This window comes from Psychrobacter sp. JCM 18901 (assembly GCF_000586435.1).
Classification (GTDB): Bacteria; Pseudomonadota; Gammaproteobacteria; order Pseudomonadales; family Moraxellaceae; genus Psychrobacter.
This window is the reverse complement of the sequence record NZ_BAWH01000024.1, coordinates 1-46,580: the sequence shown is the minus strand read 5'-3', so window position 1 is coordinate 46,580 and position 46,580 is coordinate 1. Positions and strand designations below refer to the sequence as shown.

Annotated in this window: 40 protein-coding genes, 1 other RNA gene and 12 pseudogenes; 13 read left to right on the top strand and 40 right to left on the bottom strand. The window is 42.3% G+C overall.

The genetic code is table 11. The features are described 5' to 3' along the window. The 9 genes and pseudogenes from TT11_RS14705 to TT11_RS14670 form a co-directional block, all read right to left on the bottom strand. Positions 1 to 264 (bottom strand): annotated as a pseudogene (locus TT11_RS14705) (hypothetical protein); the annotation flags it as partial. A 66-nt stretch (positions 265 to 330) separates the two neighbouring features. Continuing rightward, positions 331 to 647, bottom strand: a pseudogene (locus TT11_RS17495) (DNA polymerase III subunit gamma/tau); the annotation flags it as partial. Positions 648 to 671: 24 nt separating this feature from the next. Then, positions 672 to 1,357 (bottom strand): annotated as a pseudogene (gene dnaX / locus TT11_RS17490) (DNA polymerase III subunit gamma/tau); the annotation flags it as partial. 82 nt (positions 1,358 to 1,439) lie between these two features. After that, positions 1,440 to 1,706: a hypothetical protein gene (locus TT11_RS14695; protein ID WP_261870980.1), complete on the bottom strand. Its 267-nt coding sequence runs from the start codon at positions 1,704 to 1,706 to the stop codon at positions 1,440 to 1,442. A gap of 79 nt (positions 1,707 to 1,785) precedes the next feature. After that, on the bottom strand, positions 1,786 to 2,295 hold the full coding sequence (locus TT11_RS14690) for a hypothetical protein (RefSeq protein WP_261870979.1): 510 nt from the start codon (positions 2,293 to 2,295) through the stop codon (positions 1,786 to 1,788). Next, the gene (locus TT11_RS14685) at positions 2,249 to 2,704 is read right to left on the bottom strand and encodes a hypothetical protein (protein WP_261870978.1); all 456 of its coding nucleotides are present in this window, start codon (positions 2,702 to 2,704) and stop codon (positions 2,249 to 2,251) included. The genes TT11_RS14690 and TT11_RS14685 overlap by 47 nt, the downstream gene beginning before the upstream one ends. Before the next feature lie 115 nt (positions 2,705 to 2,819). Further along, positions 2,820 to 4,357: pseudogene (lysS, locus tag TT11_RS14680) on the bottom strand (lysine--tRNA ligase). Between the two features lie 130 nt (positions 4,358 to 4,487). Then, entirely contained in the window at positions 4,488 to 5,579 is a 1,092-nt protein-coding gene (gene prfA, locus TT11_RS14675; RefSeq protein ID WP_057760300.1) for a peptide chain release factor 1, read from the bottom strand. A 235-nt stretch (positions 5,580 to 5,814) separates the two neighbouring features. Beyond that, positions 5,815 to 6,960: a beta-ketoacyl-ACP synthase III gene (locus TT11_RS14670; RefSeq protein WP_261870977.1), complete on the bottom strand. Its 1,146-nt coding sequence runs from the start codon at positions 6,958 to 6,960 to the stop codon at positions 5,815 to 5,817. A gap of 295 nt (positions 6,961 to 7,255) precedes the next feature. On the opposite strand from TT11_RS14670, the gene pnuC reads away from it, so the two are divergent. The 5 genes from pnuC (at position 7,256) to TT11_RS14645 (ending at position 10,908) form a co-directional block, all read left to right on the top strand. Continuing rightward, a complete protein-coding gene (pnuC, locus tag TT11_RS14665) occupies positions 7,256 to 7,966 on the top strand; it encodes a nicotinamide riboside transporter PnuC (protein ID WP_261870976.1) in 711 nt (236 codons plus the stop codon). Continuing rightward, positions 7,917 to 8,525, top strand: coding sequence for an ATP-binding protein (locus TT11_RS14660; RefSeq protein ID WP_261870975.1), 609 nt, complete (start codon positions 7,917 to 7,919; stop codon positions 8,523 to 8,525). The genes pnuC and TT11_RS14660 overlap by 50 nt, the downstream gene beginning before the upstream one ends. 80 nt (positions 8,526 to 8,605) lie before the next feature. Beyond that, positions 8,606 to 9,130, top strand: coding sequence for a TIGR00645 family protein (locus TT11_RS14655; RefSeq protein ID WP_101204361.1), 525 nt, complete (start codon positions 8,606 to 8,608; stop codon positions 9,128 to 9,130). A 231-nt stretch (positions 9,131 to 9,361) separates the two neighbouring features. After that, a complete protein-coding gene (locus tag TT11_RS14650; RefSeq protein WP_261870983.1) occupies positions 9,362 to 9,739 on the top strand; it encodes an inner membrane CreD family protein in 378 nt (125 codons plus the stop codon). An 86-nt stretch (positions 9,740 to 9,825) separates the two neighbouring features. Beyond that, positions 9,826 to 10,908, top strand: coding sequence for an inner membrane CreD family protein (locus tag TT11_RS14645; RefSeq protein WP_261870974.1), 1,083 nt, complete (start codon positions 9,826 to 9,828; stop codon positions 10,906 to 10,908). Positions 10,909 to 11,038: 130 nt separating this feature from the next. Here TT11_RS14645 and TT11_RS14640 read toward each other — a convergent pair. After that, positions 11,039 to 11,722: pseudogene (locus TT11_RS14640) on the bottom strand (DUF421 domain-containing protein). 329 nt (positions 11,723 to 12,051) lie between these two features. Here TT11_RS14640 and TT11_RS14635 point away from each other — a divergent pair. Continuing rightward, positions 12,052 to 12,969 carry a DMT family transporter gene (locus tag TT11_RS14635; RefSeq protein ID WP_261870973.1) on the top strand — a complete coding sequence of 306 codons (918 nt, stop codon included), beginning with the start codon at positions 12,052 to 12,054 and terminating at the stop codon, positions 12,967 to 12,969. A 171-nt stretch (positions 12,970 to 13,140) separates the two neighbouring features. Here TT11_RS14635 and TT11_RS14630 read toward each other — a convergent pair. Further along, positions 13,141 to 13,553 (bottom strand): annotated as a pseudogene (locus TT11_RS14630) (organic hydroperoxide resistance protein). Positions 13,554 to 13,719: 166 nt separating this feature from the next. Between TT11_RS14630 and TT11_RS14625 the strand changes: the two are divergent. The 4 genes and pseudogenes from TT11_RS14625 to TT11_RS14605 all read left to right on the top strand — a co-directional run bounded on the left by TT11_RS14625 (position 13,720) and on the right by TT11_RS14605 (position 16,056). Beyond that, the gene (locus tag TT11_RS14625; RefSeq protein ID WP_261870972.1) at positions 13,720 to 14,436 is read left to right on the top strand and encodes an AraC family transcriptional regulator; all 717 of its coding nucleotides are present in this window, start codon (positions 13,720 to 13,722) and stop codon (positions 14,434 to 14,436) included. Then, positions 14,436 to 14,579 carry a helix-turn-helix domain-containing protein gene (locus TT11_RS14620; RefSeq protein WP_261870971.1) on the top strand — a complete coding sequence of 48 codons (144 nt, stop codon included), beginning with the start codon at positions 14,436 to 14,438 and terminating at the stop codon, positions 14,577 to 14,579. Before TT11_RS14625 ends, TT11_RS14620 begins: the two co-directional genes overlap by 1 nt. Before the next feature lie 186 nt (positions 14,580 to 14,765). Beyond that, a pseudogene (locus TT11_RS14610) lies at positions 14,766 to 15,448 on the top strand (DUF2071 domain-containing protein). A 335-nt stretch (positions 15,449 to 15,783) separates the two neighbouring features. Beyond that, positions 15,784 to 16,056, top strand: a complete 273-nt coding sequence (locus tag TT11_RS14605) for a hypothetical protein (protein WP_261870968.1) — start codon at positions 15,784 to 15,786, stop codon at positions 16,054 to 16,056. A gap of 55 nt (positions 16,057 to 16,111) precedes the next feature. Here the strand turns inward: TT11_RS14605 and hrpA are convergent. From hrpA to TT11_RS14560, 9 genes and pseudogenes are all read right to left on the bottom strand, one after another. Beyond that, positions 16,112 to 20,199: pseudogene (gene hrpA / locus TT11_RS14600) on the bottom strand (ATP-dependent RNA helicase HrpA). Further along, positions 20,150 to 20,344 (bottom strand): hypothetical protein, encoded by a 195-nt coding sequence (locus TT11_RS14595; protein WP_261870967.1) that lies wholly within the window; start codon positions 20,342 to 20,344, stop codon positions 20,150 to 20,152. The pseudogene hrpA and the gene TT11_RS14595 overlap by 50 nt, the downstream one beginning before the upstream one ends. 159 nt (positions 20,345 to 20,503) lie before the next feature. Continuing rightward, positions 20,504 to 20,917, bottom strand: a complete 414-nt coding sequence (locus tag TT11_RS14590) for a hypothetical protein (protein ID WP_261870966.1) — start codon at positions 20,915 to 20,917, stop codon at positions 20,504 to 20,506. A gap of 34 nt (positions 20,918 to 20,951) precedes the next feature. Further along, positions 20,952 to 21,095, bottom strand: coding sequence for a DUF1543 domain-containing protein (locus TT11_RS14585; protein ID WP_261870965.1), 144 nt, complete (start codon positions 21,093 to 21,095; stop codon positions 20,952 to 20,954). 84 nt (positions 21,096 to 21,179) lie between these two features. Continuing rightward, positions 21,180 to 21,656: a metallophosphoesterase gene (locus TT11_RS14580; RefSeq protein WP_261870964.1), complete on the bottom strand. Its 477-nt coding sequence runs from the start codon at positions 21,654 to 21,656 to the stop codon at positions 21,180 to 21,182. Further along, on the bottom strand, positions 21,626 to 21,973 hold the full coding sequence (locus tag TT11_RS14575; protein WP_261870963.1) for a metallophosphoesterase: 348 nt from the start codon (positions 21,971 to 21,973) through the stop codon (positions 21,626 to 21,628). The genes TT11_RS14580 and TT11_RS14575 overlap by 31 nt, the downstream gene beginning before the upstream one ends. After that, on the bottom strand, positions 21,966 to 22,703 hold the full coding sequence (locus TT11_RS14570) for an alpha/beta fold hydrolase (protein WP_261870962.1): 738 nt from the start codon (positions 22,701 to 22,703) through the stop codon (positions 21,966 to 21,968). Before TT11_RS14570 ends, TT11_RS14575 begins: the two co-directional genes overlap by 8 nt. Beyond that, a complete protein-coding gene (locus TT11_RS14565; protein ID WP_261870961.1) occupies positions 22,666 to 22,968 on the bottom strand; it encodes a hypothetical protein in 303 nt (100 codons plus the stop codon). Before TT11_RS14565 ends, TT11_RS14570 begins: the two co-directional genes overlap by 38 nt. A gap of 155 nt (positions 22,969 to 23,123) precedes the next feature. Next, positions 23,124 to 24,545, bottom strand: coding sequence for a DASS family sodium-coupled anion symporter (locus tag TT11_RS14560; RefSeq protein ID WP_165596973.1), 1,422 nt, complete (start codon positions 24,543 to 24,545; stop codon positions 23,124 to 23,126). A 391-nt stretch (positions 24,546 to 24,936) separates the two neighbouring features. Here TT11_RS14560 and TT11_RS14555 point away from each other — a divergent pair, with 391 nt between their 5' ends. Next, positions 24,937 to 25,101 carry a hypothetical protein gene (locus TT11_RS14555; protein ID WP_167669405.1) on the top strand — a complete coding sequence of 55 codons (165 nt, stop codon included), beginning with the start codon at positions 24,937 to 24,939 and terminating at the stop codon, positions 25,099 to 25,101. Between the two features lie 38 nt (positions 25,102 to 25,139). Here the strand turns inward: TT11_RS14555 and TT11_RS14550 are convergent, their stop codons facing one another. After that, positions 25,140 to 25,865 carry a YoaK family protein gene (locus TT11_RS14550; protein ID WP_261870960.1) on the bottom strand — a complete coding sequence of 242 codons (726 nt, stop codon included), beginning with the start codon at positions 25,863 to 25,865 and terminating at the stop codon, positions 25,140 to 25,142. 117 nt (positions 25,866 to 25,982) lie between these two features. Further along, positions 25,983 to 26,793: pseudogene (locus TT11_RS14545) on the bottom strand (enoyl-ACP reductase). Between the two features lie 541 nt (positions 26,794 to 27,334). Here TT11_RS14545 and folE point away from each other — a divergent pair. After that, entirely contained in the window at positions 27,335 to 27,931 is a 597-nt protein-coding gene (folE, locus tag TT11_RS14540; RefSeq protein WP_261870959.1) for a GTP cyclohydrolase I FolE, read from the top strand. Positions 27,932 to 28,028: 97 nt separating this feature from the next. Here the strand turns inward: folE and msrB are convergent, their stop codons facing one another. The 16 genes and pseudogenes from msrB to ffs form a co-directional block, all read right to left on the bottom strand. After that, the gene (gene msrB / locus TT11_RS14535) at positions 28,029 to 28,529 is read right to left on the bottom strand and encodes a peptide-methionine (R)-S-oxide reductase MsrB (protein ID WP_261870982.1); all 501 of its coding nucleotides are present in this window, start codon (positions 28,527 to 28,529) and stop codon (positions 28,029 to 28,031) included. A gap of 168 nt (positions 28,530 to 28,697) precedes the next feature. After that, positions 28,698 to 29,242: pseudogene (gene msrA / locus TT11_RS14530) on the bottom strand (peptide-methionine (S)-S-oxide reductase MsrA); the annotation flags it as partial. Between the two features lie 454 nt (positions 29,243 to 29,696). Continuing rightward, positions 29,697 to 31,001, bottom strand: a complete 1,305-nt coding sequence (locus TT11_RS14525) for an iron-containing alcohol dehydrogenase (RefSeq protein ID WP_261870958.1) — start codon at positions 30,999 to 31,001, stop codon at positions 29,697 to 29,699. 283 nt (positions 31,002 to 31,284) lie between these two features. Beyond that, positions 31,285 to 32,208: pseudogene (locus TT11_RS17485) on the bottom strand (ATP-binding cassette domain-containing protein). Positions 32,209 to 32,306: 98 nt separating this feature from the next. Next, the gene (locus tag TT11_RS17480) at positions 32,307 to 32,963 is read right to left on the bottom strand and encodes an ATP-binding cassette domain-containing protein (protein ID WP_370587865.1); all 657 of its coding nucleotides are present in this window, start codon (positions 32,961 to 32,963) and stop codon (positions 32,307 to 32,309) included. Position 32,964: 1 nt separating this feature from the next. Further along, positions 32,965 to 34,014 carry an ABC transporter permease gene (locus TT11_RS14515; protein WP_370587866.1) on the bottom strand — a complete coding sequence of 350 codons (1,050 nt, stop codon included), beginning with the start codon at positions 34,012 to 34,014 and terminating at the stop codon, positions 32,965 to 32,967. A gap of 62 nt (positions 34,015 to 34,076) precedes the next feature. Next, a pseudogene (gene yejB / locus TT11_RS14510) lies at positions 34,077 to 35,144 on the bottom strand (microcin C ABC transporter permease YejB). Positions 35,145 to 35,247: 103 nt separating this feature from the next. Continuing rightward, positions 35,248 to 36,027: a hydroxyacylglutathione hydrolase gene (gloB, locus tag TT11_RS14505; RefSeq protein ID WP_057760343.1), complete on the bottom strand. Its 780-nt coding sequence runs from the start codon at positions 36,025 to 36,027 to the stop codon at positions 35,248 to 35,250. Positions 36,028 to 36,337: 310 nt separating this feature from the next. Then, complete coding sequence (locus TT11_RS14500) at positions 36,338 to 38,143, bottom strand: extracellular solute-binding protein (protein ID WP_261870957.1); 1,806 nt, start codon at positions 38,141 to 38,143, stop codon at positions 36,338 to 36,340. Between the two features lie 322 nt (positions 38,144 to 38,465). Further along, positions 38,466 to 39,593 carry a 3-phosphoserine/phosphohydroxythreonine transaminase gene (gene serC, locus TT11_RS14495; RefSeq protein WP_261870956.1) on the bottom strand — a complete coding sequence of 376 codons (1,128 nt, stop codon included), beginning with the start codon at positions 39,591 to 39,593 and terminating at the stop codon, positions 38,466 to 38,468. Between the two features lie 93 nt (positions 39,594 to 39,686). Beyond that, positions 39,687 to 40,043, bottom strand: a complete 357-nt coding sequence (locus tag TT11_RS14490) for a DNA polymerase III subunit psi (protein WP_261870955.1) — start codon at positions 40,041 to 40,043, stop codon at positions 39,687 to 39,689. Between the two features lie 113 nt (positions 40,044 to 40,156). Beyond that, positions 40,157 to 40,609 (bottom strand): hypothetical protein, encoded by a 453-nt coding sequence (locus TT11_RS14485; RefSeq protein ID WP_261870954.1) that lies wholly within the window; start codon positions 40,607 to 40,609, stop codon positions 40,157 to 40,159. 114 nt (positions 40,610 to 40,723) lie between these two features. Then, positions 40,724 to 41,896 carry a hypothetical protein gene (locus tag TT11_RS14480; protein ID WP_261870953.1) on the bottom strand — a complete coding sequence of 391 codons (1,173 nt, stop codon included), beginning with the start codon at positions 41,894 to 41,896 and terminating at the stop codon, positions 40,724 to 40,726. Positions 41,897 to 41,922: 26 nt separating this feature from the next. Next, positions 41,923 to 43,203, bottom strand: a complete 1,281-nt coding sequence (locus TT11_RS14475) for a M48 family metalloprotease (protein WP_261870952.1) — start codon at positions 43,201 to 43,203, stop codon at positions 41,923 to 41,925. Between the two features lie 490 nt (positions 43,204 to 43,693). Next, positions 43,694 to 44,290 carry a LemA family protein gene (locus TT11_RS14470; protein WP_261870951.1) on the bottom strand — a complete coding sequence of 199 codons (597 nt, stop codon included), beginning with the start codon at positions 44,288 to 44,290 and terminating at the stop codon, positions 43,694 to 43,696. A 267-nt stretch (positions 44,291 to 44,557) separates the two neighbouring features. Further along, an RNA gene (gene ffs, locus TT11_RS14465) (signal recognition particle sRNA small type) lies at positions 44,558 to 44,654 on the bottom strand. Positions 44,655 to 44,962: 308 nt separating this feature from the next. Here ffs and TT11_RS14460 point away from each other — a divergent pair. Continuing rightward, a complete protein-coding gene (locus tag TT11_RS14460; protein ID WP_102091728.1) occupies positions 44,963 to 45,679 on the top strand; it encodes an SIMPL domain-containing protein in 717 nt (238 codons plus the stop codon). Between the two features lie 124 nt (positions 45,680 to 45,803). Here TT11_RS14460 and TT11_RS14455 read toward each other — a convergent pair whose 3' ends face one another. Continuing rightward, positions 45,804 to 46,121 (bottom strand): hypothetical protein, encoded by a 318-nt coding sequence (locus tag TT11_RS14455; protein WP_261870950.1) that lies wholly within the window; start codon positions 46,119 to 46,121, stop codon positions 45,804 to 45,806. A 62-nt stretch (positions 46,122 to 46,183) separates the two neighbouring features. Then, on the bottom strand, positions 46,184 to 46,429 hold the full coding sequence (locus TT11_RS14450) for a hypothetical protein (protein WP_370587864.1): 246 nt from the start codon (positions 46,427 to 46,429) through the stop codon (positions 46,184 to 46,186). Between the last annotated feature and the right edge of the window lie 151 nt (positions 46,430 to 46,580).

Below are 46,580 nucleotides of genomic sequence, written 5' to 3'. Positions count from 1 at the left end.
AGGCTCAACAATTGGTTCAGGCTCAACAACTGGTTCAGGCTCAACAACTGGTTCAAGCATAGCACTAGTCACTGACTGCGCTAAATTATCATCAATACCGCTTTGCAGCTCATCGTGACTTGAAGCCGGATAATCAACATTATAAAGCTTTGGCGGCGGTGCTGACGCCTCATGTGCAATAGCATCTGGAGCTGATACCGAAGATACTGGTTCTATAGCTGGTACTTTGGTAACAGACCCATCACTATCATAAGTATTGCTCAAGACTTCATCGACTGGCAATGGACGAAACGCCAGTAAACGCAAAATGCACATCTCAAGCGCTTGCATCGGCGTACTTGCAAGTTTGACACCTTCACGGGCTTGTACAACAATCTCATAATATAGCTGCAATACATCAGGCTGATATGCTGAGCTAGCGTATAAATATCTTTTGCTTGCGCCTCATTGACATTGAGAGCGACCTCAGGCAACAGTTGGGTCAATGCCAACTGATGTAACAGCTCAGCAAGCCCATCGAACATGCTAGTCGCATCGACCATTTGCGCACGCATTTGCTCAATGTGAGCAGCAACCGCAGACTTATCATGATTATAAATATCCGTGGTTAGACGTACTAAGTCAGCGGCATCAATGAGGCCAAGCATTGCGTTGACAGTCGCATCATCCAGTGCTCCTTGACCAAAAGCAATGGCTTGATCGGTCAATGATAGAGCATCACGTACAGAACCTTTAGCTGCACTTGCCAATTGCCAAATGGCTGGCTGAGTATAGCTACCTGCTCTTTAGTCAAGATATTTGCCAAATGCTCGCTAAGTAACGTTTGCGGTAATGGTCGCAGAACGAACTGCAAGCAGCGCGAAATAATCGTAATCGGTAGCTTTTGTGGATCAGTCGTCGCTAATAAAAACTTAACATGCTCCGGTGGCTCTTCTAGCGTTTTAAGTAGCGCGTTAAAGCTGTGCGTAGACAGCATATGTACTTCATCAATCAGATAGACCTTATAACGCCCTTGGCTTGGCGCATAAGGCACATTGTCTAATAGCTCACGCGTGTCTTCAACCTTGGTACGAGAAGCGGCATCAATCTCAATAAGATCAATGAAACGCCCCTGATCAATAGCAACGCAGTTATCACATACACCGCAAGGAGTACTAGTAATACCAGTATCACAGTTCAAGCATTTAGATAAAATACGCGCAATCGTTGTCTTACCCACACCGCGTGTACCTGTAAACAGATAAGCATGATGCAGACGATTATAATCAATCGCATTAATCAGCGCTTGAGACACATGCGTCTGCCCAATCAACTCGTGAAAGTTTTTTGGTCGGTATTTGCGAGCTAAAAACTTGATATTGCTGCGTCATAATAAATGCCAATGTAAATAATACGAATATAAAGGAAGCGTCGGGTTAGTGAATCGTACTATGTTTAGGTTATAACTGAGCTTGAAGTTGGGCCAGTCGGTCATATAAGCGTTGAGTACTTTCATCAATCAATGAGCCTGCTTGATGAAAAATATCCAGATAAACCTCAGTGTTTACACTGTCTTCGCACGGCCTAAACTCTACACCTAGTAAAAATAAATCGTCCATTACTGGCTCTTGTAACTGGACGTTGATGTCTGACAATAAATCTTTATAAGAGAGCCTAACATTCTCTGCGCTTAGCGAACTGCTATCGTCCTGCGCATAAAACACCATGAGATAGTGGCGTCCAAATACATGATAAGAATGCTCATGACGGACATACCCATTCCAACGCGAGTCTTGATCTATGGTTCTATAAGCTAAGATTTTTTTCTACTAGACACGCATAGGTATATATTGACTCATCTGCCAAAATATCAACCTGCTCATTTGGTAAAGGTGTACCTGCTTCATGATAACGCTCAAGCACACTGTTGAATAGCTTGAACCACATACCCGTATTTTTTTGCATCTCAGCCATTAAAGCATCGGCAAACACAGTCTGATTCGGCTCTACTGCTTTAAGTAAGCGTAATTCAACTTGCTCAATTAACTCGTTATCGATTAGCTGCTCTTGCACCCTAATCGCTCTTTGATGAAAGTCAGGTGATTGTAGAAACTGTTTAAGCAATGTTGATTCGTTTTGAAATGATGCAAAACTAGATAGTTGACGACGATGAAAATCTAAAAAAGTTGTCAAATCACTTGGCGTCACCAACTGATTGAGGATATCAACGAAGTTTTGATGACTAAAGACTTGTAGGATATTTTGCTCATCATCTAAGTCTAAAACACAATCCTCTGCAAAAAAACCGACTGCCATATTCGTAGCCAACTGCATAAGATGAATGGCCCGACTGATCGTCTTGATGATTAATAGACAATGACGTCAAGCCAATAAAATAAACTGCTTTATCAGTTGTCGCGGCACTTCTATCTACAACTAGGCTATCGTTTTTTTGATAAATCTGAGCGTGGCGTTTGATGAGTTGGTTAACAACTTCTTTTCTCCACTCACGAACTTTAGCATTATCCACTTCTTGTCTATTCGCTTGCATCACAACCGTATTGACGAGCAGATAAATAGTAGCGCCAGAAAACTCAAAAACAAAATCATAACCCTGAAAATGATCAGAGTCAGTGATTTTGTCATCAGGCAACTCATACAATGATAAAAAGCATTGCTGAATCATTTTTTGCCATGGCGCATGTGATGCTTGCTGAATATCCATAATACCTCTATAAACGATATTTCACAAAAAAGCTGATACCCATTCTGTGAAAATGAGCAAAAGCTTTTTGTGCTGAGTTAAGTATCAGTTTGGATTTATAGCAAGCAAACCCATCTTAGCTATCTTGTTTGCGGCGCATATGCGGGAACAAGATCACATCACGGATACTAGCAGAGTCGGTAAATAGCATTACTAAACGGTCAATACCAATACCCTCACCAGCTGTCGGTGGCAAACCATAAGACAATGCTTCGATATACTCTTCATCGAAATGCATGGCTTCATCATCGCCCGCGTCTTTTTCAGCAACCTGACCACGGAAACGCTCGGCTTGGTCTGCTGGATCATTAAGCTCACTAAAACCATTGGCCAACTCACGACCACCAACGAACAGCTCAAAGCGATCGGTAATCTCAGGATTGTCATCACTACGGCGCGCTAGAGGCGAGGTCTCAGCTGGGTACTCAGTAATGAACGTTGGCTGACGTAATTGATGCTCAGCCGTTTCTTCAAAGATAATCGTCTGTAGTTTACCCACACCAAACACATCTTTGACTTGCTGCTTAAGTGTCGTAGATGCATATTCTGCTAGGTATTCACGATCATTGATACGTGTCATATCAAAGTTTTCAGCATATTTTGCAATCGCATCAGACATTGACAGACGAGCAAATGGTGCTTTTAGGCTAATGGCTTCTTCTTGATACGTAAGCTCTGTTGTGCCCAACACATCTATTGCTAACTGATTAAACAGACGCTCAGTCAAATCCATTAAGTCATGATAATCAGCGTATGCTTGATAGAACTCAATCATGGTAAATTCAGGGTTATGACGGGTTGAAACCCCTTCATTACGGAACTACGGTTAATCTCAAATACGCGCTCGAACCCGCCAACGACTAGACGCTTAAGATAAAGCTCAGGCGCGATACGTAGATATAAAGGCATGTCTAATGCATTATGATGCGTCTCAAACGGACGGGCTACTGCACCGCCTGGTATCGGATGCATCATTGGCGTTTCGACTTCCATAAAACGCTCATTTAGCATAAATTGACGAATACCACTAACGATCTGACTACGAACCATAAAGGTATTGCGAGTCGTCTCATTGGTCATCAAATCAAGATGACGATTACGATAGCGCGCCTCGACATCAGCCAAGCCATGGAACTTGTTTGGCATTGGACGTAGTGATTTGGTCAGTAGCGTAATTTCTTCAATATGCACATACAAATCGCCTTTACCTGAGCGACCGATGTAGCCTGACACCCCAACGATGTCACCCAAATCTAGTGATTTAATGCTCGCACGCGTTTCCTCATCAAGCTCTTTACGTGCTACATATAACTGAATACGGCCTGTCATATCTTGGATCACGATAAACGAACCACGGTTGAGCATGACTCGACCTGCCACGTTGACCTGTGTTTTTTCACCATTTGCTGCTTTTTCTTCAATTTCCTGCTTTGAGACACCATCAAAAGCCGTCTGTAAGTCTTGCGCATAATCAGTGCGTTTGAACGTATTAGGATACGGCTGTTTACCTGAAGCACTGATATCATCTAGCTTGGCTTGCAGTTGTGCGATTAGCTCGTTAGCATCTTCTACGACTGGGGTTTGATCTTGGTTCTGATTATTGTGCTTTGACATAACACTCTCAATATTTTTAGGTAATTAAATGGATAAACGAAAACAGAAAAATTAAATCAATACTTATTATTATAAGAACAGACATGGTGATAAAAACGATAAAACTACTGGTACTCTTAAAGACTAGCTACTAGTCATTGCCACCGATACTGGCCATCAAATCAGCCTGATGCTCACGCAGTAGTGCATCAAGAATCTCGTCCAAGTCGCCTTCCATAATGGAATCAAGCTTGTATAAGGTAAGGTTGATACGGTGATCGGTCATACGACCTTGTGGAAAATTATAGGTACGGATACGCTCAGAGCGATCGCCACTACCGACCAAGTCACGACGTATAGAGTCCGCCACATCGACCTGTGCTTGCACTTTGGCTTGTTGAATTTTAGAGACCAGCATTTTCATAGCATGCGCACGGTTTTTGTGTTGGCTACGCTCTTGCTGACACTCTACCACGGTACCTGTCGGAATGTGTGTCAAACGTACGGCAGAGTCAGTCGTGTTCACGTGCTGACCACCAGCGCCGCTTGAGCGGAAAGTATCCATTTTGATATCAGCAGGATTGATATCGACGGTATCATCAATCTCAACTTCCGGCATGACCGCAACCGTACAAGCTGACGTATGCACACGACCTTGGCTCTCGGTTTCAGGGACACGCTGTACGCGGTGAGCGCCTGATTCAAACTTTAGACGACCATATACACTATTGCCAGATACACGAGTGATGATTTCTTTATAACCGCCATGCTCACCTTCATTTGCAGAGAGCACTTCTAGTGTCCAGCCTTGGCTCTGCGCGTATTTTTGGTACATACGGAACAAGTCACCAGAGAAAATCGCTGCTTCATCGCCACCTGTCCCTGCACGAATCTCTAAAAATGCTGGTACTTTATCGTTAGGATCTTTGGGTAGCATCATCAGATTGAGCGCTTCTTCCATCTCTACGATGGTATCACGCGCACTCTCAATCTCATCGATCATCATCTCTTTCATGTCAGGATCTGTTGCATCAGCTAGCATCGCTTCTGCATCGGCCTGATCCGTTTCTGCACCCACGTAGTTTTGCCACAGTGTCGTGATCTCCATCAAGTCGCTGTGCTCAACAGACAATTCACGGAACTTATTATTATCACTGATGACACTAGGATCTGACAATAAAGCGGTGACCTCTTCATAACGGTCTACCATCTGGTCTAAACGCAGGCGTAAGGATTCTTTCATAAAAGGACTTTTAATTAGATAAGAGGAATAAGCCCGTGATTATAGCAAATTTTTTTGGGGTAAATTAAAACCTCTAATCATTCTTGTTGATATTGTCGGTAATCTCGATGTTATCTTCTCAAACATCTCTGTTTATATTTAGATGTCACAGCTTAATTTCAATAGCAAAAACAACAGACAAAAAAATAGCTAAGAATATTCTTAGCTATTTTTATCAAAACAAGTAGTCAAAGTATTAGACCTTGCGAACTAAGACCGATCCAATAGAGTAACCTGCACCAAATGAGCAAATAACGCCCAGATCGCCTGATACTAAGTCATCTTTGTGGCGATGGAATACAATCATAGGACTCGCTGAGCTAGTATTGGCAAATTCAGCAATAACACTCGGAGCAATCGATTTATCGGCATCTTTACCAACCACGGTACGTAGAATCAAATCCAACATATTGGCATTGGCTTGATGCAACCACATCATCTTAACATCAGATGTTGGGATGTCGTTTTCTTGCAAGTGCTCAGTGATAATCTCTGACACTTTCGGACAGACTTCACGGAATACTTTACGACCGTTTTGCAAAAACAGCTTGTCAGTGACCGGTGCTTTGATATCTGGATACATTTCAGTCTGTGCTGCTAGATACTCTGAGCGATCCATAAAGCCATATTCATTTTTAATGTTGGTCGAAAACTGAGTAAATAGCTTAGAATTTAGAATCTCATAACCTTTTGGCGTATCTAATTCTTCAACGATAGAAGCGGTCGCCACATCACCGAAGATAAAGTGGCTGTCACGGTTACGCCAGTTTAGATGCGCTGAGGTAATCTCAACATTGACCACAGCCACACGTTTGGCAAGACCAGAAACAATAGAGCCATGCGCTTGCGATAAACCAAACGTTGCCGCACTACAGGCGACGTTCATATCATAAGCGAAGCCGCCAACCATACCAATGGCATTTTGGATTTCAATAGCAACCGCAGGATAAGTGCGCTGGAAATTTGAGCAAGCAAGGATAATACCATCTAGATCGTTGGCCTCAAGTCCAGCATCAGCCAATGCGTCTTTTAACGCAGCCGCGCCCATTTCTGCCATCACAGACAGCTCTTCACCTAAGTTACGATAGGCAATGACTGGTGCCATGATTTCAGGGTCTAAAATACCGTCTTTTTCCATCACATAACGTGATTTGATACCAGATACTTTTTCGATGAAAGCAGCTGAAGAAGGCTCAAGTGCCGTCATTGTCTCTGCAGCTATCTCTTCAGCATGTTCGGTATTATAGTTTTCAACATACTGGTTAAATGACTCAACTAGCTCTTCGTTACTAATGCTGTAAGGTGGGATATAAAGACCAGTGCCTGTGATACAAGTCGTCATGATAAGCTTCCTTGTCTACTACTGTGGTGCTTGGAATAAGCATAAAAGTGGAAAAATAATAGCCATTCAAATTCAGTGAATAACTGTAAACTTAAAATCAGTGTGTTTATTATGCCTGAATATTATAATTTTTCTAATACTTTGTTACAAATAATCTGTTTCTTGCCATAAATTAGCAAAGACTGCCGTCCTTTTGCGATAGCTACGTTATAATTGGCATCATTTATTCTGTACTATTCATCGAACTATCTTGATTATTCAGAATATTGATACGCGCTCATATTTAGGAATACTAATGGCAGAACTTCTCAACTGGTTATTTGGTCAATACGCTGACTACTCTACAATATTCATCATTCTTGAACTGATTGCCGTTGTCTTCGGCGTAGCAAGTGTCTTACTCGCCAGCAAAACCAATATTTTAGTCTTCCCTATCGGTCTGGTCAGCACTGCTATATTTGTGTACCTACTGTGGAAGTGGCAGCTGTTTGGCGATATGTTCATCAATGCTTACTATACCGTGATGAGCTTGTATGGCTGGATTAACTGGTCAAAGAATAAGAAAAACCAGTCTGTTGAGCACAAGCAGTCAAATGCCAATAATGTCCGTATTGAGCATTTGCATGCAGGTGACATCCCGATACTATCTGCTTTGGCAGCAGGAACGATAGCTTTTGTAGGATTGGTTTATTACTTCCGTCCAGTGATTAATAATGGCTTCAGTTTCGATGGTGCGGTACTTGGAATCCATCTATTTACTTGGGTCGACTATACTGACATGCTCACTACGGCTTTATTTTTAATGGCAATGTGGCTCATGGCGCGGCGTAAGATTGAGCATTGGATACTCTGGATCATCGCTGATGCGATATCGGTACCGCTATACTTCTATAAAGGTTTTACTTTTACCGCGCTACAATATGTAGTCTTCACTCTTATCGCAATCTGGGCATACTATGAATGGCAACGACGCTACCGCGTACAACCTCGAGCAACATACGCCTAAACCTGTCATCAACGTCGCGGTTTTAGGAGCAGAAAGTACGGGTAAGACGACCTTATGTCGTGATTTGGCCGAGCATTTTGATACTCCTTGGGTGTCAGAATATATGCGCACCTACTTACAGGCAAAATGGGACGACGAGCAGCTGACTTGTACGCGGGAAGATCTACTACCTATCGCACAGGGGCAGATGACACTAGAGAATACCTTGGCCAAACAAGTCGCTCAGTCGTCTAATGCCAGTCATTATTTGTTTTGCGATACCAGTTTGTTTGAGCTGATGGTTTATTCTTATTGGTATTATGGCGACTGCCCAACGGATCTTGAGCAAGCAGCGTTGGCGCATCACTATGATTTGATATTATTGACTGAGGTTGATACGCCATGGGTGGCTGATGACCTGCGAGACAGTCCACACCAACGCGATGAGATAAGCGACTATTTCGCCAGTCAATTAAGCAAGCATCAAAAACCATTTCAACGCATTAGTGGCGATAAAAAAGCGCGCGTTCAGCAAGTAGTAGCGCAGCTCGCTAATATAGATAATATATCGCCTGACTAAAACTAAATAGCTATACCCAAAAAAATTATTCATATTTGTGTCTTTAAGACTTTCTTGTCTTTAAAACTTAAGAGATACCCATGCTAAAGAAGTTTGAGCTTTACTTAGAAAAAACCATATTTAATAGCCGCTGGATACTGGCACCTTTTTATCTAGGGCTTGTGTTGGGCATTATTTTATTATTTATTAAATTTGTCCAAAAGCTATGGTATATGTTTGCTGACATTCTGACGGCCTCTGAAGCCAGTGTGATTGTAGATATATTGGTATTGGTTGATATCTCTCTAGTTGCCAGTTTATTGCTTATCATTATATTCAGTGGCTACGAGATTTTTGTCTCAAAAATCGATACTGGCACTCATGATGATCGTCCTAGCTGGATGGGCAAAGTAGACTTTTCTGGCCTAAAGCTCAAAGTTATCGGAGCGATCGTTGCTATCTCGGCGATTGACCTTTTGAAATCCTTTATGGATATATCTAGTGGAATGAGTGAACTTGATGCTGACAAGCTCATGTGGAAGGTCATTATTCATATGACCTTTGTGTTGTCTGGCTTGTTATTCGCTATTATGGATAAAGTCGTTGGCGACACGAAAAAGCATTAAGCACATGAATAATCGAAAAATAATTATCCGAAAATATCAACTTTCACCCTTTCACAGTTATTTCATACTTCCTGCACATCTTCTCTTCACGCCCTCTCTATGATGTCTTTTAAAGCCACAGTCTGCTATCTCGGCAGCTGTGGACTAAAGACACTTAGGAGACGACAACATGCAAAAAAACATTATTGACTAAGTTATCCATCATTGTAGGACTTTGTATCGTTTTTTTCGATTGGTCTCAGTATGATTAGCGACATCATATATGAGAGACAATACTACACAGAGTCAGTGATAAAAGAAATCACCGAGCAGCACGTCAATCCACAAGAAGTCATTAATCCATTTATCGCCATCCCTACGACAGTCACACCAGCATGTCAGTCATCTGATACACCAAATGTAAAGAACAAATGCGAACCGTCATACTCGAAAATCGAGACGATATTTGCCTTTCAGACGCAGGCAGCACAGAACCTAAAAGTAAACACAGACACCTATAAACGCGGTATCTATAGCGCTACTAGCTATGATGGTCAGCTGACATTCAATCAAAGTTATACGCTTGGTAAGACTTTAAAAAAATTTAGACCAGGCTGGAACTACAATTGACGATGATGCAGATAAGACACAGCTAGCCAAAACCATTACCCACTGGAACAAGGTAAAACTTATCATTCCTGTGTCTGATTTGCGCGGTGTCGCTACCCTGCCTACTGTCACAATTAATCAAAAAAACAATTGCAGCAAACTATCCGCAGATACCAATAATAGAGAACTTAACCTATGTCGAAGTAGATATTCCTAAAGATGTATTGGATCAATTAATCAATCCTACTAGCCAGCAGAATAAAGACAGCCTTGTTGCCACAAGCTCAGCGGGTATAAATTTAGATAAATCAGAGGTAAATAGCCAGTTATCTAATCCTAGAGACAATCAAGCGCTCAATATTATGATCGACTTGCCATTAGCTGGCATTAGTAATGTAACGACTGTCCCAACTGGGCAGAACTTTACTCTGTCTATGCACAGCGATTGGCAGACACCAAACTTCATCGGTAAATCACTGCCAAATATCAAGAGCATTACCGCTGCAGGATTCGATGCCAGTTGGCAAAATCAGTATTTAACTATCGCTAATAACCAATACCTCTCTCAATGTCTCAGCGCGCCTAACCATCAATGTACTGTCATAAGTGAACCAACACTTAATACCGATAGTCATTCGTACAATCCTGATTCTTTTGAAGCATCAAGAGGTTTGACGGCAGACAGTATGGCAGTAGCTGGCAGCAATCAAAGTATTCTGCTAAACAGCTTTGGCGTTAGTTTTGCGAGCCCTAACGATGTCTATCTACAAACTGAACGAGCCATGAAGTACGCCTTGCTATTAATTTTGGTATCGTTTGGTACTTTCTTTTTATTTGAAGTACTCAAATCAAGTCACATCCACCCTATTCAGTATCTGCTCGTCGGCTGCGCACTATTTGTCTTTTATGTCTTATTACTGCCGCTTGCGGAACAAATCGCATTTTGGCAAGCCTATACGGTAGCAGCCAGTGCTTGTGTCGGGCTTATTGGCTGGTATAGCTACTACGTATTTGGTGGTTTCAAACGGGCAGTAATCTTTACCGCGACGCTTGCTGGACTATATGCTGCGTTTTTCGGTATTTTAAGTACAGAAGATCTCAATCTATTACTGGGTGCGATATTCTGCTTTGTGATACTTGCCTGCGTGATGGTGATGACTCGCAAACTTGACTGGTATAAAGTGACATAAATGATGAGAGCCATGCGCTGTATAAAACAAGTCAGACAAAATGTCAGTAAATGAGAGGTTTTTATCTGATAATTTGAAAAAATTGGCTGCCTTAGCTTATTAACTGAGCTAAGGCAGCCAAGTAGTCATATTATTTGACGATATGATTGTTTAACGCTTTAGCCCAATTATTGCAATTATCCTCGCAGCGCGGGCAACACTGATTGGGGTCAGAGATTTCATCAACGTAACCGCAATACATACAAGCATAATAAACACCTGCTTCTACTTGCTCGACCGGTCGGTATTGCTTGGGGAAAAGCGGCATCCCGTAGTCTGTTTTTTCAGAGGTGTGCAATAAAATACTAAAATTGCCATCAGCTTCGAGCAAACCAGTACGCACTTGACCTAAATGCTCAACCCCTTGTTGGCGCATTTCAGCAAAAAACTCATCGTGTGACATTTCACCTTTTTTTGATTTTATCAAGCACCAGCATGCCATCTTCTACAATATACATTGAGCGCCCCTCTAGCAGGTCTTCAAAAGGCTGAAATTTCATCATCGCCCAAGTACAAAGCCTATAGAGCGAAATGACGGTACCCATGATTAATACCGCTTGAATGATGGGCAGGTCTTCGGTGAACATGGGATCACCTGCAATAGACCTAGCGATAAAATGATGGTTAACTCAAAAATAGAGAGCTGACGGACACCGCGCTTACCAGTAAATCGTAAAAATGTGATAATCAATACAAACATGACAGTGACACGTATTAAGATTTCAAAGGCAAATAACCAAGTTGTGTCATGAATAAAAATACTTGCCCAATCCATACTATCGTTTCCTATTTATTTATCTGATTTATTGTGTTTAATGAATGTTGTTCTAAAGATTCATTTGATGCAAAGCACATCATCCCTATTTTTAGACCTTATCGTCAATACAACTATCGTTATTCTGATTTAAAAGAGACTTTTTGCCATAAGTACGACAAAATATCCTGTCCTGTGAGACAGCTACGAACCATGAATTGAATTAATCAGTTATAAATCTATTATCTTTGCTAAGAATAAACGTTCGTTATAACAGCGTATCTTAAGACCTAAAACTAAAATCCTATGTTTGCCTGTTTTGTGCCATTTATTCATTGTAGGAATTACTTTTGAAAGCCACGATTTATACTATTATTGCGTTAATCGCCTTTGCTGCAAATTCTCTGTTTTGCCGAATGGCATTGGCGGAAGGCTACATCGATGCTTGGAGCTTTACCATCATCAGGCTAGTGAGTGCGACGGCCTGTCTAGGTATTATCATGGCTATACATGCTTACAGACTGCGACGCCAAACGTCTAATCATGACGAATCTACTGTCCACGCTATATTAAATGACAAAGGCAGTTGGTTAAGTAGTCTCAGCTTGGTGATTTATGCGCTGTGCTTTTCAATTGCGTATGTAGAGCTGGATACTGGCACTGGGGCATTGATTTTGTTTTCAGCGGTTCAGCTGACGATGATTGGCTGGGGTATCTATAAAAAAGAACAGCTCAGCGCGCTACAATGGTTAGCGTTTGTCGTTGCAGTGGCGGGGTTTGTATATCTGATGTTGCCATCCGCTGCCATACCGTCACCATTGGCTGCAGCGTTAATGGCTATGAGCGGCATAGCTTGGGGAGTATATAGTATACGCGGCAAATCATGTGTCTCACCGCTGCGAGCGACAGGGTTTAATTTTGTGCGTAGTTTAGTCGCTGTGCCTATACTACTACTGGTAGGTATGACGTATCTAGATGACTTAGGTTTGAAAAATATCAATTTGGATGCTATTACCATTGAAGGTGTACTACTCGCCTGTGCATCCGGAGCGATCGCCTCAGGGTTGGGCTATAGTATCTGGTATACAGCGATGCCACTATTGAAAAACACACAAGCCGCTATCGTTCAGCTATGTGTCCCTGTGATTGCTGCGTTGCTAGGTGTGATATTTTTATCTGAGCAGTTAACTATGCCCTTTATTATCGCAAGTACGGTCATTTTGGGCGCGGTCTTGGTGTTTACCTTAAATAAAAAAGTACCGGTATAAAATAATGCTATTAACAACCTATCATTAGCTAAACTGCTCAGAAAAAGTTCCAGCTTATGATTCTACCAGACAACATAAAATGCCCCGACTCTTATAAATCGAGGCGTTTTATATTCGAGTTATTATTTTAATATTGCTAGTCTACGGTCAACAGTCGTTGAACAACAGCATTTAAGCAACAGTAACTTCTAGACGAGTATCGACATTGCCGCGAGTAGCATTAGAATACGGGCACACCTGATGCGTAGCTCGATCAACTGCTGCGCCTGCGCTTCATCAATACCTGATACTTCTACAGACAGCTCTATCTCTAGGTTGTAGCTACCGTCAGCTTTCATACCGATACCTACTTGCGCAGAGGTTTTTGAAGCGGTAACAGGCAATTTCATGTGCTGTGCAGTCATGCTCAAAGCGCTATCAAAACAAGCCGCGTAACCCATGGCAAAAAGCTGTTCTGGATTCACGCCTTCTTTGTCTTGCTCTTGAAAAGATACCAAGTCAAATCCTAAAGAACCATCGTCTAATCCAGTATAGCCAGAACGTCCACCAGTAGCGGTTGCACGCGTTTTATAAAATATTTTCATGAGTAATTATTCCTTGTTTCATATTATTAGAGGTCGTACTTACGCTGTTGCGATGAGATTATTATAGAATCCTCTGCATTTATACGTTAGAACAAACCTCTATAACTCTTGCCTAATCCTACAAATATTCATACTATCAGGCAACTCTATAAAATAAGCACTCGTGATGAATCAAACGACTATTGACCAACTTTTAGCAGTACTACCTAGAAATAAAACCATCGAGTCCGCTGTTTCAGGCTTGTTCTTTTACTGCGCGGACAAACCAAGCAAAGCCGTAAGCTATATTCAAGAGCCAAGTATTTGTATTGTATTGCAGGGAGAACGCGAGATTTATTTGGGTGCTGACTGTCAAAGGTTTGACAATAGTAACTTGATGTTCTGTCCAGTTAATATACCGCTAAGTATGCATATTAAACATGCTTCGATAAAAAACCCTGTCATTGTTTTATCAATGAAATTAGATTTAGCCATGATTAGAGATGTATTAGCGCAGCTACCGACCACACAACCAATGGCAGGCAGCCATTTAGGGATAAAGTGGCACCTAGATGACACCATAATGGACGCGTTTGATCGATTGATACGCTTGCTTAATTATCCAAACGATATTGATTTTCTGTCTTCTTTAATTCAACAAGAAATATACTATCGCCTACTCTTGGCTGAGCAAGGCAACAAACTTAAGCAATTGGTCGTTAGCGGTAGCCATACACACCGCATTGCCCAAGCGACTGACTGGATAAAGGCGCATTTAGATGAACCTATTATGGTTGAGAGCTTAGCCAGTCGATGCGGTATGAGCATCTCAGGGTTTCACCAGCACTTTAAAGAAATTACCCAATTAAGCCCATTACAATATCAAAAAAAAGCTTGCGATTAATGGAAGCGAGGCGGCTGATCAAGGTGCATGGAGCACAGATATCACAGATTGCCATGCAAGTAGGTTACGAAAGCCCCAGTCAATTTAGCCGCGAATATAAGCGATTGTTTGGTGTGAGCCCAAGTAGTGAGCTAATGTGGTAGCCATCTCATTATTTATATCTACAGCGAATACAAATCATAAGTTTTTTTGAGTATCCCCATCATAGCTATATAAGGAAATATCGTGCAAGAATTAAGACATTTTGAAGATATTTACATGACAGACCCAAGCCGACAGGACTCGATGTTACCTGCGGTCTAAAGCACTTTTCTATTATCACTTATGCGGTGCCAGCAGAGAGATTTGAGGGTATATTTCCCGATCGGTTCAAGCTTGATACAGTAATGATAGATGGTATAGAAAAAGGCTTGATTTCTGTTGTCCCATTTATTGACGTTGATTTTACCTCTGCCGTTTTTCCTTTTCCAACCTTCACGATGGGGCAGACCAATTATCGTATCTACATCATAGATATAGAGACAGGCGAACGCTGTGTATGGTTTTTAGGTACGACCTAGATTCTTGGACATTGGCAATACCTAGATATTTATGGAATCTGCCATGGCATAGTGCTGATATGACTTTCGATTGTCACTTTGATAATGAGACTGGTAGATATACAAAATACTCGGTCACTGCTGATTCAGAATGGGCTACTGCCGAAGTGTCTCTTGAACAAAAGGTAGAGGATGTTTTTGCATTTACAGGTTTTCCTGATACTGAGTCTGCTCTTGTTTACTTGACCCATCCATTGGCAGGATTTTATCATCGTCGTGATGGTAAGCTTGGTACTTATCGAGTTTGGCATAAAAGACTCAATGTCAGAACCGCCTCCCTTATCTCTGCCGACTTCAAGCTCTTATCAACCTTAGGTATTGTGACTCCTTCAGAGCAAAACCAGCCTTACAGCGTACTCATAGAGCCATTGAATGAATTTACCATTTATTTACCACCACAGATTATTGATTGACTACTATCTTTTGGCTACAAGAATTCATCTGAGTATCGAAACTCCCATTGATAACTAGGTTTCAAGGCCAATGCCTACTCAAGAGATCTCTACACTTTCTCATTTTTTTAGCCAAAAGAAATTTGTTGTTCAAGCAAAAAAACAGTTGACTTTCACTATACATCCGTAATATAACATATAGTATATATTTAAAAAAATGAATGTATTCGAGCTGTTTTCAGTAGATGATATTTGCATAGATTGGGGAGGAGATAACATGATTCGTTTAAGTTACACTCTAAAATGCTGGGCGCTAGGCGTTGCTTTTTTTCTTAGGGTTTTACTTTATAGTTGTCATGAGTGACCCAGGTTTTAACAAATATGTCTATATATTGGCTCTTAGTACGTTACTATTTCCCATTGCCAAGCGCTCTGTCGATGTGATGACTGAGTTTTTTACTCCAGATATTGAGCTGTTTGATGGACTCGTGCCTTCATTATTAATAAATATCGTGATTTGGGCATTAACCCCATTTATCGTGGCAATCACTGTGATTACGTTTGTGCTCTATAGTATGGGTGTGTTGACAGAAAAAAATCAGTCATTAAATAAAATATTATCCAAATAAAAAGGCCAGATGAGCGATTGCTAATCTGGCCTTTTTATTTGGAACACCGCCTACTCTAACCCATCTTATCCCACATTTTGCTTAGACGTTTGGGCGATACTGCCATACGAGTTTTCATAGGCTGGGCAAACAGTTGAATACGGTATTCCTCCACCATCCAGCGATACTCACTGATAGCTTCTTTATCCGCACGTCCTGCTAGCCGCTCCATATGCAAATCAAGCGCGTAGACACCATCAAGGTCGGCGTCGAGGTTGTGCTCCAAACGCTCTAGTCGAATCTGTAACGCTTCAAGATAGCGTGGATACTGTTGCCAATGGCTATAATCCATCCGATAAACAAAATCAGCCAAATGTAAATCTTCTAACTGATCTTCGATATCATCGATAGACTCACCAAATATCTCGCGATCTAGCATCAGTAGTCCTTGGCGAATACGTTGCCAACGAGTATAAACATTCTTAAGCGTTTTGATAACGCTTTGACCAGTTAATAAGAAATTATTCACCACCACTTCAAGAGTTTGGGTATATTCCTCAGAGGTAAACGGTAGCTCCTCGCTCAATCCAACTGCGATGTCATCGGCGCTTTCTGGTAAATTCTCAGAATGATCAAATAAGACATAGTGCTCTTCGAGAGCCGCGTCTAACGCAGCATCTATAACGATTGTTTTAAGTTTATCCATGTCGCCAAGTGGCGCAAATGCCAGTTTAAATATACTATCGATTTGGCTCGTTAGCTGCTTTTTCTTTGCACCAAGTTTGCCTTTTATTAAAGTCAGCACCCCGATACGATGTGCTTGAAGTGCTGCATTGACATCAGTATATTGATGAATCGATACAGCTTCTCCCGCTTCATCAGCGACGAGCGCTGCAAACTGTTTCATCACCACACCTGCACTATGATGATTTTTGCTGAAAGCAAAATGCTCAGGAAACTCAGTATGCACGCCTTGCTGTTCATTTACCGCTTGACTGGTTTCAGATGCATGACGAATCTGTAGGGTTTGCAGATCACGGCCTTTTTCGATGATACGGTTTTTCTCATCGACCACGCAGATTTGTGGCTGCAAATAGCGATCAATCGTAGATGGATTGAAGTTCTCTGGTGTCACCGACATGATACCGCGACGATGCAATGCCTGACATAGCTGTTTCAGCAATCCTTGTCCACCCTTTGGCTGCAACTCATCAAACAAACTGTCTGCAGTATTGGGTATCGGTACGATTTGACGACGTATCTCCTTTGGCAGTGACTTGAGCAGCTGCAATACCAATTCATAGCGCCAACCGGGCACACCCCACAGTAGCTCAATCGCGTCGAGCTGCGGTAATGCGGCAAGCGGTACACGTATGGTCACACCATCATCATCGCTGGCCGGATCAAAGATATAGCGGAGCGGCAGTTTTAGATCGCCTAGCTTCCACACTTCTGGGAAGTCTCCTGTAGTCGGTGCTTGGCTATTAAGTACGTCTTCATCAGTGAAGAACAGATGCTTGGCATCATGCTTTTCGACTTCTGCACGCCAATCTTCAAATGCTTTACGACTGGCGACATGCTCAGGGATTTTCTTGTCATAGACTGATAGAGCGTCTCTTCATCCACCAACAAATCACGGCGACGTAACTTGTCTTCGATACGTTCAACATGAGCAATCTTGTCCATATTGTGCTGTAAAAAAAAGGCGCGTTGCGACCAAAGTTACCTGTCACCAATCCATCACGGATAAATATCTCTCGTGATTCAATTAAGTTAACTTGCTCATAGTTGGTCAGCTGCTTACCAATAATAATCAGTCCAAACAGACTAATCTGTGCGTAGGCTTTGACGCGTCCTGTTTTCTTGGACCAATGTGGTTCGAAGTAATGATATTTCAGCAAATCACCTGCCGCTGAGATAATCCATTCTGGTTCGATTTTGGCAACAGTACGCATAAAGACTTGTGAAGTCTCCACCATTTCAAACGCCATTACCCAAGGTGGTATTTGTTTAAACACCGTACTGGCTGGAAATATCTTGGCCTTTTGCTGACGCGCAGCCAAATACTCACCGCGGCTTTCAGTCTTATGCGCGATGATAGACAATAAACCCGTCAATAACGCTCTATGCAGATTGGCATACTTGACTGCTTTTAACTCTTCGTCTTCAATCGCTGTTGGATCATTTACAGCCACATTTTTATCAGCAGCTTTTGATTCATTAACATCAGTTAGCTTCAGCTCAGTGACCATCTGTACCAACTGACGATGCGTCTGATGCCATTCACGTACACGCGGGAAGCTCAGATAATTTTTCTTAGCAAACTGCTTACGCTGATTGCCAGACAGTTTATTGCCGTCTTCATCTTTTTCAAACAGCGCCTTCCATAGACTCAAATAAAACAAAAAGTCAGAATCGTCTTGACGGAAGACCGCATGCTTTTGATCCGCTTGCGTACGTTTATTGGCAGGACGCTCGCGTGGATCCTGCACAGCAAGCGCAGCCACAACGATTAGCATTTCGCGAATACAATCAAAGTCAGAACCAGCCACAAGCATACGTGCCAGCCTTGGATCAATTGGCATACGTGCCATTTTCTGACCAGTTGCTGTCAAACGCAGGTGATCAAGCCCTTTTCTAGCTTTTGGCTTATTGGTTTTGTCCTGAGCAGCGGTATCTTTCTTAGAAGTAATAGCGCCCAGTTCATCTAGCAATTTATGACCATCAGTGACCAATCGGCTATCAGGCGGCTCAATAAATTCAAAGTCATCCACACTACCCAGACGTAGATTGGCCATTTGCAGGATTACTGACGCTAAATTGGTACGTAGAATCTCAGGCTCAGTGAACTCAGGACGACCACTAAAATCTTCTTCACTATAAAGACGAATACAAACACCTGGGGCAACACGGCCACAGCGACCTTTACGCTGATTGGCCGCTGCTTGCGAAATCGCTTCAATCGGTAAACGCTGTACGCGCGAGCGATACGAGTAACGCGAAATCCGCGCAAAACCTAAGTCAATCACATAGCGGATACCCGGTACGGTCAATGCAGTCTCAGCAACGTTGGTCGCGATAACAATACGGCGACCTCGACCTGATGGTTGAAAAATACGCTGCTGCTCTTCATAAGTCTGCCGTGCAAACAGTGTAGTACTTCTGTATGGCGCGGGCCATGACGCTCAAGCACCTCTTGCGTTTCGCGAATCTCTGCTTCAGTCGCAGCAAATATCAAAATATCAGCTTGATCGGCGTGGCCTTTGCTCTGCGCATCGCTAAAGCACTCTTCGACAGCGGCAACCACAGCACGCGGCAGGTTCTCTTCAAAATCATCGTAGCTGTCATCTTCCGAGCTATTCACTGGCTCATCTGTCAACGGACGATAACGGACTTCTACTGGAAAACTACGCCCTTCTACATTAAAAATAGGTGCAGGGACTTGCCGTTTGAGCTTATTGTCATAACGCTGAAGTATTCACTAAAGCGCTTAGTATCAAGGGTCGCCGAGGTAATAATAACTTTTAAATCTGGGCGCTTGGGCAGCATCTTTTTGAGATAACCCATAATAAAATCAATGTTTAAACTACGCTCGTGCGCCTCATCGATAATAATCGTATCGTACTTACTCAAAAACCGATCATGACCTAGTTCAGCTAGTAAAATACCGTCCGTCATGAGCTTTACAACAGATTGCGCTGTCCCTTGCTCATTAAAGCGAATCTTAAAACTGACAGTATTACCTAATGGCTCACCTAACTCTTCTGCGATACGGTTTGCCACACTACGAGCAGCCAATCGTCTGGGCTGTGTATGCCCTATCTGGCCTGTAATACCTCGTCCTGCTAACATCGCAAGCTTAGGCAACTGCGTCGTTTTACCAGAACCCGTCTCGCCAGCGACAATAATGACTTGATTATCGATAATCGCTTGTACTAAGTCTTCTGCGCGTTGGCTAACAGGCAAATCCAGGTTTAGTTTGGCAGGTAAATCACTTGGAATACTATCGATACGTGCTTGCACAGCTTCTTGAGAACGCGTTTTTATTTTCTCGTACTGAGCACGTTTCTTGGCAAGTACATCATCTGAATTGTTCTTTTCTTTAGAATCATGATTAGATTTTTTTATTCTTAGGCACAGCAGCACGTGCCAGCTCACGTTCAAGACGGCTTAAGTAATAGCTATTCTTGGCAAGTACTGGTAAATCCGCCAGTGGTACTGCTGGCTTCTTAGTATCTTGAGTTTCATTTACAATAGATGTATCTGAATCGCTGTTTTCAGGAATATTGGGCTTAGAAGTATTGGGCATATTTGCTTAGGCTATTTATTATGTAGAATTGGTTAGATTATGGGGGTAATTGGGGTATGATTCAAGTTAGTCGAGTCCTGATTGCTCTCGTAAGCTGTCCATTAGGTTTATTTAATCAAGCGTGTATTGAGTTACTTTTATGAAATTTAGATAAATCTATTATAGCGCCAATTTCTTTAAATTCTTGATGCTTAGATAGCCGACGTACTCTTTGTCTTCTTTAGCATTCAGCTCATCTGTATCACTAATAGGCTCAATCGAAAGCTGAACATTGGAGATAAGATCATTTACGTTATATATGTCATCTATATCTACTGCAAACTTATCATCAATATGAGAAGCTGCATTGAAAGGTGACGTTTTATCTTTAAAAGTAGATTGCTTATAAAAATCACTTTTTTTTGCTTGTTTGATCGCGTCAGCTTGGTTAGGTGCAACGATGAGTAGCTTATAATGGAATTCTTCAAAACTGTCCTGCTGATAGCCACCTAGATTGATAAAGAATAACTTTAAGTCAGCAGCAGCCTTTAATTGCTGACTTGGTTCAATTAACTTAATGGCATAACTACCCACTTTGGCAATCGCTCGATACGAATCAATATGCCATTTATTTTTTTACCTCAGGCCAATGTTCATTGATATCTCCTATCAAGTCACTCACTTGACTGGCTGCACCAAAGAAAATATCGTGTTGCTCAATCAAACGGCCTTTAGGACGGCCGCCCAATTGAACCATATATAGTGTTAGCATTTTACGTAATCTCTATTAAATAAAACCCATAGTTAATCTAAAGGTAATGCTGTCATTGCTAGGATAGAACGTTTTTAAGTACTGTCATACTGGAATCACTCTACCCGTCTTCAATGCAAATGCCCAATCTTCACGTCCGTTTCTTAGAGCCATATTTGCTGCTGCTTCATGGTCATAAGCGACCCTGACATGCTCAGTTTGCCAATGTTTACCTTGTTGAGTCTCAATACATTTGATAAGAGCATAATTAGCATGAGGCGAATAAGTTTGCATCTTATGAATAATAGGCAAATCGTCTTCGTAAGCTGGATAGCCAACGCTACCACTATTCACAATAGTTTGTCCTGACGACAGTACTACTGTACGCGGGATGTGTGTATGACCACATAAGATAACATCATTATCAATACCATCAAGTAACGCCAATATAGTCGCATCATTACGCACTATTGGTTGACCCGTTTCGATATCCTCTAGTAAATATATCATGTCATCGGTCGGCGAACCGTGGCAGAGGTATACATCCTCACTTACATGAAAATCAAATGGTAAAGACCGCATCCATTCAATCGCTTTTTTAGAGAGATCTTTGATAATAAACCCATGGTTGGATTATTAGCAATTTCTGCCGTAGTGGCTTCATAAATCTGCCTATCCTGATTGCCTCTAATGGTAATAATATCATCTCGATTTGCCATTAATAGCTCATAGGTAGCATGAGGTGCTATTGGCCCGTATAAAATATCACCAAGATTGACAATCTGATCAACATCTCGATATCTTATATCGGCAAGCACAGCTTCAAGGGCGTAGACATTACTATGAATATCTGAAATCGCAGCGATGGTTGTTATCTGTTTCTTTTCTAAGTTATCCATTTCCTGACTCACTAATCAAAAACTGCTTTACAACGTCAACGGTTGCTAACGGATCTTCTTCGTGCGGTACATGACGACCTAAGTTATCAAATATTTTAAGCTGACTATCACGTATATCTCTATGAAATAACGCGGCGTTTTCTACAGGAATAAGATCATCTTTTGCACCCCATAAGATCAAAGTCGGTATGTCCAGCTGCTTTATTTGAGCTTGATCACTGTCATCATCAGTCTCATTTAGGCGACGACTTAATGCTTGACGATTACCTTTGCGTAGGGTCAATTCATAGTATCTATCAACCAAGGCATCGTTTACTTTACTATTGTCTGCATACACGCTTAAAACGCTTTTCTCAACAACACTTCTGGGTAGGATGCGATTTAAAATTGGTGACATCGCTGGATATTTAGCAAGTTTAAAACCAATAGGAATATGTTTGGGCGTTGCTGGATAACCAACTGAATCTACCAATATCAATCGATTGACACGCTCAGGATACAAAGCTGCAGTACGCCACGCTACCTTGCCTCCCAATGAATTACCAGCTAGCGTGACACGGTCCAGCTTCAAATGATTAAGTACTTCAATGACAAACGCCGCATAATTTTCGCTGCTATATTGTGTGCTCTCGTCCACATAAGGACCTGTCAAACCAAACCCTGGCAAATCCATGCTCACGACACAGTATTGATCAGACAGCGCCTTGGTCCAGCCCTCCCATGTATGCAAACTTGCCGATGTACCATGCAATAAAACGATTGTTTCGGGTCGGTTTTTTTTCGGCTGCATTGTCACGATTTTTATAACAGTTAGCTGACTGCACTACATGCGCCTGCATACCTTGTATGTCTATAAATTCGCTGTTGGGTAGTTGCCATTGTTTTAGCTCAGCGACGGTACGATCAGGTGCCCAGTATTTTGCTATAAATACCATTAACACGGCAATTGCGCCTAGCACTATGAGAACAACTGCTTTCAATAAATACTGTGTCATGTGATCAAATCCATTTAATAAGATGACGTTAATAATAAACATTCTATACCGTTATCTCATACGATAAGCCATAAAAAACCCCAACGTTCAATTTGTCTTGAACATTGGGGTTTTTAGCATTTGTACATATGACTGTGTCTACATGAGTTATTTAACTACAGTAAGAAAAAGTATGCCCAACACCCAACGATGATAGTAGAGATAATATTAAGGATGACACCTGTACGTATCATCTCTGTTTGCTTGATCAAACCTGTACCAAACACAATAGCATTCGGCGGCGTAGCAACTGGTAGCATAAAGGCACAGGACGCACCGATACCAATAATAAGTACTAAGACCTCACTCGGTATACCCATATGCTCGGCAATTGCCACAAACACAGGTACTAAGAGCGCTGCTGAAGCCGTATTTGATGCAAACTCTGTCAAGAAAATAATAAAGGCTGAGATTGCAAGCATCACCACCAATAGTGGCGCTGTTTGTAAGCCATTAGCAACCGTCTCGCCTAACACTAATGACGCACCTGATACTTTTAGGATATTTGATAGCGCAATACCGCCACCAAATAACATGAGCACGCCCCAATCCGTGTTGTCTGATACCTGTTTCCAAGAAACTAGACCCAAGCTCACGACCGCCACTGCTGCAAGCAACGCGACAACGGCATCTGTATCTTCGATACCAACTGCAGCCCCAATTTGTTTAGACAACATCCAGCTAGCTGCCGTGACAATGAAAACAGTAATTGTTAATAGGCGGGTTTTGGTCCAAGGAATGATTTCATCTTGCTCTAGCTGCATAGTACGGTTTAGGTTCGGCTTTAGATACAAATACATCGCACCCAACAGTACTGGTAATAGTATCAGCATCATTGGGATACCAAACTTCATCCAATCAACAAATGCGATATCCAATGCTTTTGCAGCAATGGCATTTGGTGGCGAGCCGACAATCGTGCCCAAACCACCCAAACTTGCTGAATAAGCAATACCAAGCAGTACAAACACAAAAGTACCGCGATCTTCTTTACTATCAACTTGCGTTAAAATACCGAGTGCCAATGGGAGCATCATTGCCGTTGTCGCTGTATTCGATATCCACATGGACAAGAATGCCGTCACACCAAATATCAAAAATACTGCTGTACTGAGCTTGCCGCCCGACAACGATAGAATTTTTAGCGCAATCTTTCTATCAAGCTTTTGTACATGTAACGCGGCCGCCAAGGCAAAACCACCAAAGAAGAGATAAATAATGGGACTAGCAAAGCTTTGCAGACCGACTTCAGCATTAAAATCAGGAATGCCAATTAATGTCCCAACCACAACCACCAAGATCGCAGTGATTGTGACGTGTATCGCCTCAGTGAGCCATAGCACGCCGATAAAAAACAGCATTGCTAGCCCTTTGTTAGCACTGACCTCAAATGGCAATACACTATAAATAATAAAACTAATGATTGCCGCAATGGCGACCACGATCAATCCTTTTCCCGTTCCCTTTGGGAATGTATCCGTAAATAAATACTCGTTACCATCATCAGGAATATGGCTATCCAGCTTTTTCTCTGACATAAATTATCCTTATCGCATCCAAAGTGAGTATGAAGTCAAAATTATTGCAACACACACTTATTATAAGACATCATGATATTCATATAGCGAACATTACGCGCGAAAATATCATATCAGAATAACTTATATATGAATACATTTTGATTAATTTTGTTTTTTTTAGGATATCTGTTTGATTCGTTAATGATAATCACCTCTCGACTTTGTGAGATTTTTCAATAGTAGCTTTCTCACTACTTTGTTCTCACTGCTTTGAATGGACGCCTTGGTTGATAAAAATTACATAAAGCATTCAAACATTCATCATTTGGGGCTATACAAGTAAAAACCGATACCACATAATCAGAAGGTTGAATAGAAAATTATCAATAAAAACAAAAGGAATGACACTATGACAGATGCAAATAAAACCGATGCAACCACAAAAATGGCGCCAAAAGACATCAATCAAGATAGTCTGGCCAAAGAAGATCAACAGCGTACTGACGACTCAGCGCTAGATATGATGCAAGGTATGCATGAGCATGAAGATCATCAAGAAGAAGGCGCAAAATAAAAGATGGCAGAACGGCAGATAAAGCCAGTTATCTAGTATTAACAGCAAAAATAAGAAGCGCTTGTCATGATGATGAGCGCTTTTTTTAGTTTTGTTTCTCTCACCTCTGGCAGATGATCTGAGACATAGTTATATATAAATGCTGATGTTAGAACGATTGCGATGGGTACAAGCAGCGCATCATAGCTGACTTTTGCAAACAAGAAAGCGCCTACTGCGCTACCACCGCAGAAACAATACCAGATAATGGCTTGAAACCCTAAGGTTGGCTTACTAATAGAACGACCAGCAAGCCAATTACCAATTGCCGCCCCCATGTCTGAGGTCAGCCCTGTCAAGTGGGTGGTCCGAATGACCGCCCCACTATAAGTTGCGACCATCGCATTTTGCAGTCCACATGCCATTGCTGCTGCTAATTGCCCTAAGTAATCATGCTGCTGATACAACCAATAGCTAACCAACAGTAGTGCTGCTTCTAGATATAGCGCTCGTCCATAACGACGACCGAGTTTCAATGATGTCTGTCCAATGACAAAGCCGCTTAGTATAGCCCCTGCCAAAAAGGACAGCAACAAGGTACCAATATATAAAATACTACGCGCGTCTGAATGAGCGATTGCCGCTGCAAACAAGCTCACATTGCCCGTGACGTGCGACACTGATAAATTGGCAAACCCCATTAACGCCGTCGTATTCACGCAACCAGCACTAAAGGCCAATACCGCCCCGCCCCATAGTATCCACTTTGGTAACTTGGTTATCATATCCCTCGTCCAAAGGCACGCAGCCAAAAAGCACGTAGCCAAAAAGACTCATAGTATAACTAGAAAAGACAGCCATTTGGCTGTCTTTTCTATTATCAAACGAATCATCTATAACAATTACTGTGCTGGTTCATCAAGCATCATCAACTGCTCGCTGATAGCAACTGTATTGAAACCCGCATCAACGAACATAATCTCACCTGTGATACCAGATGCCCACGGCGACAATAAGAATAACGCAGCGTTACCTACTTCTGTCTGTGTGATATTGCGTTGTAATGGCGCAATTTTTTTCGCTGATATCGAGCATTTTACGGAAAGATTTGATACCACTAGCCGCTAGCGTGCGGATAGGACCTGCAGATATCGCATTAACACGGATACCTTCACCGCCCATAGACGTTGCTAAATAACGAACACTGGCTTCTAAACTGGCTTTTGCCATACCCATGACATTATAGTTTGGCAATACTGAAATGCTACCTTCATAAGTCAGTGTCAACATAGAACCATGGCGCATCGCTAGTAATTCACGAGCCGCTTTAGCCAATGCAACGAAGCTATAGCTAGAGATGTCATGCGCGATGTGACTGCCTTCACGAGTCGTTGCGCTAACAAAATCGCCGTCTAGCTGATCCATCGGTGCAAAACCAATGGCATGTACCACACCATCAATACCGTCGCCCCAATGAGCAGTCACTTGCTTAAAGCACGCAGCAATTGACTCATCAGAAGCTACGTCACATTCTAGAACCAAATCTGCTTCAAATTTTTCAGCGGCCATATCGACGCGTTTTTTGATTTTGTCATTCGGGTAAGTCAGAATTAGTGATGCCCCTTCGCGGTGCAGCGCTTCTGCGATAGCCCAAGCGATAGAGAGTTTACTTGCGATGCCAGTTACGACAAATCGTTGTCCTTGCAGTAGCATAAGATTTCCTTTTGAATCAATCGAGATGATTTAGAATAAGAATTTATTTAGAGTAATTAGAAGATTGAGACTACTAAATAGTACAAATGAAAAGATGAGTTATTATACACGAATTAATTTAAGTAAACAGTCGTAAACTGTATTTGGTGCTTGTTATTGGATTGACTGATACAAACAACTAATAACGTCAAAATGACTAATAGCAGTTTATCACTTCAAGTAGTATCGACAGTGAGAGTTTTTCGTGAGTTATTAGATTGCATTTTAGCATCAACGCTTCACGATAAAATACTCAGACTATAGTAGTTTGCTTATTTTATGAGAAAATTGCACTTCGAATATTAACACTACAACCGTTTCGATTAAGTACCAAGCACCCCTTTATTGATTAAAGACTCAACTGCTAGCCACAGCAGTATGAAGTTCAGCAGATTTCGAGTATAATCACAGCCCTTCCCAGCTTGCACAATTTTTATAAGAATCCTCACATGATAGGATTCAACGTTAAGCTACACCCACATTTTGGATGGCTGCCAAACTTATGAGTAACACCCCCATCATAACCCCAGATTATAAAGAAAGTACCGAATCTTATCGCCAACTGATTGCTTCAACTGGCGAAGACTTAGATCGTCCGGGTTTGCTAGATACGCCTGTACGTGCTGCAAAGGCCTTTGCCCATCTGACTCAAGGCTATCATCAAAGCATAGAAGAAGTGGTCAATGATGCTGTGTTTCCATCAGCCAATCGCGAGCTGGTACTGGTACAGAACATTGAGTTTTATTCACTGTGTGAGCATCATATGCTACCGTTCCATGGTGTCGCTCATATCGGCTACTTACCTGACGGCCAAGTACTGGGACTGTCAAAATTTGCCCGTATCGTCGATATGTTTGCCCGTCGTTTACAAATACAAGAAAACCTAAGTGAGCAGATTGCACATACTATCATGGATGTTACTGGCTGCCGCGGTGTAGCAGTCGTCATGGATGCATCGCATATGTGTATGATGATGCGCGGTGTTAGCAAACAACATTCAACCACGCGTAGTACCGCGATGCTTGGTGAATATCAACACGACAATCAAGCCCGTAATGAATTTTTGGGTGCGGTACCTAAACGTCAACCAGCGTTTTAAGTCGCTGTTAATTGATTAGGCTGTTGTGAATAACAACCAAATAAAAAGGACGCATATGATGCGTCCTTTTTATTTGGTTGAGTGATAGGAAATAGCACTAACCAACTGGTTTTACATCATCTATCCAGTCACCATAACCAGCAGCTTCCATATCTGCAAGCGGAATAAAGCGGAGAGCTGCTGAGTTCATGCAATAGCGCTTGCCTGTGGGTGCTGGACCGTCGTCAAATACATGGCCTACGTGTGAGTCCGCGTAACGGCTACGAATTTCAGTACGGGTTCCAAATATCCCTCGATCTGGCTTTTCAACCACTAAGCTCGTATCCAATGGACGAGTAAAGCTCGGCCAGCCCGTACCAGATTTATATTTATCACGCGAAGAATACAGTGGCTCACCAGATACGACGTCTACATATAATCCAGGCTCTTTGTTATCCCAATACTCATTATCAAAGGCGCGCTCAGTACCCTCTTTTTGGGTGACTTTGTACTGAATGTCACTAAGGGACTTCTTTAGCGCATCTTGTGAAGGTTTTACGAATGTATCTGGGTTAAAACCTTTGCTTACTTTGCTATCCGATGTATTATTTGACGTCACTGGCTGTGTGCTATCTGCTTCGGGCGTAAACTTACTAAAATCAAGCTCATAGTTTTTACCATAGACACTCTCGATAAACTGATAGCGACCAGAATTGAAGGTATAGGCTTTATAGCGTATTGGGTTCTTTTTGTAGTAATCCTGATGATACTCTTCAGCAGGATAAAAAGTGCTAGCAGGAACAATCTCAATCACTACTGGTTTATCATACACACCAGATGCTTGCAGTGATTGCTTGGCCGCTTCTGCGATTTGCTTTTCTTGCGCATTGTTATAAAAAATCGCTGGACGATACTGTGTGCCACGATCAACATACTGCCTTTATCATCAGTAGGATCAGCGATTCTCCATAGCGCCTGTACTATGCCATTGTAAGTAATTTTCTTAGGATCATAATACACCTGCGCGGCTTCTGTATGCCCAGTACCACCTGCTGATACCTGCTTGTAGGTTGGGTTTTCAGCGGTGCCACCCGTATAGCCAGATACGACCTCTACCACGCCAGGGATTTTTTCATAACCTGCTTCAACACACCAAAAACACCCACCCGCTACCGTGGCTACTGCTAATCCTGGTGTAGTCGGTGCATATGGGTTAGCGGCAGTTGTGTTCTTTATAGTAGAGCTGTTTTCAGTTGATGCGCAGCCTGCGTAAATCGCACTACTCGCTATGATAACTAACCCTATGATTTTAGATGGTAATATGCGATTCATAAAAATCTCCTAAGCGTAATGTCCTTTAAATATCCTAACGCTTTTGTATCACTGAAACATTCCTATACTGTTATATATTTACAGTTTATTAAGATATTTTTTATCAACTGAGTTTAGGGCGTGTCCTCAATTCAATCGATAGTCATCTAAATGGGTTAAAAATGGCTAAATCTTGCCAAACGGTGTCAAATAGCTGACTAATATCTCGATATTATCTGCGCTATTTTCCTTGTTTGACTGCAATTTATCTCATTTTTATCACCATTTTTAAAATGAGGACACGCCCTAATCACAAGATAAATTAAACGGTTGTTTGATAACGATTATATATTTTAGTATGAGTTAACTATGGAAATAAGACGGAAACTTTATTATCTCAAATGCATTAAAAAAGCCTATCCTCCAAAGAGTAATAGACTTTTTTTTATTTTAATAACACTAGCTTTATCAAAAACTATGACGCTGTTTCATTATTACTATCAGCACGTTCGTCACTTGCCTGCTTAATTTTCGTTAGAATTTCTTTGATCTCAGCGGCTGACAGATAGGTTGGCACGGCATAAGTATCACTGACTTCTTTTGCAGCTGCCTTTGCAATATCATTAAAGTCGCTGGTTTGCATACCATTGACAGTCGGATCAATATTTAGATCTGCAATCAAGCCTCTAACTTGCGCAATCAGGTTATCTGCTATCTCACTATCGCCATTAGCTGCTTGACCATTCTGTACCATACCGGTTCTTTTAGCCAATGCAGCCAGTCTTTTCTTGCTCGCTTTGCGATTGACGTCGAGCACATAAGGCAACACGATGGCGTTGGCACGACCATGAGGAATACTATAGTAAGCGCCTAACTGATGCGCGATAGCATGCACATAGCCCAGACCTGCTTTATTAAAGGCGATCCCGCCGTAATGAGCAGCAATACCCATCTCTTCTCTTGCTTTTAGATTGCCACCGTCTTTATAAGCTAGTGGTAGATAATGCATAACAGACTTTACGGCAGAGGCTGCATAGTAATCTGTCTCTACGCTGGCATTGGCACTCATCCATGCTTCTAAAGCATGGGTCAATACATCAATACCAGTATCTGCTGTAATATGGGCTGGCATGCCTTTCATAATAACTGGATCAATCGCTGCGGCTAGCGGTACCATTCTTGGATCGATAGACAGTGCTTTCTGATGCGTTTTATCATCCGATACTACTGCGCCAAGTGTCGCTTCTGAACCCGTGCCAGCCGTCGTTGGTACGCAGTATAGCGGAGTCGCAGGCTTTCTTGCTTTAAGAATACCGATTAGCTGCTTTGGCTTGCACTTGTTGCCTTGAGACATGGCTATCATTTTAGCCGCATCGATTACTGAGCCGCCGCCAATGGCTACGATAGAGTCACAATTGGCTTCTATAGACTGACGTAGCCCTTCTTCAACTACTTTAAAAGTAGGATCTGGCGTAATACCGTCATAGATGTGATAACTGATATTTTTCGCATCTAGATAATCGGTAACTTTTGCAGGTATGCCCAGTTTGTTGAGCACTGTATCCGTGACAATAAACACATTGGTATTGCCTTCATTGATAAGCATATCGCATAGCTCATCGCAGGCAGTCTCACCAACGAATAACATCGGTCTTCTGATAGGTATCACATAAGATACTGCTTTTAATACCTTTGCCCGAGTCTTAGCGACAGCCAAATAACCAGCATGCTGCAAGCTGTTGTTCTTTACCAATTTAGTAATACTGTTTCGTGTTTTCATGAGCACAAAAATCCTTTTTAATGATGGTTTTAACTGCAATAAAGACCGTTAAAGACCGTTTTTGCCAGCCAGTTAAATATTACTAATTTACGAGCGCCAGAATGTATAAAGATACGCATCACAGCATTATAAAATGGGCAGCTCTCTAAAATTATTGTACCACTGCTTTTTTCGTTATGTCGCTATTATTATGAACTGTGATGTGTCAATTTTATACCAAGCCGCTTATTTTAGTCGCTTAGTTTGATTGATCAATCTAAGTGGCTACAGTAAGTCGTTTAAACTAGTCAGTACTTGCCCTTAATAATTGCTGAGTGTAAGTATGTTGTGGATGATTGAAAAGATCTTCGGTACGTCCAGATTCTACGCAAATGCCTTGTTTTAACACCATAATATGCTGACACAGTGCACGTACTACCTTGAGATCATGACTGATAAAAACATAGCTGATTTGCAGTCTTTCTTGAATTTCACGTAATAAACTAACTACTGTGACCTGTGTGGTACTGTCGAGCGCAGAGGTCGGCTCATCCAATATAAGTAAGCTTGGTTTCATAATGAGTGCACGCGCCAGTGCCACCCGTTGACGCTGGCCACCTGACAGCTCATGAGGATAACGCTGCGCAAATGCTAAAGGCAGATGTACCGTAGCAAGACTATCTAGCACCGCTTGCTGACGGGCAACTTTTTCCACGTCTTGTACCAGCAATCCTTCTTCCACGATTTGCATGACCGTCATACGCGGATTAATACTGGCAAATGGATCCTGAAATACCATCTGTATCTGCGAGCGGAAGTTACGTAGCGCTTTTTTTGGACAATGCTGAGATATCTTGCCCGTTGACCACTATCTGCCATTCACACGTGCTTGGTTGCTCAGTAGTTGGCTAAGCCCCAGCGCAATGGTGGTTTTTCCAGAGCCAGACTCACCGACGATACCCAATGCTTGGCCTTTTTGTAGCGTCATATCGACATCTTTGACCGCATCGAACCAGCGCTTGGTACCTCCAAGCAGACCTTTTTCAATTGGGAACTGTACGTTAAGACGCGTCACTTCTAATACGATTGATTGTTTATCTGCGTTATCGTCTTCTATGGTTAATGCTTGCCCAAAGTCTTGCTTGATAAGTGTGCGGGTATAATCAGCTTTAGGCTGATCAAATACCGCTGACGTTTGACCCTGTTCGATGGTTTGACCTTGGCGCATAACGATGACCTCATCACTATAGCGCCTGACCAAATTGAGATCATGACTGATTAATATCATCGCCATATTGTGCTTGCTTTTGAGATCATCTAGTAGCGCTAAAATCTCATGTTGCAAGGTAACATCGAGCGCAGTCGTTGCTCATCAGCAATTAAAATATCAGGCTGCTGAGCCAATGCCATCGCAATCATTACTCGCTGACGCTGACCGCCTGATAACTCATGTGGGTAACGGTTCAACTTGTCAGCAGGATCTGTAATATTGACATCATTTAGCAAAGCAATGCTGGTTTCTTGCCATTGCTTCTTAGGCACGCCAACTAGACGCAACGATTCAGCGATTTGTTTGGCGACCGTATGCAACGGATTTAATGCGGTCATCGGCTCTTGAAACACCATACCGATACTCTGTCCGCGAATAGACTGCAATGCAGCATTACGCGCCTTATCATTCGCTATGGGCAAGGTAGACATACCTGCCGTATTTGCAAGCTGTACCACACCCGTGATGGTCAAACTATCTGGTAACAGACCTAATAGCGCAAGACTGGCAATTGATTTGCCAGAGCCTGACTCACCAACGATGGCTAATGTTTGCCCTTGTCTTAGCTCATAAGACAGCGCATCGACCAACTGGATGCCTGTAGCAGTTATGATAGTAAGCTTATCTACGGTTAGCATAAGCTTATCTTGTGCACTATTAGGGATTTCATTTTGTGCGTTGCTGTGCTCGGTGGCGATAATATTTTTAGTCATATTAAGAACGCCTTGGATCAAATGCATCACGCAGCGCTTCGCCGACGAAGATGAGCAATGACAAAATAAAGGTCAAACTAAAGAATCCTGACAAGGCAAGCCATGGTGCATCAAGGTTGTTCTTCCCTTGTACCATTAGCTCACCAATAGACGGCGAGCCAGGTGGCAATCCATATCCCAAGAAATCCAGCGCAGTCAAAGCGATAATATTGGCCGTTAGAATAAATGGCAACTGCGACAAACTAGAAGCTAACGCATTGGGTAAGATATGTCTAAGCATGATTTGGCTGTCCGAAACACCTAAATTGCGTGCAGCTCGCACATAGTCAAAGTTGCGGGCTCGTAAGAACTCTGCCCGTACCAAACCGACCAAACCCATCCAACCGAACAGTAGCATCATGGCGAACAGCATAATAATGCTGGGACTAAACAGACTGACCAAAATAATAATCATAAACAGCTGAGGCATACCGCCCCATACTTCCATAAATCGCTGCCCTGCCAGATCTACCCAGCCGCCATAATAACCTTGTACCGCACCGACGATAATCCCAATCAGTGCACCCGCAAGCGTCAAGGCCAGACCAAACAGTAACGACACTCGCATACCATAAAGTATCCGTGCCAGCACATCACGTCCCATATCATCAGTACCAAGCCAGTTCTGAGCATTGGGTGCTGCTGGATAAGGCAGACCAAGCTCGACGTTGGGCGTCTGGTCGGCAAACGGAATAGGCGGCATTATATAAAACCCTTGCTCATCAATCAGCGACTGCACTGCAGGGTCTTTATAATTGGTTTCGGTCTCAAATACACCGCCAAACGTCGTTTCAGGATAGGCCTTTAATACCGGAAAGTAATAATCGCCTTGATATTGAACCAGTAAAGGTTTGTCATTGGCAATGACGTTAGCTGCCATACAAATAACAAATATCACTGCGAAAACAAACAGCGATATCACCCCAAGTCTATTTTGACGAAAGCGATTGAGTCGTGCTTGCCAGATAGGGTTCAAGCGTTGCTTTTTTGTGGTAGATAGCTGCTCAGGCATTGGCGCTTTATCTGGTTCGCTATTAATAGTACTGCGATTTGGTGAAGGTTGATTATTTGACATTAGCGCCCCTCAAAGTCAATACGAGGATCGATTAAGTGATAGCTCAAATCACTGATTAACTGCAGTAGCAGCCCCACTAAGGTAAAGATAAATAGTGTGCCAAATATCACTGGATAATCGCGTTGTTGAATGGCTTCAAAACCTAGTAAACCGAGGCCATCAAGTTTAAAGATAATCTCAATCAAAAAATTACCCGCGAAGAAGATACCAACGATAGCGGCTGGAATACCTGCGATAATAATCAACATCGCATTGCGAAAAACATGGCCGTATAGCACCTGACGCTCACCTAAGCCTTTAGCACGAGCGGTCAGTACATACTGCTTGCCTAGTTCCTCTAAAAAGCTGAATTTGGTCAAATAGGTCAAACCTGCAAAACCGCCTACAGTACTTGCCAGCAGCGGTAACGCTAAATGCCAAAAATAATCTTTTACTTTACCAAGCGCGCTTAGCTGATCAAAATTTTCGGACGTCAGTCCCTGTAATGGAAAGATATTCCAATAGCTGCCACCTGCAAAGAAAACCAGTAAAATCACTGCGAAGACAAACACAGGTATTGCATGTCCGATCGCTAGCAGCATAGCAGTGGCTTTATCAATGCCTGAGCCATGATGCATCGCTTTATAGACGCCTAGCGGAATAGCGATCATATAGATGAGCAACGTACTCCACAGCCCAAGCGATATCGAGACTGGCAGCTTCTCTATGATAAGATCGGTCACCGACTGCCCTTAAAAACGACTCACCAAATCTAGCTGAGCGTAGTTCTTTAGCATGAGCCAAAATCGCTCTGGAGCGGATTTATCAAAGCCATATTGAGCATTGATCGCAGCGACCATCTCCTCAGAGAGACCACGCGTGCCTTGATAAGTACTGTCGTTGCCACCTGCACTGCCCGCACCAATATTACCGCCAAGCGCATTATCTTTTGCGCCCTGCTCAATAATTGCCAGCTGCTGCTCAACAGGCCCGCCCGGTGCCGCCTGTACGATCACAAAATTGGCAAGCAATATCAAAAATAGTGTCGGCAATATCAGTAGTAGTCTTTTTAAGATATAACGACCCATAATGGCGACTTCCTAAATAAAGAGAGATAGCAATGACGTTCAGCAGCGAATTGTGGTGTATTAAATAGGTGCTTAAAAGCAAACTATTTGTTAAAAACTTACTTTAAAAGTTGTTTTTCAGCTCACGTAACGCTGCAAATACCGTTAACGACTTCTCATCATCGATAGGCATTTTGGATTTAACTCCTGCGATTACACTCGGCTCTTGTGTACGTAAAAACACATTTACCGTGCGCTCATGCTCTAGTGTCACTGGTAGCGTTGCCATGCCTTGTTCAGTTTGTACCTCTGCTCGTGCTAAGGCTTGCTGCATCGATTCATTGTCAGGTTCAATAGATAGACCAAAACGTAGGTTACTGGCCGTATATTCATGCGCCGGATACAGTAGCGCCTCATGAGGCAAGCCGTTCAAACGCTTAAAGCTCTCATGCAGTTGCTCAATCGTACCAGTAAACACACGTCCACAACCTGCACTAAACAACGTATCACCGCAGAAACAATGCTTTTGCCCATCTATATCTAAGATATAGGCCATATGGCTAGCGGTATGCCCTGATACATCCCAGACTTGCGCAGAGCAGCCCCATGCGCTCACCGTGCTACCGTCTTTGATAGTTTGATCTTCATCGACGCCATGCTCACTATGCGCAACCAGATGAGTCATCGGATACGATTCCTGCAACTCTGCGACGCCGCCGATATGATCATGATGATGGTGAGTCGTCCAAATCGATGTTAGTTCGAGCTCATGCGTCTCTAGATAATCAATGACCGGCTGGGCTTGACCTGGATCAATGACAATCGCCTGCTTATTATTTTCATTAATCAATGTCCAGATATAGTTATCGCTAAATGCTTTGATTGGGTGAATACGAATACTCATATTAAATCCTTACCGGTAGTTATTTTTGTTACGTGTTATTTTAAATTATCTAGGGCGTGTCCTCAATTCAAACGAGTGCCCTCTAAATGGGCTAAAAACAGCTAAATTTTGCCAAACATCGTCAAATAGTTGGTCAATATCTCGATATTATCTGCACTATTTTCCTCGTTTGACGGCAATTTATCTCATTTTTATCACCATTTTTAAAATGAGGACACGCCCTAATCTAACTGTTATTTGACAGCAACAGCATATATGCTCAGCTGACTGTTGTTATCGGTATCGGGTCAAACTTTATAATAAAAACTGTCTACTGCTTTAAATACTTATTGATACGTCCTTCTGCCTCTTTATCTACCCACCAGTAATCGATACCAACAGCATTGGTCGGTAGCTTTTCAGTATGGCGATACTGATCCCAGTAGGCGACATTGGTGCCAGACTTACCGTATAGTGGTACGACATAATGCCCTGCGCGCAACAACCGATCTAGCACCTGCGTATACAGTACAATCTCGTCACGATTTTTAGCATTACCAAGGGCAGCAACGACCTTATCGACGGCTGCATTCTTGATACCAGCACTATTATGATTGCCAGGCTCGTCAGCAGCAGCGCTACCCCAGAATGCCGCTTGCTCAGCACCAGGAGATAGACTTTGAGCAAATACGTCCACTACCATGTCATAGTCAAAACGGCGCATACGCTCATAATATTGCGGCCCATCGACTTGGCGCAAGGTTGCATCAAATCCCAAGCGTTTTAGATTGCGAATATAAGGCAACAAGACACGGCCCATGGTCTCGCCTGTCATCAAAATCTCAATCTGGGCAAGCGATCCATCAGGTTGATATAGTTTCATATCCTCATAATAAAACCCAGCCTCTAATAGAAGCTTACGCGCCTCTAATAACCCTTGACGATTAAAGCCGTTCCCATCACTGGTGGGTAGCTGCCACTCTGCTAATGTTGCTTGGCGCTGAGTCGGTTCAAGCTCAGACAATAACGGCGTCAACACCTGCATTTCTGCGTCAGATGGCGTACCCATTGCGGCGAGCTCTGAGCCATGAAAAAAGCTTTGCAAGCGTTCATATTGCCCATGAAATAAGGTTTTATTCATCCATTCAAAATCATAAGCAGCTGTCAGTGCTTGGCGAACTTTAATATCTTGAAAGATTGGGCGACGCAAATTCATCACCAACGCTTGCATCGGTACTGGATTTTGACTGGTTATCGTCTCTTTTTGGATAAGCCCTGCTTTTACGGCAGGGAAATTATACCCAGTTACCCAGTTCGATGCTTTATTTTCGGGGCGAAAACGGTATTGACCAGATTTAAAACCCTCAAAGGCAATCTCATCACTTTGATAATAAACAAACTTGATCATATCAAAGTTGTAGCGGCCACGATTGACCATCAAATCACGACCCCAATAATTGGGATCACGTATATAACTTACCGAACGCCCAGCATCGACGCGTCCCAACTTATAAGGACCACTACCCATCAATGGTGACAGACTGATTTTCTCAAAATCGGCATCAATGGAAGATTTGGCAAATATAGGAAACTGCCCAACAGTCAGTAAAATCTCTTTGTTGTCAGCAGAGGCAAAGACAAACTTTACTTGTTGATCATTAATGATTTGAATGTCTTTGATATCGCTAAGATAACTGCGAATATACATGGGGCCTTTGTTCAATATCGCCTCAAAAGTCGCTTTTACATCACGACTGGTCACACCCGACCCATCCCAAAAACGAGCATCAGGGTTGAGATGATAGATAATCCAGCTCGTATCATCTGGATCATATGTCACTTTACTTGCCAGCTGCGGATACATGGTAAATGCTTCATTTAATGAACCAGTCATCAAAGTATCATACAGATAGTCTGTGCCAATCATCGCCACACCCGTGGTCATCCATTTGTTGGCGCTATTAAACGTACCGCGAGCATCTAGAGACAGCGTACCCCCTGATGGCGCTTTTGGATTGGCATAAGGTAAGTAAGGTGCATTGATGTACTCAGTAGGGCTATTGTGACCAAGCGCGGTCGTCGTGATAGGTGCAGCGATACTGCTCGGTATCCAACTGACAGTAATGGTTAGCAACATGGCTTTTAACAGGGCGTTTTTTTATTATCATGACGTTATAACAAACCTCTATGCTAACCAATATAAATATCAAAACGTAAAGCCTGACAGCAAAACAGCGTTATAGCAAAATTTTATCATAACAAACTTAGGTTTTTTTAACCTAATGGTTTGCCGTGGATATGACTTAATGGTGATAGCAATATACTATTATCACTATGCGCTAGCATGACCAAATTATTTGTTTATAAATATAAAAAAAGGCGCAACCATGACTAGTTACGCCCTTCTTGATGTATATTTTATATATGAAGACTCTATACGCTAGCAGTTATTATCTTGCTTAGGCGTGCTTTTTTTCGAACGCAATCATAAAGTCAACCAGCTGCTGTACCCACTCAATTGGTACGGCATTGTAGATGCTGGCTCGCATACCGCCTACGTCACGATGACCTTTTAGATTTAACAAGCCAGCTTTTTCTGACTCTTCTAAGAATACTTTATCAAGGCTGCTGTCTGCTAAAGTAAATGGCACGTTCATGATAGAACGATACTTAGAATCTACTGGATTATTATAAAAACTGCTGTCATCGATTGTCTTATAAAGTAAGTCAGCTTTTTGCTGATTGATTTTACCGATAGCAGCTACACCTCCCTGCTCTTCCAACCAATCAAACACCAGCCCTGCTAAGTACCAAGAATACGTCGCTGGCGTGTTAGACATAGACTCTTTGTCAGCTTGATGCTCATAGTTCAGCAGCATAGGACACCATTCACTTGCTTGCCCCATCAAATCGTCACGGATAATGACAATGACTAGACCTGCAGGACCGATGTTTTTCTGGGCGCCCGCGTAGATCATGCCAAATTTAGACACATCTATCGGCTGCGACAAGATACAAGATGACATATCAGCAATGATTGGCGCATCTACTTGTGGCGGCTCAAATATCTGTAGGCCATGAATTGTTTCATTAGCACAGTAATGAAAATAAACGGCGTCTTTACTGATATTCCAATCGCTTTGCGCTGGTACGTCAGTAAAGTTATTCTCTTTGCCAGTCGCAACTAAATTAATCTCGCCCAAACCCAATGCTTCATAGCGCTTAGCTTCTTTGATTGCTTTACCTGACCACGCTCCTGTCGTCAAATAGTCACCGCGTCCGCCATTTAACAGATTCAATGGAATCGCAGAAAACTGCAAACTTGCGCCACCTTGCAAAAACAGCACTTTATAGTTATCTGGTATTTCCATAAGCGTGCGTAGCTTAGCTTCCGCCTTGTCAGTAATGGCCATATACTCTTTACTACGATGGCTGACTTCCATGACCGACAGGCCGCGACCTTGCCAATCAAGCAGTTCGCTCTGCGCGCGCGCTAATACGGCTGTTGGCATAGTAGCAGGACCAGCACAAAAATTTGGCAGGCGATGCGGGGTGGCAGTTGCTGTAGACGTTGGGGTTGTAGGCATAATCACAGTCCTAGGTATGATGAAATAAAAGGATGTTTTTTTATTTCAGTTTGTTGATAAAGGCAATGGTATCGATGTTAGTTTTTATACAACTCAATGAGATATCTGCTCCCACAACTGACGTTTAGCATCACTGTCTGCGAGCATTTCTTCTAATGTCGGCACAGTGGTCAGATTGGGATGTTGTAGGCCATCAGGTATCGCTGTTAGTGCAGCAACTTGTATTTCTTCGCTTCTGCCAATTCGAAAAATATATCCTGCAAGACTGGCATTGGCAAGCTCAGCAGTATCCATACCGTCGCAAATCGGGAATGATGTTGTCTCGCAAGTGATTGATAGCGCTTGAGTGATGTTTTGCCATAGTTTTTGACTGTCACTATTTAGCGCTTTGATATCAACCAATATTACCCAGTCACCATAGCGACCACCTTGCAGGTCAAATGGTGCCACTTTTTTTAAGCTATCATCATTTATGCTGTCATCACTAGCACTCTGTGGAAAACTACTTTGCGGAAAATTATTCTGCGCAAATTGAGGTTGCTCAATAGGTGCATTCGTAGAGGTTACAGCAGTTTGGTTCGATGCAGTACTTGGGATGTCATGATAATTAGATTCAGTACTTGAACTAACAGCATCTGAACTGACCGTATTTGAATCAACGGAATCAAAACTATAAGTAACAGGCTTTGCTCACTAGCCGTCAGTTCATTGGTAGCTTGCGAATCAATCTCATACTCATCGGTAACATAGTCGCTATCGTTATAATCACTGATATCATAACCATCAGACGGTTGATCAACTGTACCTGCAATTCTAGCGCTCGCTACTTCATTGTTATTAGGCTCAATATCAGTGGAATCAATATGTGACTGCTCAACCGAAACTGTCGCAATGTCCGTCATATTGATGGTTTCTGACTCAGGTTGTACCCACTGATTGATACCCATCATCGCTAGAATTTGGCGTTGCTGCACACGGCGCTGTAATACAGTTAGCGGGTCTTGGGTATCACTCATTCGACTCTACTATCCTACTCATTTTGTTTATATCATTTATAGATATTTTTATGGTTTTGGCAGCTCTCATTAAGCATGCGCTATACTATCAATTAAGTAATAAATACATGCCCATCAAAACAGCTGTCGAATACCGAGCCAACGCTCTGATATTGCCAACAAACAATCGTATTCATCTTGGCTGATTATCGTATCGTGTAACATCACCGTATGCAACGTACTTAGCCATTGGCGATACTCATTATGAGTAGGCTGGCTCATTTCACTTTCATTATAATCTATTTGACTACCATCCTGTTGCTTCTCTCGATAATTATCAGCATTCGGATCACCTACCAAGCGCTTGATAAAGTGATTGGCAGAGACAGGAACCGCAGAAATAATCGCCAATAACTGAATGCTATTCAAGTGCTGTGCGGTCAATAATAGCCACTGTAAATTAACATCGCTTACTGTCACCAGATCAATATTAATCAAGCGCGCATGCCGTCTCAAATCTACAATATAATGCGCCACACTGTCGTTACCCTCACTCAATAACGATCGGTCATGCAGTGAGATCATCTGGCCTTTTGCATCTTTTGATAGTCGATAAGCCAATAAGACAACAACTGATACTTCTGATTTACTAAGTCCTGTAAACGCCTGACTTGAAGGATCTAGTTGCGCCCTTACGTCTTCCATACCAGTCTTTAGTATTTGCGGCCATAGAGACTGCGCGTCTGTATCTTGTAAAACTTTAGACAATATCGGTAGTAACTGCTGCAAATGTAGCGCTTGCCATAATGATGATATTGGCGATTTTTGATGTGCTAAAGCTAACGGGTTATTCAGAGTAATCGCAACCGCATGAGCGTTATCACTAGCTATATTTTTATCTGACGAATCATAAGCTAAGCTTTTGGTTAAGTCAGATGTCAGCTGTTGGTTAAACAGCTCAAATATGCCCTGCTGATAACGCAACAACATCGTACGGCATTTCTCTTGTTTTTTATAGTACTGATGACTGTCGTGACTATGATCGTTTTTACTTTTGAGCTTTAGATCTTCAATACATAGTTCAGATAAATTCTTTTGATGCAATTGATTTAAGGCGAGCTCAATCAAAGCGCTGTCTAAACGCCTGTCCAAACTGGCTACTACTGTCATCAGCTTAGTATCTATCCTATGCGGTAATATTTGCTCATGGGAAGTCGAGTCAGTCGCAACAGAGAAGCCATCATTCCAAATATCATTCAAACTATAAGTGGCAGTCGTTGATAATGATTGATGCTGATGACAAAGCAAGACAGCTTCGACTAATGCTAGCGCACCTAAAGATGATGACTATGGTTGAGTATGTACTGAGGTAGTGATACCTTTTTAATATCATTAAACCCAATTAATGTGTTTTCTGGTAGGTCAGCGTCAGGTTTGGACTGCCACGGTTTTAATAGCTGATGAACGCCAACGTCTTCGGCCTGTACTTGAAGCCGCCCATCGACCACCACATCAGCTTCTACGGCAAACTCTAAACCGTCATCAATCTCTAATTCGCCATTATCTTTATTACGATTTTCGCTTATAGATTCAGCAAGAACTTTTGCGTCACTTATCTGTTTATTGTCTCTTATATTAATCGTTGCAGCTGTTTGAGTCTCAAATACTGACGAATGCTGCACGTTTCTTTCTGGCAAATATTCACTTAGGCTATTTTCTTTTGTTGCCCCCCAATCACCTAAGCGTCGTTGCCTATATATTTCTTTGACCTTTTGCTGATTTATTCGCTTTTCTTTGGCAACTTGTACCGCAAACTCATGATAAGCATCCGCATTAATAGCGCTCATACGCTCAGTCAAGCTTGGATGTGTGGCAAACCATGACACATCACCCAAGTCTGCCCCACTACTAGCAAAGAAAAAATGACTGAGTCCATTGATATCGGCGATGCCAGACAAACGCGAGCCGAGCGAGTCTTGATGAATAGCTTTTAAGGTTTCGATAATCGCAGGCATACGTGTTAACTGAACGCTGGTGGCATCAGCAAGTAGCTCGCGCTCACGATTAAAACTGTGCTTAATCAACTGCGCGCTTGCCATACTAGAGAAGCTCAAACCATGCAGTAGCAATGTCCAGACACTACGCGGGGCTTGACGATCTATTATAGGTGGCGTTTGCACCCATTTAGACTGACGCTTGGCTGAGGACTGCTGTTGTTGTGATTGCTGCTGCCAATAAGCGACCCATTCACTATGCGTGGTAAAACTGGCGGTTTGCGCTTCTGTATTGCGTGCAAGCGTATCAACCTGTCTCTGTGATAGAAACTTTTGGGAAATACTATCGCTATCAAAATAACGGTAATTAGATATTGGGTCACTCCAGTCGTATAGTATCTGCAAGCCTGCCAATACCACCATCAGCTGTAAATTGAACGTAGCATCACCGTGCAATATATGACCATATTCATGACCAATGAGTCCGTATAGCGCCTCATCAGACAGTTTATCTAGCGCACCTTGAGTAACGACGAGTACCATATCTGAGCTATGGCGACCAGCGACGAAACCGTTGATACCCTGCTCGTCAGGTAGCACGTACAAAATAGGGGTTTGCAAACCTGCCGCAATGGCCAGTTGTTGAGCGATTTCATAGTAGCGACGATAAACGGGCGGAAAATCGCGCTCGTCACTTACTGCTATATGACGTGAACTATAGCGAACCTTTTCTTCAGCTTCGTGTTGATGAGCGACTCCTTGACTGTGCTCCCATGCTTCTTGGCTGTTATCAATGAATAGCCTAACCGCCCCTACTCGCTGAGCAATAGCGCGGCCACCTGCTCGCAGGCGTCGATACTCTAAAAAAAACTACCACCAACGAAACTGCCTAACGTCAAGACAATGACCAGAACCAATACCCAGTAGTATATACCGCCTGTAAATACTGTCAGCAGTATAGACATGACAGCCAGTCCCACTGCCATATGAGCAAGTACAATCAGGAAAAACAGTCCATAAAGTAATAGACTGCGCCGCGTACGTATCCGCTGTTCACCAAAAAAAATCCATCAGATTAGGCTGCCTAGAGTTCGCCAAAATTGTCTAAACCTTAGCCCATATTGACAATCGGTGCCTGAGCAATCGCTTCTCTGTCTTCGAATACCAACTGACTGAGTGGACGAAAGCCAAACGTCGTACTAACGAGGTTATTAGGAAAGACTTCGCGATCATTATTATAAAACATTACGCTGTCATTATAATGCTGACGGGCAAATCCGATGCGATTTTCCGTATTGGTTAGTTCGTCCATGAGTTCCTTGATCATACTATCGGCTTTGAGCTCTGGGTAGGCTTCGACGACAGCGGAAAATTGACCCAACGCTTTAGACAGCATACCTTCTGCTTTTGCAAACAGTGCCATATGCTCTAGCGAGTCTGGCTGATGCTTATTAGAGTCTTGTAGATCTTGAGCATGATTACGCGCGCTAATGACGCGAGTGAGTGTTTCTTCTTCATGACTCAAATAACGCTTGGCAGTTTCGACCAAGTTTGGAATCAGATCATGACGACGCTTTAGTTGTACATCTATTTGAGCAAAGCCGTTCTTTGCTTGGTTACGTGCGCGTACCAATTTATTAAAAATGGATACCCCAATCACAACTACCAACACCAAAAATGCAATGAATAGCCAAACAAACATCTTCATAATCAAACTCCAAGGTGTCTAGAATGTTAATAAAAAGTTAATACATTGTATTTTAACTCATATTAATCAATAAAACCTTAGAACTAGATCGGAACTATAAAGGAAATCGAACAGGAAATTAAATTGAAAACTACATAAGCAATTAGCTAACCATCAGACAAAAATTTGACCCAAAAAAAGCCCTTTACAATGAAGGGCTTAATACATTACAAATATGTCTTTGATACTTTATAAATATAATTATCAAATTTTAGGCAAAAAAAGCGACTCCATCAGCACATCCTCGGCACACACTATAACTATTACCGTTGCTACCTTCCGGTCCTGGCGGGATTCATAGAACAATGTTGCGAGGCTACCAATGGAGCCACCAGTCGCAAATTATACAAGAAATTTTTAATTTTACAACCCCTATCTTAAAACTGTTTGCTTTAGGCCCTAAATAGCACTGTCATTTAGTTCATTAGCTCAGGTCCGCAATGTATGAGCACAAATTATATCAGTAACTTAGGTCACAAAATTCTCACAGCAACTTATATGAATTTTGCTATTTTAGTGAATGAAGTTGCACCCATGTCGATTTCTAGAGAACAATAGGGACAACTTTTCATGTATGAATGAGCGTTGATAATTGTCATTTATATATTATTAGAATCAACTTAGGAGATAATAATGAAAAATACTTTATTGAATAAAGCAGCACTAGCTTCTGGTACGGTTTGTCTCATGACAGCGATGATGGGTAGCGCCCATGCAGAGCCAACAGGCTACGATCAACTGACATTTCAGACAGAAATAAAAGAAGAGATTCAGAACGATGAAGTACGAGCCAGCTTGTACAAGAAAGCACAAGCAACTGACTCTAAGACTTTAGCTACAATGCTTAACACCTCAATCAACAATGCCATGAAAATTGCCAAGCGCTACCCTAGCGTGACCGTGAGCACAGGGCAACAGCGCACCTATCCACGCTATGACAAAAACGATAAAATCATCGGCTGGACAGGTCAAGCAAACATAGATTTAAAAAGTACAGACTTTTCAGCGACTAGCCAACTAATTGCTGACTTACAAGAAACCTTAGTGATGGACAATCTTAATTTTGGCGTATCAGATACCAAAAAAGATGCGCTAGAACAAAAATTAATGACCGAAGCTTCTCGCGCTTTTCAGCAGCAAGCTAAGAGCCTTACCCGCGCTTGGGATGCTCGTGGCTACCGCGTCGTCAATGTTAACCTAAACACAGGTAGCAACTATCCACGTCCAATGTATAGCGCTATGAGCATGAAATCAGGAATGGCAGACGAGTCAGTACCAAGCCAAAGCTTTGAGTCTGGTAATAGCACTATTTCTGTGACTGCTAACGGTACCATCGAGTTAACTAAATAAGACAGCTTATAGTTAAAATAAAATAAGTGATTTACATTAAAAAAAGGCAAGCATCGTTAACGGTGCTTGCCTTTTTATTTTGCTAGCGATATCTATCCATTATATTCAATCATTATTGAGACCATTATTGTGACTGAGCAACTTCCTGTTGACGCAGCTTTAACATCAATTTTTGATACCAAGCTAGCTTTTGATAAGCCAATAGCTGCGCTGCCTTTCTTTTGTTGTCTTGCAATGTAGTCGTGTTTTGAATCACGTATACAGTACGTGTGATTTGCTCAAGTGTTTGGCCAGTTTCGCTTTGTATAATGGCCTTAATTGTATGAGTACCTGGCAAAACATCAACAGTAGCAATAGACGCGCTCAAACCTTGTGCAACCTCTTTGTCATCAAAATAAATACGGGCACTATCCCCTACCTGTAACGCAGGCTTAATCTGCACATTGACATCGATATTCTGTACGGGACGACGATAGGCTCTCTCTTCGCTAGGTTCAGTAATGGCTAACTGATAGTTACTGGCGTGGTAACCTTAGTATTTATCGCAGGCGACTCAGTAGCAGTCACTGTCTGCGACGCATTTGATGATTGGCGACTTGTATTAGGATTGGTTGTCGTATTCAGACTAGTTGATCTGCTCGTCTCATTACCCGTCGTAATAGCCATTTGACTGACTTGTTTGCCAACTTGCTGCTCATAATCCTGTGGACGGTCGGTAAAGGTGACTTGACCGGTTTGCTCATCGACCACTTTGTAAATAGGTGCAGCATTCGTGAGAGATGTACAAAGACTAGCGAGAGCAACCGTAGTCCATAACCCAACTCTAATCCTACTCTTCAAGAAACTCGGTTTTGCTAATAAAGTCATAATCCATCAACCTAGATAGTGTCTACTATTAATA

What these genes read in the sequence shown, in the direction of transcription:
- TT11_RS14685 (WP_261870978.1), bottom strand. Translation starts at nt 2,704, where the DNA reads ATGGATATTCAGCAAGCATCACATGCGCCATGGCAAAAAATGATTCAG.
- TT11_RS14595 (WP_261870967.1), bottom strand. Translation starts at nt 20,344, where the DNA reads ATGCCCAATACTTCTAAGCCCAATATTCCTGAAAACAGCGATTCAGAT.
- serC (WP_261870956.1), bottom strand. Translation starts at nt 39,593, where the DNA reads ATGCCTACAACCCCAACGTCTACAGCAACTGCCACCCCGCATCGCCTG.
- TT11_RS14560 (WP_165596973.1), bottom strand. Translation starts at nt 24,545, where the DNA reads ATGTCAGAGAAAAAGCTGGATAGCCATATTCCTGATGATGGTAACGAG.
- TT11_RS14690 (WP_261870979.1), bottom strand. Translation starts at nt 2,295, where the DNA reads ATGGCAGTCGGTTTTTTTGCAGAGGATTGTGTTTTAGACTTAGATGAT.
- TT11_RS14670 (WP_261870977.1), bottom strand. Translation starts at nt 6,960, where the DNA reads ATGACGACTTGTATCACAGGCACTGGTCTTTATATCCCACCTTACAGC.
- TT11_RS14580 (WP_261870964.1), bottom strand. Translation starts at nt 21,656, where the DNA reads ATGCGGTCTTTACCATTTGATTTTCATGTAAGTGAGGATGTATACCTC.
- TT11_RS14585 (WP_261870965.1), bottom strand. Translation starts at nt 21,095, where the DNA reads ATGCTAACACTATATATGGTTCAATTGGGCGGCCGTCCTAAAGGCCGT.
- TT11_RS14485 (WP_261870954.1), bottom strand. Translation starts at nt 40,609, where the DNA reads ATGAGTGATACCCAAGACCCGCTAACTGTATTACAGCGCCGTGTGCAG.
- TT11_RS14470 (WP_261870951.1), bottom strand. Translation starts at nt 44,290, where the DNA reads ATGAAGATGTTTGTTTGGCTATTCATTGCATTTTTGGTGTTGGTAGTT.
- prfA (WP_057760300.1), bottom strand. Translation starts at nt 5,579, where the DNA reads ATGAAAGAATCCTTACGCCTGCGTTTAGACCAGATGGTAGACCGTTAT.
- TT11_RS14625 (WP_261870972.1), top strand. Translation starts at nt 13,720, where the DNA reads ATGAATCAAACGACTATTGACCAACTTTTAGCAGTACTACCTAGAAAT.
- TT11_RS14605 (WP_261870968.1), top strand. Translation starts at nt 15,784, where the DNA reads ATGAGTGACCCAGGTTTTAACAAATATGTCTATATATTGGCTCTTAGT.
- TT11_RS14555 (WP_167669405.1), top strand. Translation starts at nt 24,937, where the DNA reads ATGACAGATGCAAATAAAACCGATGCAACCACAAAAATGGCGCCAAAA.
- TT11_RS14655 (WP_101204361.1), top strand. Translation starts at nt 8,606, where the DNA reads ATGCTAAAGAAGTTTGAGCTTTACTTAGAAAAAACCATATTTAATAGC.
- TT11_RS14660 (WP_261870975.1), top strand. Translation starts at nt 7,917, where the DNA reads ATGAATGGCAACGACGCTACCGCGTACAACCTCGAGCAACATACGCCT.
- TT11_RS14500 (WP_261870957.1), bottom strand. Translation starts at nt 38,143, where the DNA reads ATGTTGCTAACCATTACTGTCAGTTGGATACCGAGCAGTATCGCTGCA.
- gloB (WP_057760343.1), bottom strand. Translation starts at nt 36,027, where the DNA reads ATGAGTATTCGTATTCACCCAATCAAAGCATTTAGCGATAACTATATC.
- TT11_RS14575 (WP_261870963.1), bottom strand. Translation starts at nt 21,973, where the DNA reads ATGGATAACTTAGAAAAGAAACAGATAACAACCATCGCTGCGATTTCA.
- TT11_RS14460 (WP_102091728.1), top strand. Translation starts at nt 44,963, where the DNA reads ATGAAAAATACTTTATTGAATAAAGCAGCACTAGCTTCTGGTACGGTT.
- TT11_RS14695 (WP_261870980.1), bottom strand. Translation starts at nt 1,706, where the DNA reads ATGGTGTTTTATGCGCAGGACGATAGCAGTTCGCTAAGCGCAGAGAAT.
- folE (WP_261870959.1), top strand. Translation starts at nt 27,335, where the DNA reads ATGAGTAACACCCCCATCATAACCCCAGATTATAAAGAAAGTACCGAA.
- TT11_RS14515 (WP_370587866.1), bottom strand. Translation starts at nt 34,014, where the DNA reads ATGCCTGAGCAGCTATCTACCACAAAAAAGCAACGCTTGAACCCTATC.
- TT11_RS14620 (WP_261870971.1), top strand. Translation starts at nt 14,436, where the DNA reads ATGGAAGCGAGGCGGCTGATCAAGGTGCATGGAGCACAGATATCACAG.
- TT11_RS14550 (WP_261870960.1), bottom strand. Translation starts at nt 25,865, where the DNA reads ATGATAACCAAGTTACCAAAGTGGATACTATGGGGCGGGGCGGTATTG.
- TT11_RS14525 (WP_261870958.1), bottom strand. Translation starts at nt 31,001, where the DNA reads ATGAAAACACGAAACAGTATTACTAAATTGGTAAAGAACAACAGCTTG.
- TT11_RS17480 (WP_370587865.1), bottom strand. Translation starts at nt 32,963, where the DNA reads ATGACTAAAAATATTATCGCCACCGAGCACAGCAACGCACAAAATGAA.
- pnuC (WP_261870976.1), top strand. Translation starts at nt 7,256, where the DNA reads ATGGCAGAACTTCTCAACTGGTTATTTGGTCAATACGCTGACTACTCT.
- TT11_RS14565 (WP_261870961.1), bottom strand. Translation starts at nt 22,968, where the DNA reads ATGACACAGTATTTATTGAAAGCAGTTGTTCTCATAGTGCTAGGCGCA.